This is a genomic window from Cohnella mopanensis, from assembly GCF_022352055.1.
Classification (GTDB): Bacteria; Bacillota; Bacilli; order Paenibacillales; family Paenibacillaceae; genus Cohnella; species Cohnella mopanensis.
Map to the genome: position 1 here is coordinate 631,963 of NZ_JAKRWM010000001.1, position 57,159 is coordinate 689,121.

The 57,159-nt window shown below is 48.9% G+C and carries 60 protein-coding genes (2 of these 60 cut by a window edge); 44 read left to right on the forward strand and 16 right to left on the reverse strand.

Features of this window, described 5'->3' with window-relative positions:
* The 3 genes in view from chrA to L3D05_RS02895 are tightly spaced (at most 35 nt apart) and all read left to right on the forward strand, a layout consistent with a single transcriptional unit that may run on beyond the window.
* On the forward strand, positions 1-834 hold the 3' portion of the coding sequence (chrA, locus tag L3D05_RS02885; protein ID WP_239614388.1) for a chromate efflux transporter. Its footprint begins 348 nt before the window's first position; only the last 834 of its 1,182 coding nucleotides appear in the window; its start codon lies off the left edge, out of view; its stop codon occupies positions 832-834.
* Positions 835-869: 35 nt separating this feature from the next.
* Entirely contained in the window at positions 870-1,568 is a 699-nt protein-coding gene (locus L3D05_RS02890; protein ID WP_239614390.1) for a response regulator transcription factor, read from the forward strand.
* Positions 1,565-2,920: a HAMP domain-containing sensor histidine kinase gene (locus tag L3D05_RS02895; RefSeq protein WP_239614391.1), complete on the forward strand. Its 1,356-nt coding sequence runs from the start codon at positions 1,565-1,567 to the stop codon at positions 2,918-2,920. The genes L3D05_RS02890 and L3D05_RS02895 overlap by 4 nt, the downstream gene beginning before the upstream one ends.
* Positions 2,921-3,032: 112 nt before the next feature.
* Here L3D05_RS02895 and L3D05_RS02900 read toward each other — a convergent pair whose 3' ends face one another.
* The gene (locus L3D05_RS02900) at positions 3,033-3,524 is read right to left on the reverse strand and encodes a C40 family peptidase (protein ID WP_239614393.1); all 492 of its coding nucleotides are present in this window, start codon (positions 3,522-3,524) and stop codon (positions 3,033-3,035) included.
* 299 nt (positions 3,525-3,823) lie between these two features.
* Between L3D05_RS02900 and L3D05_RS02905 the strand changes: the two genes are divergently transcribed.
* Together L3D05_RS02905 and L3D05_RS02910 are read left to right on the forward strand one after the other, a co-directional pair.
* Positions 3,824-4,480 carry a GNAT family N-acetyltransferase gene (locus L3D05_RS02905; protein ID WP_239614394.1) on the forward strand — a complete coding sequence of 219 codons (657 nt, stop codon included), beginning with the start codon at positions 3,824-3,826 and terminating at the stop codon, positions 4,478-4,480.
* Positions 4,481-4,496: 16 nt separating this feature from the next.
* Positions 4,497-5,168, forward strand: a complete 672-nt coding sequence (locus tag L3D05_RS02910) for a GNAT family N-acetyltransferase (protein WP_239614396.1) — start codon at positions 4,497-4,499, stop codon at positions 5,166-5,168.
* 4 nt (positions 5,169-5,172) lie between these two features.
* Here the strand turns inward: L3D05_RS02910 and L3D05_RS02915 are convergent, their stop codons facing one another.
* From L3D05_RS02915 to L3D05_RS02925, 3 genes are read right to left on the reverse strand one after another with little or no spacing between them, the layout of a single operon-like run.
* A complete protein-coding gene (locus L3D05_RS02915; protein ID WP_239614398.1) occupies positions 5,173-6,327 on the reverse strand; it encodes a Ger(x)C family spore germination protein in 1,155 nt (384 codons plus the stop codon).
* A 15-nt stretch (positions 6,328-6,342) separates the two neighbouring features.
* Positions 6,343-7,779 carry a spore germination protein gene (locus L3D05_RS02920; protein ID WP_239614399.1) on the reverse strand — a complete coding sequence of 479 codons (1,437 nt, stop codon included), beginning with the start codon at positions 7,777-7,779 and terminating at the stop codon, positions 6,343-6,345.
* A complete protein-coding gene (locus L3D05_RS02925) occupies positions 7,776-8,888 on the reverse strand; it encodes a GerAB/ArcD/ProY family transporter (RefSeq protein WP_239614401.1) in 1,113 nt (370 codons plus the stop codon). The genes L3D05_RS02920 and L3D05_RS02925 overlap by 4 nt, the downstream gene beginning before the upstream one ends.
* Before the next feature lie 52 nt (positions 8,889-8,940).
* On the opposite strand from L3D05_RS02925, the gene L3D05_RS02930 reads away from it, so the two are divergent.
* Positions 8,941-9,714, forward strand: coding sequence for an MBL fold metallo-hydrolase (locus tag L3D05_RS02930; protein WP_239614402.1), 774 nt, complete (start codon positions 8,941-8,943; stop codon positions 9,712-9,714).
* Here the strand turns inward: L3D05_RS02930 and L3D05_RS02935 are convergent.
* Positions 9,711-10,373 carry a thiamine diphosphokinase gene (locus L3D05_RS02935; RefSeq protein ID WP_239614404.1) on the reverse strand — a complete coding sequence of 221 codons (663 nt, stop codon included), beginning with the start codon at positions 10,371-10,373 and terminating at the stop codon, positions 9,711-9,713. The two genes, L3D05_RS02930 and L3D05_RS02935, sit on opposite strands and share 4 nt — an antisense overlap.
* A 205-nt stretch (positions 10,374-10,578) precedes the next feature.
* Between L3D05_RS02935 and L3D05_RS02940 the strand changes: the two genes are divergently transcribed.
* The 3 genes from L3D05_RS02940 to L3D05_RS02950 are packed head-to-tail and all read left to right on the forward strand — an operon-like array spanning position 10,579 to position 12,213.
* Positions 10,579-11,211, forward strand: a complete 633-nt coding sequence (locus tag L3D05_RS02940; RefSeq protein WP_239614405.1) for a trimeric intracellular cation channel family protein — start codon at positions 10,579-10,581, stop codon at positions 11,209-11,211.
* Complete coding sequence (locus L3D05_RS02945; RefSeq protein ID WP_239614407.1) at positions 11,208-11,687, forward strand: low molecular weight protein-tyrosine-phosphatase; 480 nt, start codon at positions 11,208-11,210, stop codon at positions 11,685-11,687. The genes L3D05_RS02940 and L3D05_RS02945 overlap by 4 nt, the downstream gene beginning before the upstream one ends.
* A complete protein-coding gene (locus L3D05_RS02950) occupies positions 11,677-12,213 on the forward strand; it encodes a hypothetical protein (RefSeq protein WP_239614408.1) in 537 nt (178 codons plus the stop codon). The genes L3D05_RS02945 and L3D05_RS02950 overlap by 11 nt, the downstream gene beginning before the upstream one ends.
* Before the next feature lie 118 nt (positions 12,214-12,331).
* On the opposite strand, the gene L3D05_RS02955 is transcribed toward L3D05_RS02950, so the two are convergent.
* Positions 12,332-13,078 (reverse strand): alpha/beta hydrolase, encoded by a 747-nt coding sequence (locus tag L3D05_RS02955; RefSeq protein WP_239614410.1) that lies wholly within the window; start codon positions 13,076-13,078, stop codon positions 12,332-12,334.
* A 245-nt stretch (positions 13,079-13,323) separates the two neighbouring features.
* Between L3D05_RS02955 and pdhA the strand changes: the two genes are divergently transcribed.
* From pdhA to L3D05_RS03025, 14 genes are all read left to right on the forward strand, one after another.
* Positions 13,324-14,427 carry a pyruvate dehydrogenase (acetyl-transferring) E1 component subunit alpha gene (gene pdhA / locus L3D05_RS02960; protein ID WP_239614411.1) on the forward strand — a complete coding sequence of 368 codons (1,104 nt, stop codon included), beginning with the start codon at positions 13,324-13,326 and terminating at the stop codon, positions 14,425-14,427.
* Positions 14,428-14,499: 72 nt separating this feature from the next.
* Positions 14,500-15,477: an alpha-ketoacid dehydrogenase subunit beta gene (locus L3D05_RS02965; RefSeq protein WP_239614413.1), complete on the forward strand. Its 978-nt coding sequence runs from the start codon at positions 14,500-14,502 to the stop codon at positions 15,475-15,477.
* 16 nt (positions 15,478-15,493) lie between these two features.
* Complete coding sequence (locus L3D05_RS02970; RefSeq protein WP_239614415.1) at positions 15,494-16,810, forward strand: dihydrolipoamide acetyltransferase family protein; 1,317 nt, start codon at positions 15,494-15,496, stop codon at positions 16,808-16,810.
* Between the two features lie 3 nt (positions 16,811-16,813).
* Entirely contained in the window at positions 16,814-18,235 is a 1,422-nt protein-coding gene (gene lpdA, locus L3D05_RS02975; RefSeq protein WP_239614417.1) for a dihydrolipoyl dehydrogenase, read from the forward strand.
* 145 nt (positions 18,236-18,380) lie between these two features.
* Entirely contained in the window at positions 18,381-18,872 is a 492-nt protein-coding gene (locus L3D05_RS02980) for an acyl-CoA thioesterase (protein WP_239614419.1), read from the forward strand.
* Positions 18,873-18,924: 52 nt separating this feature from the next.
* Complete coding sequence (thyA, locus tag L3D05_RS02985; protein ID WP_239614421.1) at positions 18,925-19,719, forward strand: thymidylate synthase; 795 nt, start codon at positions 18,925-18,927, stop codon at positions 19,717-19,719.
* A gap of 142 nt (positions 19,720-19,861) precedes the next feature.
* Positions 19,862-21,487 carry a plastocyanin/azurin family copper-binding protein gene (locus L3D05_RS02990; RefSeq protein WP_239614423.1) on the forward strand — a complete coding sequence of 542 codons (1,626 nt, stop codon included), beginning with the start codon at positions 19,862-19,864 and terminating at the stop codon, positions 21,485-21,487.
* Positions 21,484-22,095 (forward strand): cupredoxin domain-containing protein, encoded by a 612-nt coding sequence (locus tag L3D05_RS02995; protein ID WP_239614425.1) that lies wholly within the window; start codon positions 21,484-21,486, stop codon positions 22,093-22,095. The genes L3D05_RS02990 and L3D05_RS02995 overlap by 4 nt, the downstream gene beginning before the upstream one ends.
* A gap of 59 nt (positions 22,096-22,154) precedes the next feature.
* A complete protein-coding gene (locus L3D05_RS03000; protein ID WP_239614427.1) occupies positions 22,155-22,715 on the forward strand; it encodes an RNA polymerase sigma factor in 561 nt (186 codons plus the stop codon).
* Between the two features lie 3 nt (positions 22,716-22,718).
* Positions 22,719-23,495, forward strand: coding sequence for an anti-sigma factor (locus L3D05_RS03005; RefSeq protein WP_239614428.1), 777 nt, complete (start codon positions 22,719-22,721; stop codon positions 23,493-23,495).
* Between the two features lie 104 nt (positions 23,496-23,599).
* Entirely contained in the window at positions 23,600-24,091 is a 492-nt protein-coding gene (locus L3D05_RS03010; protein WP_239614430.1) for a dihydrofolate reductase, read from the forward strand.
* Between the two features lie 124 nt (positions 24,092-24,215).
* Positions 24,216-25,706 carry a glutamate synthase subunit beta gene (locus tag L3D05_RS03015; RefSeq protein ID WP_239614431.1) on the forward strand — a complete coding sequence of 497 codons (1,491 nt, stop codon included), beginning with the start codon at positions 24,216-24,218 and terminating at the stop codon, positions 25,704-25,706.
* A 79-nt stretch (positions 25,707-25,785) separates the two neighbouring features.
* Complete coding sequence (locus L3D05_RS03020) at positions 25,786-26,109, forward strand: hypothetical protein (RefSeq protein ID WP_239614432.1); 324 nt, start codon at positions 25,786-25,788, stop codon at positions 26,107-26,109.
* A 129-nt stretch (positions 26,110-26,238) separates the two neighbouring features.
* Positions 26,239-27,318, forward strand: a complete 1,080-nt coding sequence (locus L3D05_RS03025) for a hypothetical protein (RefSeq protein ID WP_239614434.1) — start codon at positions 26,239-26,241, stop codon at positions 27,316-27,318.
* Between the two features lie 62 nt (positions 27,319-27,380).
* On the opposite strand, the gene L3D05_RS03030 is transcribed toward L3D05_RS03025, so the two are convergent.
* A complete protein-coding gene (locus L3D05_RS03030) occupies positions 27,381-28,133 on the reverse strand; it encodes an HAD family hydrolase (protein WP_239614436.1) in 753 nt (250 codons plus the stop codon).
* 200 nt (positions 28,134-28,333) lie between these two features.
* On the opposite strand from L3D05_RS03030, the gene L3D05_RS26370 reads away from it, so the two are divergent.
* Positions 28,334-28,465, forward strand: a complete 132-nt coding sequence (locus L3D05_RS26370; protein WP_255807202.1) for a hypothetical protein — start codon at positions 28,334-28,336, stop codon at positions 28,463-28,465.
* Here L3D05_RS26370 and L3D05_RS03035 read toward each other — a convergent pair.
* Complete coding sequence (locus L3D05_RS03035) at positions 28,462-28,692, reverse strand: hypothetical protein (protein WP_239614438.1); 231 nt, start codon at positions 28,690-28,692, stop codon at positions 28,462-28,464. The two genes, L3D05_RS26370 and L3D05_RS03035, sit on opposite strands and share 4 nt — an antisense overlap.
* Before the next feature lie 135 nt (positions 28,693-28,827).
* Between L3D05_RS03035 and L3D05_RS03040 the strand changes: the two genes are divergently transcribed.
* On the forward strand, positions 28,828-29,556 hold the full coding sequence (locus L3D05_RS03040; RefSeq protein WP_239614440.1) for a phosphonate ABC transporter ATP-binding protein: 729 nt from the start codon (positions 28,828-28,830) through the stop codon (positions 29,554-29,556).
* Between the two features lie 73 nt (positions 29,557-29,629).
* On the opposite strand, the gene L3D05_RS03045 is transcribed toward L3D05_RS03040, so the two are convergent.
* On the reverse strand, positions 29,630-29,767 hold the full coding sequence (locus tag L3D05_RS03045; protein ID WP_239614442.1) for a DUF6254 family protein: 138 nt from the start codon (positions 29,765-29,767) through the stop codon (positions 29,630-29,632).
* A gap of 108 nt (positions 29,768-29,875) precedes the next feature.
* On the opposite strand from L3D05_RS03045, the gene L3D05_RS03050 reads away from it, so the two are divergent.
* From L3D05_RS03050 to L3D05_RS03075, 6 genes are all read left to right on the forward strand, one after another.
* Positions 29,876-30,553, forward strand: a complete 678-nt coding sequence (locus tag L3D05_RS03050; protein ID WP_239614444.1) for an MOSC domain-containing protein — start codon at positions 29,876-29,878, stop codon at positions 30,551-30,553.
* A 150-nt stretch (positions 30,554-30,703) separates the two neighbouring features.
* The gene (locus tag L3D05_RS03055; protein WP_239614445.1) at positions 30,704-31,066 is read left to right on the forward strand and encodes a RidA family protein; all 363 of its coding nucleotides are present in this window, start codon (positions 30,704-30,706) and stop codon (positions 31,064-31,066) included.
* 221 nt (positions 31,067-31,287) lie between these two features.
* A complete protein-coding gene (locus L3D05_RS03060) occupies positions 31,288-32,205 on the forward strand; it encodes a polysaccharide deacetylase family protein (protein ID WP_239614447.1) in 918 nt (305 codons plus the stop codon).
* A 135-nt stretch (positions 32,206-32,340) separates the two neighbouring features.
* Complete coding sequence (locus L3D05_RS03065) at positions 32,341-33,345, forward strand: 2-oxoacid:acceptor oxidoreductase family protein (protein WP_239614449.1); 1,005 nt, start codon at positions 32,341-32,343, stop codon at positions 33,343-33,345.
* A gap of 82 nt (positions 33,346-33,427) precedes the next feature.
* On the forward strand, positions 33,428-35,737 hold the full coding sequence (locus tag L3D05_RS03070) for a thiamine pyrophosphate-dependent enzyme (protein ID WP_239614451.1): 2,310 nt from the start codon (positions 33,428-33,430) through the stop codon (positions 35,735-35,737).
* A 30-nt stretch (positions 35,738-35,767) separates the two neighbouring features.
* Positions 35,768-36,079 carry a PDZ domain-containing protein gene (locus L3D05_RS03075; RefSeq protein WP_239614453.1) on the forward strand — a complete coding sequence of 104 codons (312 nt, stop codon included), beginning with the start codon at positions 35,768-35,770 and terminating at the stop codon, positions 36,077-36,079.
* Positions 36,080-36,123: 44 nt separating this feature from the next.
* On the opposite strand, the gene L3D05_RS03080 is transcribed toward L3D05_RS03075, so the two are convergent.
* The gene (locus tag L3D05_RS03080) at positions 36,124-37,053 is read right to left on the reverse strand and encodes a serine hydrolase domain-containing protein (protein WP_239614456.1); all 930 of its coding nucleotides are present in this window, start codon (positions 37,051-37,053) and stop codon (positions 36,124-36,126) included.
* A gap of 127 nt (positions 37,054-37,180) precedes the next feature.
* Complete coding sequence (locus L3D05_RS03085) at positions 37,181-37,693, reverse strand: hypothetical protein (RefSeq protein WP_239614458.1); 513 nt, start codon at positions 37,691-37,693, stop codon at positions 37,181-37,183.
* Between the two features lie 143 nt (positions 37,694-37,836).
* Between L3D05_RS03085 and L3D05_RS03090 the strand changes: the two genes are divergently transcribed.
* From L3D05_RS03090 to L3D05_RS03105, 4 genes are read left to right on the forward strand one after another with little or no spacing between them, the layout of a single operon-like run.
* A complete protein-coding gene (locus L3D05_RS03090; protein WP_239614459.1) occupies positions 37,837-38,361 on the forward strand; it encodes an ADP-heptose synthase in 525 nt (174 codons plus the stop codon).
* A gap of 51 nt (positions 38,362-38,412) precedes the next feature.
* On the forward strand, positions 38,413-40,377 hold the full coding sequence (locus L3D05_RS03095) for a tetratricopeptide repeat protein (RefSeq protein WP_239614461.1): 1,965 nt from the start codon (positions 38,413-38,415) through the stop codon (positions 40,375-40,377).
* A 32-nt stretch (positions 40,378-40,409) separates the two neighbouring features.
* Positions 40,410-41,318, forward strand: a complete 909-nt coding sequence (locus L3D05_RS03100) for an aldo/keto reductase (RefSeq protein ID WP_239614463.1) — start codon at positions 40,410-40,412, stop codon at positions 41,316-41,318.
* Positions 41,311-42,300, forward strand: a complete 990-nt coding sequence (locus L3D05_RS03105) for a CobW family GTP-binding protein (RefSeq protein ID WP_239614465.1) — start codon at positions 41,311-41,313, stop codon at positions 42,298-42,300. Before L3D05_RS03100 ends, L3D05_RS03105 begins: the two co-directional genes overlap by 8 nt.
* On the opposite strand, the gene L3D05_RS03110 is transcribed toward L3D05_RS03105, so the two are convergent.
* From L3D05_RS03110 to L3D05_RS03120, 3 genes are read right to left on the reverse strand one after another with little or no spacing between them, the layout of a single operon-like run.
* Complete coding sequence (locus L3D05_RS03110) at positions 42,297-43,457, reverse strand: Ger(x)C family spore germination protein (protein WP_239614467.1); 1,161 nt, start codon at positions 43,455-43,457, stop codon at positions 42,297-42,299. The genes L3D05_RS03105 and L3D05_RS03110 overlap by 4 nt on opposite strands.
* Positions 43,454-45,013: a spore germination protein gene (locus L3D05_RS03115; protein WP_239614469.1), complete on the reverse strand. Its 1,560-nt coding sequence runs from the start codon at positions 45,011-45,013 to the stop codon at positions 43,454-43,456. The genes L3D05_RS03110 and L3D05_RS03115 overlap by 4 nt, the downstream gene beginning before the upstream one ends.
* On the reverse strand, positions 45,010-46,092 hold the full coding sequence (locus L3D05_RS03120; RefSeq protein ID WP_239614471.1) for a GerAB/ArcD/ProY family transporter: 1,083 nt from the start codon (positions 46,090-46,092) through the stop codon (positions 45,010-45,012). The genes L3D05_RS03115 and L3D05_RS03120 overlap by 4 nt, the downstream gene beginning before the upstream one ends.
* A 166-nt stretch (positions 46,093-46,258) precedes the next feature.
* Here L3D05_RS03120 and L3D05_RS03125 point away from each other — a divergent pair, with 166 nt between their 5' ends.
* The 3 genes from L3D05_RS03125 to L3D05_RS03135 all read left to right on the forward strand — a co-directional run bounded on the left by L3D05_RS03125 (position 46,259) and on the right by L3D05_RS03135 (position 49,716).
* The gene (locus tag L3D05_RS03125; protein ID WP_239614473.1) at positions 46,259-46,705 is read left to right on the forward strand and encodes a GNAT family N-acetyltransferase; all 447 of its coding nucleotides are present in this window, start codon (positions 46,259-46,261) and stop codon (positions 46,703-46,705) included.
* A gap of 104 nt (positions 46,706-46,809) precedes the next feature.
* Entirely contained in the window at positions 46,810-48,768 is a 1,959-nt protein-coding gene (locus tag L3D05_RS03130; RefSeq protein WP_239614475.1) for a stalk domain-containing protein, read from the forward strand.
* Positions 48,769-48,912: 144 nt separating this feature from the next.
* Positions 48,913-49,716, forward strand: a complete 804-nt coding sequence (locus L3D05_RS03135) for a hypothetical protein (protein WP_239614477.1) — start codon at positions 48,913-48,915, stop codon at positions 49,714-49,716.
* Here L3D05_RS03135 and L3D05_RS03140 read toward each other — a convergent pair.
* Positions 49,711-51,189 carry a sensor histidine kinase gene (locus tag L3D05_RS03140; protein ID WP_239614479.1) on the reverse strand — a complete coding sequence of 493 codons (1,479 nt, stop codon included), beginning with the start codon at positions 51,187-51,189 and terminating at the stop codon, positions 49,711-49,713. The genes L3D05_RS03135 and L3D05_RS03140 overlap by 6 nt on opposite strands.
* Entirely contained in the window at positions 51,186-51,872 is a 687-nt protein-coding gene (locus L3D05_RS03145; RefSeq protein WP_239614481.1) for a response regulator transcription factor, read from the reverse strand. Before L3D05_RS03145 ends, L3D05_RS03140 begins: the two co-directional genes overlap by 4 nt.
* A gap of 221 nt (positions 51,873-52,093) precedes the next feature.
* On the opposite strand from L3D05_RS03145, the gene L3D05_RS03150 reads away from it, so the two are divergent.
* The 6 genes from L3D05_RS03150 to L3D05_RS03175 all read left to right on the forward strand — a co-directional run.
* Positions 52,094-53,536 (forward strand): efflux RND transporter periplasmic adaptor subunit, encoded by a 1,443-nt coding sequence (locus L3D05_RS03150; RefSeq protein WP_239614482.1) that lies wholly within the window; start codon positions 52,094-52,096, stop codon positions 53,534-53,536.
* Complete coding sequence (locus L3D05_RS03155) at positions 53,536-54,261, forward strand: ABC transporter ATP-binding protein (RefSeq protein WP_239614484.1); 726 nt, start codon at positions 53,536-53,538, stop codon at positions 54,259-54,261. Before L3D05_RS03150 ends, L3D05_RS03155 begins: the two co-directional genes overlap by 1 nt.
* A complete protein-coding gene (locus tag L3D05_RS03160) occupies positions 54,239-55,414 on the forward strand; it encodes an ABC transporter permease (protein ID WP_239614486.1) in 1,176 nt (391 codons plus the stop codon). The genes L3D05_RS03155 and L3D05_RS03160 overlap by 23 nt, the downstream gene beginning before the upstream one ends.
* 46 nt (positions 55,415-55,460) lie before the next feature.
* Positions 55,461-56,027 (forward strand): RNA polymerase sigma factor, encoded by a 567-nt coding sequence (locus tag L3D05_RS03165; RefSeq protein ID WP_239614488.1) that lies wholly within the window; start codon positions 55,461-55,463, stop codon positions 56,025-56,027.
* A gap of 71 nt (positions 56,028-56,098) precedes the next feature.
* Positions 56,099-56,776 carry a response regulator transcription factor gene (locus L3D05_RS03170; protein ID WP_239614489.1) on the forward strand — a complete coding sequence of 226 codons (678 nt, stop codon included), beginning with the start codon at positions 56,099-56,101 and terminating at the stop codon, positions 56,774-56,776.
* Positions 56,773-57,159, forward strand: partial view of a sensor histidine kinase gene (locus tag L3D05_RS03175; protein ID WP_239614491.1) — the beginning only. It continues 984 nt past the right edge of the window; 387 of the gene's 1,371 nt are visible here — the first part of the coding sequence; its start codon is at positions 56,773-56,775; the stop codon falls past the right edge of the window. Before L3D05_RS03170 ends, L3D05_RS03175 begins: the two co-directional genes overlap by 4 nt.

The window sequence follows — 57,159 nt, forward strand, 5'->3', positions numbered from 1 at the left end:
TTAAAGCTCGCCGCCGTTGCCGTGGTCGCGCAAGCGGTGTGGAGCATGGCACAGACGCTGACGCCAGACAAACCGAGAATTGCATTAGCGGCTTTTGCAGCGTGTTGCGCGATTCTGATACCCGGAACAACGGGTCAGATCATTCCCATTGTCGCCTGCGGAATTGTCGGAGCTCTATGGTTGAAACCTCAGGTGGTAGCGTCGTCTAACGATTCAGAGACGAGTATGAAAAGTGCCGCAGGGATTGGGTTACTTGTTATATTCATGCTGCTATTAGTTCTTCTACCCGTACTTTCAGCGTTATATCAGGGTCCGCTATGGCAGTTAGCCGACATTGGCTATCGAGCGGGCGCTCTCGTGTTCGGTGGAGGGCATGTCGTTCTTCCGATGCTGCATGATCAGCTGACTGTAACGGGAATCGTTAATGAACAACAATTTATGGCGGGATATGGAGCTGCACAAGCGGTGCCGGGTCCATTGTTCACGTTCGCTGCATATTTAGGCGCCATCTCATCTAATGGTACGGAGGGACTAATCCGGGCAGTCGTGATGTTGGTGTTCATTTTTCTTCCTTCCTTTTTACTCGTGGCAGGTGTTATGCCTTTCTGGTCTCGGTTGCGTTCTCGGAAGCGGGCGAGGGCGATTATGAACGGTGTTAACGCATCGGTCGTTGGAATTTTGTTTGCCGCTCTTTATGATCCAGTATGGACGAGCTCAGTGAACGATAAGTTGGATATACTTCTTGTAGGAATCGGGTTTTTACTGCTTGTCGTATGGAAATGCCCGCCTTGGTTGCTCGTGATACTGGCTGCAGCGTTTGGATGGTTGCTATAGGGCGGACATACACATATTTATATGAGGTGACTGAAATGAACAATGAAAATATTTTGATCATAGAAGATGAAGATGCCATTGCAAGAATTCTCCAGTTGGAATTGGAGCATGAAGGCTACGGGGTCGGCAGGGCCGCGGACGGACGTAAAGGATTGGAGATGGCGACATCCGGAGAATGGGATCTCATCCTGCTTGACGTGATGCTGCCCGAGTTGAATGGCATCGAGGTGCTGCGCAGGTTAAGGCAGAACGACGGAGTCGTTCCTGTTATTCTGCTGACGGCTAGAGATACAGTACCGGATAAGGTGAGCGGCTTCGAGCATGGGGCGAACGATTATATTACAAAACCATTTGCCATGGAAGAGCTACTTGCAAGGGTGCGGAATTTGTTGCGCATCTTCAAAGCTTCCCGGGAAGGGGAGAGCGAGGACGTTATACGGATTGGAGATTTGTCCATCGAGCTCTTAACCCGCAAAGTATATCGTAAAGACCATTCTATTGAACTGACACCTCGGGAGTTCGAACTCTTACTGTATTTAGCCCGACATAAGAACGGAGAGAAAACACGGGACGAAATTTTGTCGGATGTGTGGGGGTACGAGTATATCGGGGATACGAACGTCGTAGACGTCTACATCCGTTATTTAAGGCAAAAAATGGACAAAGGTTACCGCCATAAGCTATTGCATACGGTACGCGGAGTCGGATATATGCTGAAGGAGCCGGATGCATGACCCTCAGATCAAGGTTCACCTTATTCACGGTTTTCTGGCTTATCTTCATTCTGATCCTTTATAACATTTTCGTTTATTTTTTCGTGATACGGGTAACGACGCGCGGCGAGCTGCAATTGCTTACTAACAAAGCGGACCTGATCATCGAGACGCTGAGGAAGCAGGGAATGCGGGGGCTGGAGGACCCGAAGCTTCTTAGCGACATGTATAATTATAACGAGATGTTAAGGATCGTCTCAGGCGACGTGCGAGTCGTGAACAAGGTTGGAACGGACGACGAGCTGTTGAATATTCCTCCACAAATGCAGGTATATAATCTATCAGAGACTCGTCAAATTAACGGGCAACGGGTCCTTTATTTATCGATGCCTTTTTTTGATAAAGGGCATCTCATCGGAACGGTGGAAGCGGCGCGGCGCTTGACGGTTCTTGATAGTTATTTGCAAATCTTATTAGGGGCATTAAGCGTTACAAGCATAGGTGCGATCGTGTTTGCCATTTTCGGAACCTATTGGTTCACTTCGCGATTAACGGGGCCAATCGGCCAGATGGTCCAAACGATGAGAGAAATCGACCGAAGCGGGAAGCTATACCGGGTCAAGCTGAACGGCAGGGAAGAGTCGGTGGAACTCCAGCAAATGGTTAGAGCCTTTAATCAAATGATTGATCGCCTGGACCGTACGATCGAGCATCAGAAGCATTTCGTCGCGGATGCTTCCCACGAGCTGAAAACTCCGCTTACGGTCATCTCAAGCTACGCCGACATGCTTAAACGCTGGGGCAGGGATAACGTCGAAGTCCGGGACGAGGCGATCGAGGCGATCTCCAGGGAAACCGAGCGGCTGCAAAATCTGATTCGTTCCATGCTCACGTTAGCGGAAGCCGAACAGGATGATTGGCTGAACGTATCGCGGTTTGAAGTGACTACTGTTGTTAGGGAACTTTCCGAAGTGCTCGGAACAACGTTCCGGAGAGAAATCCGGGTTCATTCCGATAGCCATTCCGTACATATGAAGGGCGATAAGGAAAAAATCAGGCAATTGCTGCTCATCCTGATCGATAATGCGATCAAGTATAGCAAGGAACCGATAGACGTTCGCATTCGCAATCAGAAGAACGGAATCAAGCTCGAAGTTACCGACTACGGCATCGGCGTTCCGGAAAGCGAAATCCCGTACATGTTCGAGAGATTCTATCGGGTTGACGAAGCGCGGCATAGGTCAACGGGAGGAAGCGGACTCGGCTTATCGATAGCCAAGAAAATTATCGATATTCACGAAGGAAACGTGGAAGTATACAGCAAAACAGGAAACGGGACGACAATCTCCATTCAGTTGCCGCGTAAAATATAGCTCCGAGATCAGCAAAAAACCGGCGTTTCGGATTTTCCGAAATATGCCGGTTTTTGTTGTGCAACTTTACGCGAAACTAAGACGTTAATAGCAATAAGATAATAAATAGAGATTATAGCACGCGACGTGCAGTCACATAATGGGATTTCCAGTAAGATGTGTTAATCGAAGAATAAGTAACCCCAGGCTTGCCGTACGTATGCAACATTTTGTTGTTGCCGACATAGATGCCTACATGACCAATGTTTTTACCCGTACGTGCGACGTTGAAGAATACGAGATCGCCTTTCTTCAGATTGCTCTTCGCTACCTTGTAACCGCGTTTGGCTTGTGAGCTAGAGACGCGCGGCAGCTTGACTCCATATTTACCGTACACATATTGCGTGAAGCTGGAGCAGTCGAATGCGGATGTAGAGCCCGATGGGGCGCCGAAACGATATTTCACGCCTAAGTATTTTTTGCCGAGCGTGATGATTTTGTCTGCCTTAGAAGTCGTTGCCGCGGAAGCCTGTGGGGCTTGTCCTAGCGCGATTCCGGTAAATCCAATGACTGCGCAAAGGCTGACGCCTGCTATTTTCCGGACGAATGCGTTTTTGAAGCTCATGTTGTAATTCCCTCCATATATAATACAGATGCATGGGTTCGAGTATAACAAAACAGAGAGTTCCTAATTTTTTCCAAAGAGAGAACATGCGTGGGCATAAGAACGGTTTGAGTCGCTTTCTTAGAAAACGATGAGAATTTACTCATAACCTGTACATATCTACCTCAAGCGCATGCATCTGCCATCAAATCAAGAGCATGAAACTTGCCCCTTCTCTATCAATTCCTATAAAATAGGTAGAGGGTATGGGGTATTTAGTCATGTAATCTAACACATAGTTTTGGGATGGGGGTGTCGTTGTGCTTAAACATCTAAGAGTATCGGACGGTCACCGCCTGCTTCCTGTGACGATCAGAAATTATGAAAGGGGGGACTTTACGAATTTAATCTCTCTTCAGGCACTTTGCTTTCCTCCGCCGTATCCTTCTGAGCTATGGTGGAATGAGGAGCAGTTGACTGAGCATGTCACCCGATTTCCGGAAGGTGCCTTGTGCGTAGAGGTTGAAGGTATAATTGCGGGATCCATGACCGCTCTGCGGATAACATTGGACGATCGCATACCTCATGATTGGGCATCTGTTACCGATGAAGGCTTCATTAGAAACCATGATCCAGATGGCGACACTCTCTATGTCGTAGATATTTGCGTCGCCCCACAATATCGCAAGCTCGGATTAGGCAAATGGCTCATGCAGTCGATGTATGAGACGGTTGTCCATCTCGGCTGCAATCGTTTGCTAGGGGGAGGGCGAATGCCTGGGTATCAACAGCATGCACATCTGCTAACGCCTCAACAATACTTGGATGAGGTGATATCCGGGTCAAGGTACGATGCTGTACTTACTTTTTTGCTGAATTGCGGAAGATTGCCGATTGGCCTATTGGCTAACTATTTAGAAGATGAACAATCCGCTCATTATGCAGCGTTAATGGAATGGCGAAACCCTTTCAAGTGAGAAGGAGCGAGAATTGATGGAATATATTCGAGTAAGTTCAATAGAGGATCCTAATTTCGTGTCGATGCACCGATTGATGAGTTCGATTTTTCCGGCCGAGGAAGTATTGGCGTTCGAATTGTGGAAGGAACCGATCGAGGATCCGGATATTCATGTTTATGTGGCCGTACATGAGGGTAATGTCGTCGGGGCAACGGAATATCGTTATTATGCCGATCTACGCGTAGCGATGACCGATTTTACGATTATCGGAACGATGGGCCTCGGCATCGGACGTTTTTTATACGTTAATCGAGCCCGCGATCTAGAACGTCTTCAACGTGAGAGCGGCACGACTTCGATCGGCATGTTCGCTGAAATCTATCGCCCTCATGCGGTATCGTCGTTCAAATTCGGCAATGTGCTTCCAATGCATCCCGCGGTAAGGAGGGAAGTGCTGTCGCACATCGGTTATGAGAAGCTGAATTTCACATACGTGCACCCTTCCTGGGATCATGAAGGCAAGGCGGTAACGGAGCTCGATTTAGGCTTTTTGCCGGCGGACGAGACTTTACGGGAACTGCCGGCGAGTCTTATAGCGCAGTTCCTTAGGGAGTACTATACTGCCCTTCCGAATAAACCTCGGGAGTGGCTGGACATGATCGAAAAGTTGGAAGGTCACGCAGCAATCGAACTTCTACCCTTGTAACTTCTTAACGTTTGTGGATTTTGCCTTTGTATTTGCCTGAATGGATAAGCTGCACGTCTATTTGAAAAGACTCAATATTCGGGATGGCCTCGCTGTCCCGAATGTATTTTTTCCAGTCCGAATAATGATGTTTATAGACGGAATATCCGAGATTAAGGACGTCGATATGGAGTTTTAATCCGGATTCGTACGTATGGCGGATGCTCTTCTCTAGGGCTTCTTTAACTTTCGTTTTCATTTCGTTCTGTGTCCTATTTTCGAGCATTTCATCTAGAAAAACCTTCACTTTAATTTCAAGCCTATAAGACAACCGACCTCCGTTCATTGAATAGCGAACTTTGACCTTCTTCGTTTGAACGATAAAGGTGATGATCGGTTTGTTGTTCTCATAAACAATTAACGGTGCCCGACTCATTCTCAGGTCGAGGTACTTTTTGCCTTCCAACTGTTTTTCATCCAGCTCTCCCGACCATTTTTCATTGCTGAAAAAATACATCCCGTTCATTTTTAATACGGGCAGCGGTTTTCCGTTTTCTTTCCAAGCCGACTTCTCGGTCGCTACAACGGGAATCATAGCTGTTTTACCTTTCTCGTAATAATCGGCAAGGAGTCTGTATAGATAGACAGGCTTGATGTAAGAGGACTGCTTATAAGTTTCAAGAGGTTTCATGAGCAGAGAATCGTAGGGAGACAGATTGAAAAAGGGATGGTAGAAAAGGAATCGCTCCAAAGGTTCCTCCGTACCGAACACCCACAGGTTATAGCGGATTTCCCTATAGCGGTTGATTAGATCCGTAAGATCCACTATGCCGATCTTCTTCAAAGCCTTTTTGGTTAGGACGAGCGCTTTAATATGCCCGTAATAAATGTGGATTTGCTCCGATTGGTAAAGATCGAATAAGGCATCCCCAATGGAAATGCCCCTGCCGACGCCGACGATCTCAGGTTGCTGATCCGGGGGGCTCGAACCTTCTTTCTTTGCAATACCGGAAAAGTTGATCGATTGCAAATAAACGATAAATTGATTATTCTCGTGGTCGATCCCCATCGTCGTGGAGTAGTTCATGCGGTCTATGTTCTTATAGTCCCAGCATCCCGACAATAGGCTCGCGAATAGGCACATGACGAACAGAAAGCAGACCGATTTTGTTCCTTTCATTGCCGGATCAGTCCTTTATGACTTCTTGTTAAGGGATTTGGGCACGAACGTTTTCATTTTCCGAGGGTACATGAGCAAGGATCTTCCAATGTCTTTAAGCGAGAAAGGCGCTGCTGGAGCGAGGTAAGAAACGCCGAAAGAAGTAAGGCCTGACAAATAGACGAGTACCAGCAGCACGGAGAGCATGAACCCGTACATCCCCAGTATGGCTGCAAGTATGACGGCACCATAACGGATGACGCTTACCGATCCCGACAACGTTTGACTGACCAAGGTCGAGCCTGAAACGATGGAGATGGCGGCAATGACGACCATGGAGGGCGAAGTTAATCCAGCCCGGATCGCCGCGTCGCCGATAATCAACCCTCCGACGACCGTTAAAGTTTGACCGATCATGGATGGAAGCCGATATCCGGCTTCTTTGAACGTTTCCAACAAGGTCAGCACAAGGAACATCTCCATGGGGGTACTTATCGGAACGCCGAATCTAGTCGTCACGACGGTCGCCAGCAGAGGGAAAGGGATTTGATCCTGATGATACCCTGTTAACGCGATATAGAACGAAGGAAGGAATATCGACACGATTAAGCTGAATAAACGCAGTAACTGCCCGAAGGAAGAAGAAATAAAATTGAAATGAGTGTCTTCGGGAGTTTTGAGCAGCATCGTTAATGTAGCAGGTCCGATCATTGCGGCGGGAACGCCATCAATCAGCACGGCGAAGCGTCCCCGTAACACGCAGCTTGTTACAAAATCGGGACGCCCCGTATAGATGGATAACGGGAAAAGACTATAAGGATGATCCGAGATCCGTTCCTCTAGCTGGGTTGCGCTATTCAACTCCTCGATTTGATCGGACAATTCGCCCAGCTTTTTTCGCAGGTCGTCCAATAAGTCGGAATTCATTTTGTTAACGTCATAAATTAAACCGACACGAGTTCGCGTTTTAGTTCCGATTCTCATCGTTTCGACGGCGACCGTATTGACGGGCAAACGTCTCCTGATCAATCCAAGATTCGTGTCTATCGATTCTACAAGACCGTCTTTCGGCCCTCTAATAGAAACCTCGATATTCGTTTCTTCCGTCTGACGAACCGGAATTTGCGGCGCGGCGTATGCGAAATAAGCAGATAAATGCGTTATCTCCACGATGATATCGCCTTTGAACAAAAGTTCGTCGCATAAGTCGATTGTGAAACAATCTAGAGCCGTAAGCTCGATGGCTGAATATTTCTCCAGGTTATCGACGCTATTCATTTCATCGTGGCTGTACATGCGTTTAATTTCCGGAAGTAAATTTCGATTGATCATCATTTCGTCGCATAACGATTTGCAATAAAGCAAAGTAATGTGTTTTTGATCGCCCAATGGAAGCGTAACATGCCGAACGTCGGAGCATTTCGCGTAAGCTTGGAGCAAAGTTTGCATATTCAAGGCATTCGATTGGCTCATGGCTGTTTCACCTGCTTGGTTTTCATGGGTTTAGCGATCAACAGAAAGAAGAGAACCGCAACCGTAAGCATGGCATAGAAACAAAACGGAAAGTAAAAATGTTTAAGGATGGAAAAGAATGAGATGTCCCCTAACGGAAATTGAATCATGCCAATGACGAGCAACGAGGCGATGGGAAGAACAAACTTCTTCTTGTCGCACAATTCGGCAATCAACAGAAAAGTAAAACTTAGCCGCGCGAATGCACCGCTAACCCATTGAAAGATCGATAGAAAATCAAGATGCTCGATAAAATCGCCGATTTTGACTAACCGCCATTCTTCGAACGCAGGGTATCTTTGCAAGCTGCTTTCGATCGGTCCGAATTCTGCTATTCCTCCCATTAACGGACCTATCGTGAGTCCGGCGAGGAAGAAGGCGATCAGAAGAACGTGCCATTTCTTGATCGGGGTTGAAATTTGATGCTGAACAAATAACAATAGAAATAGCTCTACGGAACCTGTCCCCGCATATACGATCCCTCTCCATATGGTGTCGTATCCGTTCTCGAATATGGGGAATAACAATCCATAATCCTTGTGAGGGATGTTAGCAACCATGACGAATTCTCCAAACAAGACGACGAACGGAAATAGAATCGTAGAGGTGTAGGCAACGGATCTAAGCCCTTTGATGGCCGTGGCCATAGAAAGTAAAATAAAGGACGTGGCGATCACGAATGGAGGAGTTTGCGGCAAGTAGGAGGCATTCGTCCAGGTCGTCAAGTCTTTACCTGTCACAGCCGCCGAAATCACCAGGTAGATAGATAAGAGTATGGCAATCATGCGCGTTAACCATTTACCATAACGCCGTTTGATTTCCTCCATAATGGGCCGTTGTTTCGTCAATTTGGACATTTGGGCAACCAGAAGGAAGAACGGGACAAGGACAAAGAAGGTAACTAATGCACTTATCCAAGCATCTCTACCGGATGCCTCCAACAGTAAAGGGATGACAAGGACGTGATTCATCATTCCGATAGATAGTATGAGAATTAAGCTGATCTGGAGTAAGGAAAACGATGGGCTCTTCAACAGCATGAACTCCTTGTTCAGATTAACGGGCTTCAAGTAAATGTTTCCAACTGACTCGCAAATTATTCGTATCATAAGGAGCACTGTTATGCGTATCACTTTTCTTGGCACGGGAGATTCAATGGGGACGCCTAGGATTTATTGCGATTGTAAGGTTTGTACGGAAGCGCGTATGACGGGTAATAATATTCGCTTTCGTTCGTCGCTATTGCTTGAGGAGGAGGGACAAGAGCCTTTATTGCTCGATTGCGGGCCGGATTGGCGCGGTCAGATGGAACGGGGAGGCATGAGGGGGATGACGCAAGCGTTGCTAACCCATGCGCATTTCGATCACATCGGTGGATTAACGGAATGGGCGGATGCATGCCGGTGGACGGAAGAAGTCGCGCAACTGTACGCTCCTCGCGAAGTGTTCGGCGAAATACGATCCCGATTCCCATGGATCGAACGGCATCTTGCGATGAACGTTAACGATGAGGGAATGGCTTATGGGGAATGGCGGATTACCCCTTGGAAAGTGAATCACGGGAAAAACGGTTACTCGTACGCGTATCATTTCGACAACACTAGAACACAAGTGAAGTGGGCCTATTGCTCGGATGCTATTAATTTGACGGAACGTCAAAAAGCACCGTTAACGGGGTTAGCGCTATTGGTGCTTGGGACAAGTTACGTGAAAGAGCCTTTCCCGATGGATACGCGTTCTGTATACGATACGACGGAGGCTTTGCAGCTCGCCGATGAGGTTCGGCCTAATCAACTCCTCTTTACTCATCTGTCTCACGACGTTGACATAAGTAAGGATTACGGGTTGCCGTCTAACGTTAAGTTCGCGTTAACCGGGACGAGCCTGACGGTCTAGTCGCGGCTTCGAATGACGAGCAACAATCCGTCCTCAATCGTTATCGTCCCTGCGGGGGCATCTAGTACGTTGCTGATCCCGAGAGACGTGCCTAGCCGTAACGTTGCCTGATGAAGCGGATAACGAAAACCTTCCAATGTAATTCCCGTTACTTCAAGCGTAAGCGGCAATAACGATGTATAAGGAAAAGCGGAGTTGCTCGCTAACTTCAAGCGGCCATCGCACAGCCGAATTTCATTATGTTCGTCGAGCACAGTGAGAGAGCAACCGAGTTCATTGGCGACGCGAAGCAAGTGAACGTTGCCCAACCCATGGTCGAAGCGGGTACCCAGGGCTCCTAATAAAGTGATATTTGTATAACCTCTTGCGATGGCTTCGCGTAAAGCCAGTTCGGTATCGGACCAATCTTTGTCTATGGCGTCGCAAGTCAGTAGTTCGATTGCATTTTCCCTGATGAGGTTCATTTGATCGGACGTAACGGAATCGAAATCTCCCAGGGCTAGGTGCGGCGTATATCCATTATGTATAAGAAAGTCAGCTCCCCGATCGGCACCGATCAAATAGGCGTCGTCGGCAGGAAGTTGAGCCAATGCCCATGGCCCCAAACGCCCTCCGGTGTAAATAAACGCGCGCGTAAATGCAGAATGTGTCTTTGACATGATGAGAGCAGCCTCCTAAAGTTCTAGCGTATGGATCGCGACTCAGACGATCGAGTATGAGCACCAACCGGCCTCATCTAGTATAACGGGAAAATGACCGTTGCGGAACTGCGAAGCTACCCGCTACAATGAGTAAGGATTCATAACTTTCGACATTAATTTTGGTCGTCCATTTCGTTATGTAGCGCGCGGAGGAGAGTTCAAGTTGGATTTAGATGAAATATTTCATGTGTTTAGCTTGATCGGCACGATTGCTTTTGCCGTCAGCGGCGCGATCGTTGCCATGGAAGAGGAGTACGATATATTAGGCGTATTCGTATTAGGTCTTGTGACCGCGTTCGGCGGAGGGGTTATACGTAATTTGCTCATAGGCGTCCCTGTAACAACGCTGTGGAGCCAAGGGCTGTTCCTGAAAATCGCTTGCATATCCATACTGATCGTATTCGTCCTTCCGATAACGCTCATACACCATTGGAAACGAGGCGAAGCGTTTTTCGATGCGATCGGATTAGCGGCATTCGCCATCCAGGGCGCGTTATATGCCGTAAAAGCCAATCTTCCGTTAAGCGCGGTAATGGTAGCGGCTATGCTCACGGGAATCGGGGGCGGGATGGTTCGGGATATTATGGCTGGCCGTAAGCCGCTAGTCCTGCGGGACGAAATCTACGCGATGTGGGCCATCGCAGCGGGGCTCGCGATCGGAGTCGCTGATCTACAGAAGCCGTGGGAATTGTTTACGTTGTTCATACTTGTCGTGTTATTCAGGATGTTATCCGTCTATTATAAATGGAAGCTTCCGCGCCGTTCTTTGCGCGGTTCGACTGGAGGTCAATCATGAGTTATTCTGTTCTATTCGTTTGTCTAGGCAACATCTGCCGCTCGCCGATGGCGGAGGCCGTGTTTCGTCATATCGTCGTTGAGCAAGGATTAGAGGCGGTTATTAAGATCGACTCCGCCGGGACGGGGGATTGGCATATCGGCCACCCGCCGCATGAAGGGACACGCAAATTACTCGATAGATATTCGATTTCGTACGAGGGAATGAATGCTAGGCAATTGGCCGTTCAAGACGGGGGAAACTTCGATCTGATCGTTGCTATGGATACGAAAAATGAACGGGATATTCGGGAGAAGCTCGGGGTTTCGTCACGCGCGCAAGTTATTCGATTCCTATCTTTGCTCCCGGAGAAAGGGATAGATGACGTTCCGGACCCTTATTACACAGGTAATTTCGGTGAAGTATACGAATTGGTAAAGGAAGGCTGCGAGAAGTTGCTTGAGCTTGTGAAGGGGAGGATGAATATTGAACGATAAAACGGACAAAGCGGATCATGCGGACAATGTTCCTTCGATTTCGTTGCCTCTTTCATTTCAGCAGATCAGATTGGTCGCACAAGATGAACTGGTTCGCCGAATGGAACCCGTGAAGATGCTGAAGGAAGAAAGCACGGAGCTCTATCGGATCATTAAGGATTCCGAAACCGGAGAACATTATTTGCATTACGCCGTTTTTCACATTCATGTGGCTGGCGGAGGGGCCGAGGAGGAATACCATCATCTTCTGCCCTTGGAGCATGACGACGTGATCTCGATGGCGCTAGGCGCCGATTATATGGAATATCCGCATCAGTGGGACAGGTCTTATTTGCGAAACGGTCCTCATGAAGGTTTCGTGTGGTATGACCCAAGCGGAGCGACGGAAGAAGAAGCGAGCTATGCCGAGACGGAAGCTTACATTCGTGAGCAGCTGCTCGCCTTCCGCAGGCAAGGAAACCACGGGGAGGAAGAGGTGAAACGCCTTTTCGAAGCGATGGATAACCATCTTCCTCGCATCGAATGAACGGACACTACAGACCTTACTCCTCATACGTTGATATGAAAAAAATCCCATCCGAGTCGTTCCCTAAGAACGTCCCAGATGGGATTTTCACTTGAGTTTGTAAGAAATGAATGAATTACTAAAACAGCGGCTTTGGTCCTAGGAACGAAGCAAGCGCCTCGGGCAGTTCATTTTGCCAAAATCCCCATTTGTGTTCCCCGTCTTTTTCAACGTAATGCAGTTTAGCGCCTTTTTCCTCTAATAAACGTACGGCTGACCTATTTAATTCAACGAAATCGAAAATACCCCGATCGGTTTGGAATTCCCTTTCTTGAAGGCCGACCAACATCCATAATTTAAGCTTATCCAATGTTGGGAATTGCACAATTTGTTCGATATAAGGGCCATAGTAAGCTCCGGAGAGCGATATGATTCGATTGAATAGGGAAGGGTATGTCAGTGCGAGCGACAACGATACTGCTCCCCCTAAAGAGTCCCCGATCAGTATTCTATGGTCCGGGACGTCGCGAACCGGATAATGGGATTCTACCCATGGAATGAGTTCCTCCGCGAAAAAACGGGTATATCGAGTGTAGAGCTCACCGTCTGGAGTATATTCAGAAGTCCGATTGTTAATATCCACGTCCACACCGACCACAATGAAAGGCTCCCAGTCTTCTTCCAGAATAAGCCTCTGGGAATGAGTGGCGATTCGGCCGAAATTAAAAAATTCTTCTCCGTCCTGACAATAAACGACAGGATAACTGATCCATTGTTGAAAACCTGGAGGTAAATAAACGCGAATCGTGCGTTTTCCTTCCGGCAGAAATTCGCTCGGGACTTCATGTTTGTGAATCGTTCTTTTGTATAACGGATTGTCACTCAATGGACAAACCTCCTTGCTAGGTATGGGAAATCTCAGGCATGGGTAAACCAAATGAAGACTGAAGACTGCGGATTGTATTATACTGTTACATGATATTAATAATCCTGTTATACAAACATGAAAAGGTCAAAAGCTATATAAATAAAGGATTTTTAGAGTTTTTCTTTGACCAAATCACTTAAACAGGGATATAATAATTCTATAACAGAAAGCCCTCTTCCACAATTAAAGATGAGGTGAACCTTATGAGTAAAGTATCCACTGAAGCACCGGTCGCTAAGATCGGCGCGCAATCGCACGAAGTCAGGTCAGAAAATGTAACCCCATTGCAAGTATTGTCTCCGGAAGGTGAAGTCGTCAATCCGGAACGTATGCCTAAGCTTTCCGACGATCAGTTAAAAGAAATCATGTATCGCATGGTGTTCACGCGGACATGGGATGATCGCGCGGTTAATCTAGGCCGTCAAGGTCGTCTGGGCTTCTATGCTCCGGTATCCGGACAAGAAGCGACAATGGTCGGAAGCGAATACGCACTAACGAAGGAAGATTTCATTTGTCCGGGTTATCGCGATATGCCGCAATTGGTATGGCACGGATTGCCACTTTATCAGGCGTTCTTATATTCCCGCGGTCATCAGCATGGCGGGCAAATTCCCGAGGGCGTTAACGTACTCATGCCTCAGATTATTATCGGCGCTCAAATTTTGCATGCAACCGGAATCGCCATGGGCTTTAAGCTCAAAGGCGAAAAACGCGTCGCAATCACCTATACGGGTGACGGCGGTTCTTCCGAAGGCGATTTCTATGAGGGTATGAACTTCGCCGGTTCCTTTAACTTGCCAGTTGTTTATTTCGTACAAAACAACGGTTACGCGATTACGACACCGTTCGCTAAGCAAACCGCAGCTCAATCCATTGCCCACAAAGCGTTGGCAGCTGGTATCCGCGGCCTGCAAATCGACGGAATGGACGTATTGGCAGTCATTTCCGCCGTTCAAGAAGCTGCTGAAATCGGCCGTAACGGCGGTGGAGCAACTTTGATCGAAGCGTTAACTTACCGTTTCCGTCCGCATTCCATGGCAGATGACGCCAGCAAATACCGGACTAAAGAAGAAGAGCAGGAGTGGAGCTTGAAGGATCCGCTTGTGCGCTTCGGTAAGTTTTTGGAGAAAAAAGGGCTGTGGACCGAAGAAGATACGGCTCGCGTGAAAGAAGAAGCGAAAAACGCGGTAAACGAGCATATCAAGAAAGCGGAGCAAACGGAAAAAATGACCGTAGCGGGATTGATCGATTCGATGTTCGAAACGACTCCAGCGCATCTTGAAGAGCAAAAAGCCGATTTCCAATAAGATACGAGACGACTAGCGGGCGATTCCATCGCTTACGCATCAGTTCGCTCTTAGCGAGGAGAGTTAAGCAGCATGGCTCAAATGAATATGAAAGAAGCGATTCGCGACGCAATGCGCGTTGAGCTGAAACGCGATCCTAACGTTATTCTGTTTGGTGAAGACGTTGGTAAAGTCGGCGGCGTGTTCCGCGCGACGGAAGGCTTGCAAGGGGAATTCGGAGAAACTCGCGTATTTGATACGCCGCTTGCGGAATCCGCGATCGGCGGTCTGGCTGTCGGTCTCGGTACGCAAGGTTTCCGTCCGATTGCCGAAATTCAGTTCGTTGGTTTTATTTATGAAGCATTGGATCAAATGTTCGTACAAGCGGCTCGGATGCGTTTCCGTTCCGGCGGACGTTACCATGCTCCAATCGTATTTCGCACTCCGTTCGGCGGCGGCGTTAAGGCTGCGGAATTGCATACGGATTCCTTGGAAGGCTTGGCTATTCAGACTCCGGGAATCAAAGTCGTCATTCCGTCTAACCCATACGATGCCAAAGGACTTATGATTTCGGCTATCCGCGATAATGATCCAGTATTCTTCATGGAGCATTTGAACTTGTACCATGCGTTCCGCGACGAGGTGCCTGAGGGCGAGTACACGGTACCTATCGGTAAAGCTAAAGTCGTTCGCGAAGGTAAAGACATTACGATCCTTACTTACGGCTTAATGGTTCACACTTCTCTGAAAGCTGCGGAAGAGCTTGAGAAGAACGGTATATCCGCCGAAGTGATCGACTTGCGTACGTTGCTTCCGCTTGATATCGATACGATCGTTGCATCGATTCAGAAAACAAACCGGGCTATCGTCGTTCAAGAAGCGCAAAAAACTTCGGGAGCGGCAGCGGAAATCATTGCCCAAATCAACGAAAAAGCTATCTTGCACTTGGAAGCACCGGTGCTTCGTTGCGCAGGTCCTGATACCGTGTATCCGTTCGCGCAAATCGAGGATGCATGGTTGCCTTCGATCGCACGTATCGTGAAAACCGCAAATCAGGTTCTTCAGTTCTAATTGAGGAGGTTTCCGTGTGACTAGATTCGAATATCGGTTCCCGGAGCTCGGCGAAGGATTGCATGAAGGCGAAATCGTCAAAATGCTAATCGCGCCGGGACAGACGGTGACAGACGAAGATATAATTATGGAAGTACAGAATGACAAGGCGATCGTAGAGGTTCCTTGTCCCGTTAACGGGAAAGTCGTTGAAGTACGCGCTAAAGACGGACAGGTTATGCATGTAGGCGAAGTGGTTGCCATCATTGAAGCGGAAGGCGACGTTCCTGATCAAGGGCCTTCTACTGAAGATCATGCTCCACCGGCAAGCGTTGGCGGCGCGGATACGCAAGGCCAACCGGCTCAACAGCCTGCTGTTGCACCTGCGGCACCGGTTGCGGCAGCTCCAGCTAATCAAGCTTCCGGCGGTATCGTGCTGGCAACGCCTAGCGTTCGCAAGCTCGCACGCGAGAAGGGGATTGCCATCTCCGAAGTGTCCGGCAGCGGCAAGAACGGCCGTATTACCCGCGACGACGTACTCGGATTCGTATCCGGCGGCGCATCGAAAGCGGCGGAAGCTACATCGGCATCCGAAGCGACTGCACCGGCAAGCGCAGCAGCCCCGAAAGCAGTCGTATCCGTAAGCGGACCTGGCGTCGAAGAACGCGTTCCGTTCAAAGGCATTCGCAAAGCGATTGCTAACGCAATGGTTAAATCCGTGTACACCGCACCGCATGTTACATTGATGGATGAAGTGGACGTTTCCGGCCTTGTCGCGCTGCGCACAAGAGCTAAACCAGTTGCCGAGAAAAAAGGCGTTAAGCTGACGTACTTGCCGTTCATCGTTAAAGCGCTCGTAGCGGCTTGCCGTGAATTCCCAGCGCTTAATGCAACGATTGACGAAGCGGCTAACGAGATCGTCTATAAGAAATACTACAATATCGGTATCGCAACCGACACGGACAATGGCTTGATCGTTCCTGTCATCTTCGATGCGGACCGCAAAAACGTGTGGTCCGTCGCTAACGAAATTCGCGATCTTGCAACACGCGGACGTGACGGTAAATTGACGGCGAATGAACTCAAAGGCAGCACGATCTCGATCACGAACATCGGTTCCGCTGGCGGCATGTTTTTCACGCCTGTCATTAACTTCCCAGAGGTTGCTATTCTAGGAACAGGCCGCATCACTGAGAAAGCCGTCGTTAAGAACGGCGAAATCGTGGCTGCTCCTGTAATGGCGTTGTCCCTTAGCTTTGATCACCGCATCATCGACGGCGCTACGGCGCAAAATTTCTTAAACTACATTAAACAGCTGCTCAGCGATCCTGAACTGCTTGTTATGGAGGTGTAATCCATGGTCGTAGGAGACGCTTCTCTAGACATCGACTTGTTAGTTGTTGGTGCTGGACCTGGCGGTTACGTAGCCGCTATCCGTGCCGCCCAATTGGGACAGAAAGTCATTATCGCAGACAAAGCCAAATTCGGCGGCGTTTGCTTGAACGTAGGTTGTATTCCTTCCAAAGCGCTCATTAACTCCGCTCACCATTACGAGTCGATGCTTCATGCATCGGACTTCGGATTGTCGGCTGAGAAAGTCGGCGTGGATTTCGGTAAAGTGCAAGAGTACAAATCATCCGTCGTCAATAAAATGACAGGCGGCGTGGAAATGCTGCTGAAAGCGAACAAAGTGGAAATGTTCAACGGTGAAGTCATGTTCATCAATGAGAACGAAGCCCGTTTGTTCAACGATCAGGAAGCGCCGCGTTACCGTTTCAAGAACTGCATCATCGCGACGGGTTCCCGTCCGATCGAATTGAAGCCGTTCCCGTTCGGAGGACGTATTCTGTCTTCCACGGAAGCGCTCAGCTTGCCGGAATTGCCGAAAAGCCTGATCGTCATCGGCGGCGGTTATATCGGTATCGAGCTTGGTCAAATGTATTCCAAATTCGGAACGAAGGTAACCGTGCTTGAAGGTGCGGATACGATTCTTCCGGGCTTCGATAAAGACATGAGCCAATTGGTCGTTAAGAAGCTTAAGAAATCCAACGTCGATATCGTCAACGGAGCTTTGGCCAAAGGCGCCGAGCAAACGGACAAAGACGTTACCGTTACTTATGAGGTTGGCGGAGAGCAGAAGTCGGTTACGGCCGATTACTTGCTCGTTACCGTTGGCCGCCGTCCGAATACGGACGGAGAGCTCGGGCTTGATCTCATCGGCGTTAAAGTCGGCGAGCGCGGGCTGATCGAAGTAGATGATCAATGCCGCACGAACATCAAGCACATCTTCGCAATCGGAGACATCGTTCCTGGCGCTGCTCTTGCGCACAAAGCTTCCTACGAAGCTAAAGTCGCTGCGGAAGCGATTGCCGGATTGCCTTCGAAAGTGGATTACAAATGTATTCCTGCGGTCGCGTTCTCCGATCCTGAATGCGCAAGCGTTGGTTACACGGAGAAGGAAGCGAAGGAAAAAGGCCACAAAGCGAAGTCCAGCAAATTCCCGTTCGGCGGTAATGGCCGTGCGGTTACGCTGAACGGAGCGGACGGCTTCTTGAAAATCATTCATGACGTGGATACGGGCTTGGTACTCGGCGCGCAAATCGCCGGCGTAGAAGCTTCCAACATGATTGCCGAGCTTGGTCTGGCTATTGAGATGGGTGCTACGATCGAAGACATCGCTCTTACGATCCATGCGCATCCAACGCTAGCCGAGATCACGATGGATGCGGCTGAACTCGCTATGGGTCACCCGATCCATACGATAGCTCCTAAATCCTAATTCGAATCCATACAACCTTTATGGAGGCTTCACGAGTAATCGTGGTTTGCCTTCATAAAGGTTTATTTTATATCATTAATTAAATCTCCTAACTGTTCATGAATAGAGTATGACGTCATATGATCCAATAAGAGGGGGGCGGCGTATGAGTGACGATGCTAGACCGGTGAGTCGTTCGCGTTCCATCATGACGGAGCTCGTGTTTCCGACGGATACGAACCATCACGGTACGATGTTCGGCGGCACGTTAATGAAATATATCGACAAAATTTCCGCGATATCCGCAATGAGGCATTGCGGCAAACCCGTCGTAACGGCCTCTACGGATAGCCTCGATTTCTTGGCTCCTATCCGGATGGGAGAAGCGGTAGAACTAGAAGCCTTCGTCACTTCGACGAATCGCACTTCCATGGAGGTATACGTCGTTGTAAGGGCGGAAAATTTGTTCACGGGTGAGCGCAGAGTAACTTGTACTGCTTTCTCGACATTCGTCGCCGTGGACGAGAACGGGAAGCCAAGCTCGGTACCACCCGTCTTTCCGGAAAATGACGCCGAGCGAAAGTTGTTCGACAGCGCGGGAGAACGTTTCGATCTCCGTAAGAAACGGCGCTCCCAGCGCTTCTCGTCGACAGAATGACGACCCGAATGGTACAATAAACAACAAAATGCTACGTTGAGGTGTGTTTTCCTTGCGCAATTATTTAGATTTGCTTCAAGAAGTGTTGGACAACGGTGTGAAGAAGGAAGACCGGACGGGGACAGGGACAATATCCGTGTTCGGCAGACAGCTAAGGTTTGATTTATCGAAAGGCTTCCCGCTCGTGACGACGAAACGGATTCATTTGAAATCGGTCGTACATGAGCTGCTGTGGTTTTTAAGAGGCGATACGAACATCCACTACCTGAAAGAGCACGGCGTACGGATATGGGACGAATGGGCCGACGAGAACGGCGATTTAGGCCCCGTGTACGGCTCGCAATGGCGTGCCTGGGAGACGCCTGACGGACGGACGGTCGATCAGATTCAACAAGTCGTAGATGGAATTAAGAAGAACCCCGATTCCCGCAGACACCTGGTGAGCGCATGGAACGTCGCCGTGATCGACGAGATGAAGTTGCCTCCTTGTCATTTTGTGTTCCAGTTCTATGTTGCGGGCGGAAAGTTGTCATGTATGCTTACGATGCGATCCGTCGATACGTTCCTTGGGTTGCCTTTTAATATCGCTTCCTATGCTTTGCTTACCCACATGATTGCGCAGCAATGCGATCTGGAGGTTGGAGAGTTCGTCTGGTCGGGCGGAGACGTTCATATCTACAGCAACCATCTGGAGCAGGTGAAGCTGCAATTAACCCGTGATCCATTACCGTTGCCTAAGTTGAACATTTTACGTAAACCGGATTCTATTTTTGATTATACGTTCGAAGATTTCGAGTTTGCGGAGTATGAGCATCATCCGGCGATTAAAGCGACCGTTGCCGTATAACCTATCTACTAATCGCTTCTTCCGCAATGCGGGCGGAGCGGTTTTTTTATTTGCGATAAAATCGAAAATCACTCAAACCGTAATTCGATTACTTCCGTTAGCTTAGATGTTGAACCTCATTCCGGAAGGGGATAGATTGCGAATGAAGAGATGGGTAGTATCACTTGGATTGGCTTTGAGTTTAACTGTTGTTTCTCTATCGGCATTCGCCGCGGAAGAACAGTCAGGGGTTGGGACAGAAATCGCTGCCGCGCGTACGACGACCGCTGTGAAAGCAGTCGAAGAGATGGGAGTACTTAGGGGAGACGGGCAAGGTGTAACGGAGGCGTATCTGAACCAAACGACGACGCGCCTTCAAGCGGCGATTCTGTTGCTTAGGCTTATGGGCAAAGAACATGAGGCGCTCGAATATGAGGGTGAGGGATCTTTCGCGGATGCGGACAAAGCCGGCAAAGCAAGCCAGTCGGTTCTTGCCTTTTTGAAAAATCACCCCGAATATGGTTGGGGCGGAACGGGATCCGGGAACTTCGAGCCGATGGCCGCCATTACGGCGCAACAGCTATACAAGGTGATGCTGGAGTCGCTTGGATATCATTCAGGAGCAGACTACGCCTATAAGGACACATTGACGTTCGCCGCCGCTCAGGGGTTGTTCCGCGCGTCTGAAGTTTCTCCGTTTAAGAACCGCGATCTAGCGGTCGCTCTAACGGAAACGCTTCAGGCGATGCCTAAAGGTGCTACTCACACGTTGCTCCAAGAGCTCGTCGATAAGAAGGTCGTATCCGCAGAGTATGCGAATGCGCTGAATGGACAACGGGTAGACATCCATCAGACCTCTGAAGGCATTTCGTACTTAACGGACGGTAAAGGAATGGCTCTATATCTATTCACCAAGGACATGGCCGATCTGAGTACGTGCCAAGGCGATTGTTTGAAGAACTGGCCGGTATTCTACTCGGATCGGTTACTTCTGCCGGAAGGACTGGATGCCAAAGCTTTCGGTGTATCCATTCGGAAGGATGAAGTGAAGCAGCTAACGTATCAAGGATGGCCGCTCTATTATTTTCTCAAGGATACGAAGGCAGGGGACGTGAACGGAGAAGGCGTGGGCGACGTCTGGTTCCTCATCAAGCAACCGTTCTACACGATTGGCTTAGGTACGGAGGCTAAATTAGGTAATTATTTGGTCGACAGCGTCGGTGCAAGCTTATATTATTTTGACAAGGACACTATGGGCGCAAGCGTATGCGAGGGAGATTGCCTGGCGAAGTGGCCGGCCTTCCATGCGGATTCGATTATCGTTCCTAAAGGGTTAAAGACAGAAGATTTCGGAGAGATCACGCGGACGGACGGATTGAAGCAATCGACCTTCAAAGGTTATCCGCTTTATTATTTCTTTCAGGATGCCAAACGTGGGGAACTAAAAGGGCAATCGGCGGGGGATGTATGGTTTGTCGTGAACCCGGCTACGTTCGTCGGAACGACGGCGAGCAAAAAGGCGCCCGCTCCCGTAACCGAGAAAGTAACGATTGAGATGAAAGAGTTCTCTTTTACGCCGACGGAGCTTACGGTTAAAGCGGGTACGACCATCGAGTTCATCAACAGGGACGATATGAAGCACAACGCGGTAGCGGTGGACGGTTCGTTTAAGACCGAACTACTAAGCAAGGGCCAATCCGCGACGATTAAGCTAGATAAACCTGGCGTATACGACTACTACTGCGAACCGCATAAATCTTTCATGAAAGGAAAGATAATCGTCCAATGAACTTACGGCACAAGAGTTACTTAACCGTGTTTACGGTACTCATTCTGGCGTTTGCCTTGACGGCGTGCGGATCCTCTAACAAGGAAGGCAGCGACGCATCCGTTGAAGCTTCCGCATCCGCAGATGTATCTGAATCAGCATCGTCTTCGATTGATACGTCTTCCTCTTCGCCTTCGGTTTCTGTTGAGCAGGGCGAGGAGCCGTCCGAAACAAAGGAATCGACAAGCGGATCGCCAACGCCAAGCGCTGCCGCATCCTCATCAGAGTCACACGTACACGAATCCGCGGCACCTTCGGAAACACCGTCTGAATCGTCTTCCGAACAACCGGTACGCGAATCGGAAAACTCTGAGATGGAGATTGTCATCGAGATCAAGGATTTCGCTTTTACTCCGGCGGAGATCACGATCCCCAAAGGGAGCACGGTAACGTTCATCAACAGGGACAAAGTAAAGCATACGGCAACCGCGGATGAAGGAGAGTTCGACACCGGGCTGTTCGGGAAAGACGTTTCGAAGGAAGTGAAGTTCGACGATGCGGGAACGTTTGCCTATTATTGCGCTCCCCATCCAGGGATGACGGGAACGATCACCGTAGAGGACAAATAGAGGAGTAGGGCGGGAGAAGGTTCTCGCCCTGCTGTTCGCGGATAAGGAGAACGGTCCAGATGCCTAACCGGTCGGATGGAGAATTAATGCGGCAAATCCGCGAAGGGCGGAGCGATGCGCTGGAACAGTTATACGATCGGCATGCGCGGCTAGTTTACTCTTTCGCCGTCCGGTTTTCCGGAAACGAGACGTTATCGCGCGAAATCGTACAGCTTGTTTACGCGCGCCTATGGTCGACGAAAGCGGAATACGATTCGGGTAGAGGGGCATTCACGAGCTGGCTTCTGACGATGACAAGGAATATTTCCATCGATGTCTTGCGGCGAGAACGCAGGCATCAGGGTATGGTTTCTATAGATCAACTGAATGAAATGCAAGGCGTCGCCGATGACCCGGAGTCCATTGTCCTGCAGAGCGACCAGCGTAGGTTGATCGCTTCGACTTCCAGGCGTTTAAGCGAACCGCAGCAGAGAGTCATCGAATTGTTGTATTGGAAAGGCTATACGCTTCAAGAAATTGCGGAGATGGGCGGAGAACCTGTCGGTACGGTTAAAAGCCGACTTCATCAGGCGCTCAAAACGCTTCGTCGGCATCTCCAGGGTTTGAGGGAGGAACATTGAGCGATGGACAACCGGGAAACGTCACCCTGCGAGGGATTAATTGAATATTTAACGGGCGAAGGCCTGGAAATGCAGCGGAAAAGGTTCGAAAGACATTTGACGAGCTGTTCCACATGCCAAGAAGAAGCGATTTTATGGCACGAAGTATGGGATCGCCTAGCCGACGATATGGATTTGAGAGACTTGCCAGCAGATTTGAAGGACGAAGTCTTAGGTCCTTTAATCGAGAAGGAAAATGCTGAGCCAAAGTCGATGAAGAGACGCACGGCATCCCTATTCGAATCCCGTATTGTGCGATTGGGAGCAGCCAGTGCCCTCATCATTATCGTGTTTTTGTCCGGATGGCTTATGAAGGACTTGCAGATTCAGTCAATCGGGAAGGAAACGTCCATTGAAACACCGTCAAGCATAGAGACGTTGTTTCAATTGAATGCGGAAAGAAGCAACGGCAAGTTTAATGACAGTAAGCATGCTTATGGAGTCGCCTGCCTTGTTCGTTCCGACGACGATGAACGGCTTGTCGTATATGTGTTCGGCTCTCCGCAGACGCGCGACGGTGAAGCGTACCAGGTATGGCTTTGGAAAGGCGGCAAGCGCACGAGTGCAGGCACCTTTACGGTCGGAAGCTCTGGTATCGGAATCATGACACTTCCACTGTCGCATGGTATTAAAGATATCGATGCGGTTGGCGTGACATTGGAACCCGATAGCCATTCGACCATACCGCGAGGTCCGAAGATGTTCGGTTCAACGCCGCAATCTTCGTCGGGAGAAGTTTGATTCTGACAAATCTTCGTTAATACGCTCAAGTAGGCAGTGACTTTGGCGTATGATATACTATTTAAACCTACAAACTACAAATTCTCCTATAAAGGAATGTTACGATGACTGTTACATTAATTGCCGCGGTTGCGTCTAACGGGACTATAGGCATCGATAACCAATTGCCATGGCGTTTGCCTGCAGATATGAAATATTTCAAGCAGAACACGATCGGAAAACCCGTATTGATGGGTCGCAAAACCTACGAATCTTTAGGCCGTCCGTTGAAGGATCGGACTAATGTAATCTTGTCGCGCACGCTCCAGCAAGCGCCTGAAGGCTGCGAGTTAGTCAGTTCGATAGAAGAAGCAATCGCCAAATACAACGACGTTGAGTTGATGGTCATCGGCGGCGCGGATATTTATGCGCAGATGCTAGAGCAGGCGGACAGATTGCAATTGACCGAAATCGGGCAGCCTTTCGAGGGCGATGCTTTCTTCCCTGAATACGATAAACGGGAATGGAAGCTGATTTCACGTGAGGAAGGATTACAAGACAATAACAACCAACTTCCTTATGCATTTTGCGTTTATGAGCGCCAAGTGACGAAATAGTACAAACAATATTACGGATAATCTATTCTGACATTGGATTACTTTTGTTAGGATGATCTATCATCAACATTCATTTTGTTCTATACGCATGCAAACGAAATTCCGACAGATGGAGGTAAAGAAGATGTCGACGCCTACGGGTTTTATGGAATATAAACGGGAGCTGCCAAGCGACCGCGATCCGTTGGAGCGCATCAAGGACTGGAATGAATTCCACCGGATGTTCTCTGAGGAGCAGTTGCGCACGCAAGGCGCACGTTGCATGGATTGCGGAACCCCTTATTGCCATACTGGAATGGAAATCGGAGGCAGCGTCTCCGGTTGCCCGGTTAACAACTTGATTCCGGAATGGAATAGCCTCATCTATCGCGGGCTTTGGAGAGAAGCTTATGAACGTCTTAACAAGACGAATAACTTTCCCGAATTTACCGGACGCGTATGCCCGGCGCCTTGCGAAGGTTCCTGTACGGTGGGTTTGATCGGTGACGCGGTTACGATCAAGACGATTGAACAAGCGATTATCGATCGTGCTTTCGAGGAAGGTTGGGTCGTACCGCAGCCGCCTAAGAAGCGCACGGGCAAGAAAGTTGCTGTCGTAGGTTCGGGTCCTGCTGGTCTTGCGACTGCGGCTCAGTTGAACAAAGCTGGCCACACCGTAACGGTATACGAAAGAGCAGATCGCGCTGGCGGACTGTTGACCTACGGTATACCTTCCATGAAGCTGGAGAAGAACATCGTTCAACGCCGCGTAGATTTGCTCGCCGCGGAAGGAATTGAGTTTGTCGTCAACACGGAAATCGGCAAAGACATTTCTTCGCAGGAGCTGCTGAAGCAATTCGACGCTGTCGTCTTGTGCGGTGGAGCTACGAAAGCGCGTCCGATCGGCAACGTGGAAGGCCATGAGCTCAAAGGGATTCATCAAGCGATGGATTATTTGAACAGCACGATCAAGAGCTATCTCGACAACGGTCTGCAAGAAGGAACTTATATTTCCGGGAAAAATAAGAACGTCATCGTCATCGGCGGCGGAGACACGGGAACGGACTGTGTAGCGACTGCTTTGCGTCATGGTTGCGCAAGCGTCACGCAATTCGGTACGCACTCTAAAGCTCCCCTGGAGCGCGATGCGGCTAATAATCCTTGGCCGGAATATCCGAATGTCTACACCCTCGATTATGCACACGAGGAAGCGAAGGCTTTGTATGGCGAAGATCCGCGTGCATTCTCCGTGCTGACGAAAAAATTCGTCGGAGACGAGAACGGCAACGTGAAGGAGCTTCACACGGTACAAATTCGCCGTTACGTGGACGAGCAGGGACGTAAAATCTACGAAGAGATTCCGGGTACCGAAAAAAAATGGCCGGCAGATCTCGTCCTCGTTGCCGTTGGATTCGAAGGGCCGGAGCGTATGATCATCGATCAATTGGAGCTGGAAACGGATCGTCGCACGAACGTTAAAGCAACTTACGGCAAATATAAGACCAGCGTAGACAAAGTGTTCGCGGCGGGCGATATGAGACGCGGACAAAGCTTGATCGTCTGGGCTATCAACGAGGGCCGCGAAGCGGCTCGGGAAGTCGATAAGTTCTTGATGGGAAGCACATTGCTCCCATAAGCATTTTGGTTTAAGGTAAAGAGGTCGTTCCGAAAGCCGGGGACGGCCTCTTTAATTAGGAATTGGAAGGAGAAAAGCTATGATTCGATATGGTGACGAACAGTGGAACGAGCTCAAATTCAAGAGCTTTCAATATGAGGCGGAGAGACGGGACAGCCAATGGGTTGACGTCATGTTGGACGTGGAAACGATGGAGGATACGCCGCTGCCCGCGGATTTGATCGACTTCTCTATCATGGCGATCTGTACCCATCAAGGACATCCGATCCAGTTAGTTACGCTGGATGAAGGACTTGATTGCGAATATCAATTAACGGAAGGGGAAATTGAACAGATTAACGCTTTCGTCCGGACGGATGAAGTTAGAAGTGCCATACTTATGGTCGCTTCGACAGTCGAGTAGTAGCGTATTGGCGGATGTGAAGGCGGATGCTGACATCGATTGGTTCAATGGACAGGGCTTCCCCCAAATCTTTCCTCTGTGATACACTTGTATGACAGTCGTTAGTCGATAAGGGGGAGGGGCCAAGTCATGGATCGCGCAGCAGTGCTTTCGCCATCGGATATTAACACGATCCGTCGGTATGTACATACGAAATATGCGCCTCTCCCAGGCAATCGCCGTGCTGAGATCGTGGCGGATGCCATTCGTCGAACGCTGCAGCAGCGCTTGCCCAATGTCCCTGACGATTTGAAGAACGCTATGGTCGATAAGCTGATTTTTCGTTGTCTTGTAGGAGAACAGCGAGATGTCCAACCGGATGACGTGTTGGATCTATGCGCGGAATTACATACGGACGAAATTTCGCTTCGGGAGCAATGGCTTGAACCTATTCTGGAGTGGGCGAATGAGCGATCCCCCGGTAGGTGGAATGCAGAGCAATTGACTTCCCGATTGAATAGAAGAAAAGGACCTGCGCTGGCTGTCGTTCAAGATTTACCGGCGATACCCGAGCAGGATGCGCAGATTAACGACTCTTCCGTCTCAGTGAAGAACTGGTTTGGCCGATTGCGCAAAAAGGGTTCGACTATGGTTACGATATCGATGATCGCTTTGGTCGTTGCCGGTGCGGCGAGCATAACTTTATTGCTGAATAAGCCGGAAACCGCCATAACGGAGAGTGTTGCTCAGCCTCCAATGATCAGCGCGCCGCCTATGGCGTTACCGGATATCGGGATGCCGGAACGGCTAAAGTACGCCGAGATCGACGTGGCTACCCTGAAACAATATTTGAAAAGCAGAAATTCGATGTTGGAGAAGGAGCCTTATTTCAGCGCGATTATGGATAATGCGCGAGAATACGATATTCACCCGCATTTATTATTCGCGATAACGGGACAAGAGCAAGGTTTCGTGCCGAAGACGAGCAAAGACGCCAAAATAATCGCTAACAATCCTTTTAACGTTGGCCACAGTTGGATGGAATACAATACGGACATCCGTAATTCGGCGGGTATCGCTTCCCGTTTGATCGTGAAGCTTGCCAATAGCCGCCCTGAAGGACACGATCCGTTCGAATGGTTCAATCAGACGTACGCGGAGGACCCGCTGTGGTCGGACGGGGTCAGGAAAATATTCGATAAACTAAATAGTTTACAGCCTTCATCTTAAACAAAAGCCGGACGCGTACTGCATACAAGCAGTTCGTCCGGCATTTGTCGTTAGAAGAAAATTTAACGGGATACGGCTATCCCGATCTCGTTCAAGTATTCATGAATGGCGGGAGGGACCTGCGGCAATGCCGTTAACGTCAACAGGGCACCGCTCGGCTTGGCATCGATCGGAATGACGTTATAGGTCCATTCGGCTTCTTGCTTTAAATATACGGCGTTAATGCCGCAATGGAGGGCAGGAAGGACGTCCGTTCGAACCGAGTTGCCGATCATCCAAGTTGACGTCCGGTCGAAACCGCCGTCGGTTAAGATTTGTTCCAATGCTTCCGTGTTCTTGTGCTGGCGAACATAAATCCGCTTTTGGAAATAACGTTCCAAATTCATGCTCTCGATTTTCCGATGTTGAATGAGAGTGTCGCCCCCCGTGTAGAGATGAAGCTCGTGACCGCTATTCGCAAGCGTCTCCAATGTTTCTTCCATATTAGGGTAAGGCTCCACTTCAAGCTCGTAAACGCTGTTTCCAAGCTTCCATAGCTTATCTTCTTCTAACGAAGAGGGGGTGCGGCCGGTCAAGTTCTGGAAATGCCTGTACGTATCGATGAACGATTGAGGGAAATGCTCGCTCTTGAAGCCGAGAATTTGAACGCCGGCAATATCGATTTCCGTTTGCTTGGAGGCGATTTCCGAGCGGGAAATCCCAGCCGGACCATACCAGGTAGCCATTTCGTCGGCAAATTGGTCGAGGATGAAATGAAAATACTTGTTGCAATAGACAAGCGTATCGTCAAGGTCAAACATGATTTTTTGGCTCATAGGCTTGCTGTGCTCCTAACTCTAATGCGAATTCCGACCTCCAACAGAATATCCTCTGAAGCGGATAAAGGTGTCGGGAGCTTCGTCTAATTTTCGTGTTCATTTTTTATTATGGCGTTTGAAATAAGGTTTGTAAATGAGAGGAAAGAGGAAAACTACAAAGAAACCCTTCGATTGGCGAAGGGTAGGAGGTGATACGAATGACTAATAACAAAAGTCAGCTCGAACAGCGGAATAACATGAAAGCAAAAGACAAAGAGCAGGATATACAGGTTAATAAAATGCTGCGTTACCCGCCAAGCTTAAACGGGATCAATAAAAATTTGCCCTAAGCATATTTGACGATCTTCTCCGCAAGATTGCGTTTAATCAGACGTATACGTTGACGAACATAGAAGTCGTAGCTGCCCCCGCTTAACTCGCGGGGGTTCATTGTATTCCCTGTGTCGTTATCAATGATGACGAGCTTCCCGTCGTCGTAAAATTTGAAGGTTAAGTCTCGAGACGGTTTGGGGCCTCTAGGAGGCTCCAAGTAACGGAGATGTTCACAGTTCACCATCCATTATCCCACCTATGGAAACAAAATATAGAACGTTTGTTCTTGTTTTGATTATACCAAACATTTGTTCGTATGGCAAGCGATGGCATAATGGCTTACACTAGATTTATATTGGATTGAAGGGATAGGGCAGCTATGATCGTAATTTCAGGATTAACTCGCAAAATTCCCGATGGGAAAACGATATTGGATCATGTGAATACACGTCTTGAGCCGGGTACTTTCATTGCGGTAGTCGGTTCGAGCGGAAGCGGCAAGACGGCGTTGCTTAAGGCGCTGGCGCTTAAGGAAGTATGGACATCCGGCGAATACAAGGTCGATGGCAGAGACTTGATGGAAGCAGGGTTTATGGCCAAAATGCGATTTCGGCGTCAAATCGCTTACTTGGAACAGAAGCCTCTCTTGTACGAGAAAAAGACTGCGCTTAAGAACGTACTCATTGGGGCGTCGGAGCAAACGCCTTTATGGCGCAGAGCGACAGGTATCGTGAAGAGCGATGTACATATGGGAGCAATGGAAATGCTGGAGCAGGTCGGATTAATGGAGCGCGCCCAGCAAGCCGTGGAGAAAATGAGCGGCGGCGAACGCCAGCGGATCGCGATCGCGCGCGCCTTGGTTCATGGTGCCAAGCTTGTATTGGCGGACGAACCGGTATCGGGATTGGACCCGCATACGTCCGAAGAAATGATGAGCACGCTTAAGAAGCTATGCCATGAGCGGGGAACGACAATCGTAGCCGCTTTGCACCGCGTCGAATTGGCCGAGAAATTCGCTGATGAAATCTGGGGCATGCAGGACGGAAGGCTGGTCGTTAACATTAGAGGAAGAAGATTGACCGCTTCCGAGAAGATTCGCATTACGTAAAATCTGCCGTCCAACCGTCGCATCGATCAGATGTGGCATGAAGGACGGCAGATTTTCGTTCATGGGCGATTCATTACGGAGTCGTATCCGATTTTCCTTCCGGGCTAGCTCCATTCGCCAGATCGTGTAACGAAGTGATTTTGCCGTGAGGCTGCGGGTTCATCTTACGGCTTTTCCAGTTGCTTTCTCTGCGTCGTTTGGATGTTGTCATGCGACTCCACCTTTCGAAGTTGTGTATTACATGAGTTATCGTGGCGTTTGCTGCATGAGCTTATGCACCCCCCTAATTAAAGGATGTTGGAAGGGGAATGATTATCTTATGGAAAACGAAATCGCGACCGTATATTCGTTGTTATCGCTTAACATAGGCAAGGTTCAAATCGGTACTTACAAAGGAAAAGAAGCAAAGTCGGGTATCGGCAAAAGCAAGGTTGATCACTCTATTGCGCTTACGGAGCATGGATTTGTCGGTGATGAGCAAGCGGACCTCGTCAACCATGGAGGACCCGACAAAGCTGTCTGCGTATACAATTACGACCATTATGCCCATTGGGAAGAGATGCTTGACCATCCTCTAGATTACGGAGCTTTCGGCGAGAATTTCACTGTTAAGCATATGAATGAACAAGAAGTTCATATCGGCGATGTATATCAGATCGGTTCAGCGGTCGTGCAGGTTAGCCAGCCGCGACAGCCTTGCTGGAAGCTGGCCATGAAGTGGGGGCTTGACGAGCTTCCTTTGCTCGTGACGAATAGCGGCTTGACCGGGTTTTATTTCCGCGTGCTTAGATCGGGCGAAGTGAAGCCTGGCGAAGAATTGAAGCTGATGCATGTACATCCTGATAAAATTACGGTTAGCGAAGCGAATAGGGTCATGCATAAGGACAAGGATGATGTTGAAGGCATTTACCGCTTGCTTGCCGTGCCCGAATTGTCCGCAAGTTGGGTGAATTCGTTAAGGAAGAGATTGGAACGGTTTGAGCAGGAAGGAAAGTAAACGTAAGATCAGGGTAGCCGAAGGGCTGCCTTTTTTTATATTCCAAAGATTACACGCGCCAAATTTTGTAGAAAATGAAAAAACTACACACGAGAACATATGTTTGGTATGATGAATAAAATATATATCGTACCCATTGGAGGAAATGTGATGATTACAAGAAAACCATCGCATTACGGCGATGATACCTGTTCGTCCTATGTGATAGCCGGAGACTTCATTTTCCTAGCTCACCATAGCGGAGGTCATGAGAAGGACGATATCGAGTATCAGATGGAAGCAAGTTTCAACAATCTGAACGAAACTTTAAGGTCCGCGGGTTCTTCATTAGAACATTTGGTTCAGATCAATTTGTACTTGAAGAACGTGAAGGATTTCGGGAAAGCAAGAGATACGTTCTATAAATTTTTCCCCCATGACACTTTTCCGGCACGAATGACGACGACTACCGATTTCGTTAACCCTACATGCCTCTGCATGTTGGATGGCATAGCCTATAAGAAGAACGCATAAGTAAACTTGTAGTGGAAGTGTCGAAGTTACGCGAAGTAACGGAGTGCCTATTTGGGGCACTCCGCTTTTTGCATATCCACTAAAATCAGGAGAGAACAAATGATAGGCATAACGCAGGTTCGATTTTGTTGAAGCTTCGTAAAATCATTCGTTAATCCTAGTCAACTAAAAGCAATGCGTTCGGTCTAGGAACATATAATGGGAAAGGGAGGCGATGGAACGTGAACACGGCGCAGCGACTGGGATACGGGAAAGAGGAAAAATTGCTCATTGTTAACGCGGATGATTTCGGGCTATGCCGCAGCGTGAACGAGACAGTCATTAGACTGCTGTCGGATAAAGCGATTTGCTCCACTACCGTCATGATGAACTGCTCCTGGTCAGCCGATGCGATAACCCTTATTCAAGAAGCTCTCCCTAATGCGGATATAGGGGTCCATTGGACATTGACCAGCGAGTGGACGAAATACAAGTGGGGTCCGATAGCCAGGAATCGTTCTATGAGTAGCCTGACCTGTCCAGTCGGCTGGTTCCCGGAGACGATCGAAGAAGTGGAACGGAGGGCCGATCCTGAAGAAGTGCGCCACGAGTTGATCGCTCAGACGGAAGCGGCGCTTAGATCCGGACTGGCTCTGACTCATGCCGATAACCATATGGGCAGTTTATACGGATTTCACTTGGGGAAGGATCTGCTTCCGATCGTGTTCGATATTTGTTCTCGTTATCAATTGCCTTTTAGATTACCTAGACGTCTGCTCCCTGTCGGAGGGCGGATGATTCCGACGGAATTGAACGATCGCGCCAAAGCTAGGGTGCGCCTGGCCGAGGACAGAGGGATCGTGCTCCCCGATTATGTGCTCGGGCCGGAGTACGTTCTAAATACCGACGAGACGTATGCTTCCGTTAAAGCGGAAGGCATAGGGCTCATTCGCGGTTTATTGCCGGGCGTAACGGAATGGATCTCGCATCCTGCGAGTCCGACGGATGAGCTGCGCGCGTTTCACGGTCATCCCGACAAACGGGGAATGGAAGTCGATTTCTGGCAAGATGAAGAAGTGTGGGAAATTCTGCTCAAGGAACAGGTTAGGCTTATCGGCTGGAAGGAGCTGCAACAGCTGCAAGCGAGCTTGTCCGCGTAAGACGAGAGCATTTTATGGCGTATTTTCACATTCGTGGAAGGAATTTTGCTTTTTATCGCGAAATAATTAATGTTTGTATATTGCCAATTTTCTGAATTATCTCCATCTACACACGAAAGGGGATTACAGAACAACATGGTTATGCTGCCTAAGGTAAACGAGCTCGGTTTTTTTGAAATTCGTCTGGAGTCGATCGGCGGGCTAGGTGCCAATCTGGCAGGCAAGATGCTAGCGGAAGCAGGAGTTATGGGAGTGGGACTGAACGGTGTGAGCTTCAGCTCGTATGGTTCGGAGAAGAAAGGGTCGGCGGTGAAGGCGCATATCCGTTTTTGCGATATCGATACGCGGATTCGGGATACGTCGCCTGTCGAAAGGCCGCATGTCATCGGCATTTTTCATGAAAACCTGTCCAAGACCATTAATGTCATTTCCGGGATGTATGAAGACAGCATCGTGCTGGTCAACTCCAAGAAATCTCCTGAACAGCTCAAGGACCAGCTGAAACTGAAGGGCGGCATCATAGCGGTGGTCGATGCGACCGGTATCGCGATGAGCGAGAATAATCGCGTGAACATGGCCATGTTGGGAGGTTTATTCCGTCTATGCGAGTTTTTAGATGTTGAGTTTATGAAGGGCGTAATCCGCAAATCGCTGGAGAAAAAGTATCCGGCGGCCGTGCAACCGGCCTTAAACACGTTTCAACGGGGCTACGATGAGATGAAATTCCAAACGTATTCGCTTGCCGAGGGAGATGCGATGCCGGATTTTGTCCGTATGGACACGCCGGTGCTTGGCTACGAAACACAGCCGATCGGCGGATTGGTTGTGAATCCTGGCAATAGCATCTTAAAGGATCTCAGCATATCCCGGGCAGGGATGATGCCTCATTTCGCGGACGACAAGTGCATCCATTGCGCTGCATGCGACAACGTTTGCCCGGATTTTTGCTTCGTTTGGGAGGAGCAGCCGGATAAGAAGGGACGTCCGCAAATGTTCCTGCAAGGCATCGATTATCAATATTGCAAAGGTTGCCTGAAATGCGTCCAGGCGTGTCCGACGGAGGCTCTCTCCTCGGAGCTCGAAGAAGACGGCTATGCCGACGGACATCGGGTGCCGCATAAGTTTCATTTGGCCATATAAGTGAGAGTTTAAACAAGCTCTATAAGAGATAGAACGTCTAGCGTTAGTTCATCGAGAACCGATAGGAAAGGTGGAGTCTGAAATGTCGATCGACATTCGCAAGGAAGCGGTCCGTCAAGGTACCGTCGAGCAACGAATCGTCTATGAATCAGGCAACGAGATGGCCGCATACGCCGCACACCAGATTAACTATCACATTATGGGTTATTTCCCGATCTCGCCGTCAACGGAAGTCGCGCAATTTCTCGATCTTATGAAAGCGAATGGACAGCACGATATCGTCTTGATCCCGGCCGACGGAGAACACGGTTCCGCGGGCGTATGTTACGGGGCTTCAACGGCGGGAGGACGCGTGTTTAACGCGACATCCGCGAACGGTTATCTGTATATGTTGGAGCAGATGCCGGTCCAATCGGGAACGCGTTTTCCAATGGTCATGAATCTTGTATGCCGATCCGTATCCGGACCTCTCGATATTCACGGGGATCATTCGGATCTGTACTTCGCGTTAAATACGGGCTGGCCGATCGTGCTATGCCGCGATCCGCAAGCCGTGTACGATATGAATATCATTGCGCTGAAACTCGCGGAAGACCCGGAGGTCCGCTTGCCGGTGTTGGTCGCTTCGGATGGGTACTTCACAAGCCATCAGAAGCGCCGCGTCATGACGTTCACCCATCGGGAGGACGTACAGAAATTCGTCGGAGAACGGCCTCCCGAAGGCTTTAAGCACGTGCTGGATCGGAACAACCCGATCACCGTCGGCCCTTACATGAACGAACCGGATTATATTAACAACTGTTATCAGCAGAGCATGGCGATGTACCGCGCGGAAGCGGTCTTCGACCGGATTCAGAAGGAGTATGCGGAATTAACGGGCAGGGAGTATCCGATCCTTGAGCTTTACCGAATGGAAGATGCCGATGTCGCCGTGTTCCTGCTGAACTCTTCGGCCGAAATCATTAAGGATGTCGTCGATCAGCTTCGCGCTCAAGGCGTCAAAGCGGGAGCGATCTCCCCGAACATCATTCGCCCGTTTCCGGCTAAGGCCATTACCGAAGCGTTGAAGAACGTGAAAGCCGTCACGGTGGGCGACCGTTCCGATTCCTATGGCGGACACGGCGGGAACATGGTGATGGAAGTCCGCGCGGCTTTGCAGCAATACGGAAATTCGAGCACGTTAGTCATCAGCCGGATCTATGGATTAGGCGGTAAAGACTTCTACGCCGAGGATGGCTTGAAAATGTTCGAATTTGCCATCGACGCAATGGAGAAAGGCTTTGTAGAGAAGCCCTATGATTACCATGGCATTACGGCTGGAGACCCGGAAAAAGCGCCGAAACGGGTACTCGAACCGATGAAATACGAAGATTTGAAAACAGGGCTCATTACGGTAACTCCAGACGAGGCTACGGGCAAAGTGAATGTAAGGATACCGCCGCTTCGCTCCTTAACGAAGAAACCTAAACGGATTGCTCCAGGACATGGAGCTTGTCCGGGTTGCGGTATTTTCTCCGGATTAGAGCTGTTCTTCAAAGGAATCGAAGGCGATATCGTCGCCTTGTTCCATACGGGCTGCGCGATGGTCGTGACGACGGGCTACCCATATTCGGCGCACAAAGCGACTTATATCCATAATTTGTTCCAGAACGGTGCAGCGACGATGTCGGGCGTCGTCGAGATGTTCCATGAACGGAAACGTCGGGGAGAATTGGACGAATTCGGCTTGAAGGATGATTTCACCTTCGTCATGATTACGGGAGACGGGGGAATGGACATCGGAATGGGACCGGCGATCGGTGCCGCTCTCCGCAACCATCGGATGATAATTCTGGAGTACGATAACGAGGGCTACATGAATACGGGAGCTCAGCTTTCCTATTCTACTCCGATGGGGCATCGGACATCGACATCGAACGTGGGTAAACATCAGGGCGGTAAAGTATTTCATCACAAGGATACGGCGCAGATCATGGCGGCTACGAATATTCCTTACGTGTTCACGGGAAGCGAAGCGAGTCCTCAGGATCTCGTGAGAAAAGGTGCTAAAGCCCAGTGGTACGCACAGAACGTGGGGATGGTATATGGCAAGATCCTCATTACCTGTCCGTTAAACTGGTTGTCGGAAGACAAGGACGGCGCGGATATTATCGATTACGCGGTAAATACTTGTTTCTTCCCGCTCTACGAGGTCGAGAGAGGCGTTACGACGATTACCTATAACCCCGAGGAGAAGGGGAAACGGGTTCCGGTAGGCGACTGGCTTAAGATGATGGGCAAAACCAAGCATCTGTCCAAGCCGGAATACGCGGAAACGCTCAGGGAGTTCGAGCAAGAGATCGAACGTCGCTGGAATATGTTAAAAGCGAAACACGAGAATCCTTATTTGTAATGAGGTCGTAACGGGGCGGGGGGAAAGGCTATGCCATTCGGGTTAAAGCATACGACCACTGGAACTCTCCTCGCCTGCGTTCAGAGGAACGGGTATAAGTTGGCTTATTACGGACTGTTGCTGTGGGAGCATCCTCCAGAACTGCTCGAAGTCAGCGAGGCGCTTGCGGAAGCCGGAATTGCGCCGGGCGACGAAGCAGGCGAAGTGGGCGATTGGGAAGCGCAAGAGCTGTCGGAGCATGAAGCTAAAATAGCCAACGTAAAGCTGCGCAACGATCCGAGAAGAGTCGTCTATTATCGGGATGGGGTCATCGCAGCTGCCGAATCGGTTAATAAGCAGTAACAAAACCAAGCGTCCCTGGACATTAGCCAGGGGCGTTTGGTTTTTTACAATGTATTTAATCCTATTAATTTTTTGAACAGCCGATAAGGTAAAAAGGTTTGTTTGTACAGAGTGCTGGCAAACGTGACGATCAGCTCATGTTCGGGGACGACGAATATGTATTGCCCGCCATAGCCCATGGCGAAGTAGATTTCAGGAGTTAGAGGATTGGAGTTCTCGTCCGCCATGATCCACCAATGATAGCCGTAGGAACCGATGTGGTCATAAGTATGATATCGAGCTCTCGTGCTCTCGATTATCCATCTCTCTGGCACAATCTGCTCGTTATTCCAACGGCCGCGATGCAGCATTAACTGTCCGAGCTTCATGAGGTCGGGAGCAGTTAATTCTAATCCGAAACCTCCGATTACAACGCCTTTTGCATCCGAATACCAACGGTATTGTTCAATCCCAAGCGGCTTGAATAGGAAATTTTCCGCGTATTCCGCAGTCGTGATGCCGGAAACCTTCTGAATGATCGCGCTAAGCAAGTGAGAGCTGCCCGAATCGTAGAACATTCGTTTGCCCGGAGCGTATTTCATCGGTCGGGAGAGAATGAAGCGTACCCAGTTCGGACTACTGATCATCGGATTCGGCAAACCGCCCCAATCTCCCATTTCCGGCCAGTCCCAACCCGGTGTCATCGTGAGCAGGTTTTCAATCGTAACCGAATGCTTCTCCTCGATAATGGCATCGGGAAAATACTCCGAGATCGGGACGTCGATTCCAGGGATTTCTCCACGCTCGATGGCGATGCCGACGAGTAAGTTGGTCACGCTTTTCGTGATGGAGTTGATCTTATGCAGCTTATCCTTGGAATGAGAATTTCGAGCATGCGTAAAGACGACCCGATCGCGCAGAAATACTTCGCAATAGTCGATTTTCGTTTTAGTTACTTGTTGAGCCAAGAAATCGATGTGAAGGGATATTGCCAATCGATAAGCCACCTATATGTAAATTTTTTATGTGTTGAAATTAACCTAACTAGAGAGCACTAAATGAGCAAAACACACCACGCAGTCCGGTAAAACCTGACTAGAGAGCGCCAAAGTAACACGGCTACTAGCTATCAGGTAAGATCGAAGCTTCCTTACGGCCGTTAGTCCGAATGAGGTCCGTTACTTTCTGCAAACGCAAAACTTCGTTAGGTTTGAGCTCCCGTTGAAAATATCCATACATGTAAGCCGCTTCTAGGAAGCCTAGTCCGGGATAGCAGACGACTTGCTGGTGCGAATAAGGGTTATCGATAAGGATTTGCCATTCTCCGTCTCGTTGCGTGTACGGAATACGAGATAGCACTTCGTTCTTGGCGCTAATGATCAACTCGAATTCTTCCCAGATGATGCACCATGAAGGGCTGAATCGTTCAGGTGCCGGAAACAAGGCGCGAGCCTTAGCGAGCTTGATGCCATAGGTTTCCGAATCGCCATCGGAGTAACTTTTCAAACCATTGCGAAAGTCCTCGATGAACGTATAGAAGGTAAAATATCCTGCGGCTTCCATAGCTAATCTAAACGTTTGTTCATCTTCCGGTCGAGTGATTTGCATATAATGGTTGAAGGTTAATTCCGACATCCCTGACAGCTCCTTAACAGAGATAATATGGCAATAATCTTTGAATATTATACCGTACAGTGTAGCATTGCGCCCGGCTTTTTTATGATATAATGAGAAACAATGCGCAAGACCGCGGAAGCTTTATGGGAGGGAAATACGAGATGAGTCGGCGTTTTGTCATCGAAGCTGTAATGATCGCCATCTACGGGCAACTGCTTCTACCGAAGAGTCCTGTCGAATACAGATTACCGTATACTTCGGTCATGGAGCTATACGATATGAAAGATAGCCCTGAACCTGTCATGCCGGAACCGGAAGATGACGCGTATGTCAAAACCAAAATCGGCGAAATGATTAGTTATTTCGAAGATCCGTTTAATAAGAAGAAGATAGAACGCGCTTTGATGGCGCCATGGCGGGAAAGCCCTCCTTTGCCGATTAACGATCATGTTTCTCTAGTTATCGTGAACGCGGCGGAGAATATGCAATACGGTGAACTATTCGACCCGATAGAAACGGAAATTATTCTTATGTCGCTTCGTCTGCAATGCCCTGTTCTTACCGATCAAATCGAGTTCCAGGACAAAGTGGTACAGAACGCTATACCGGTGCAATTATTCGATATCGATGATTTTGAGTTTGCCGTCGAAGAGGGAATAAATACAACGGGAGAGTATACGGAATAAGGAAGCTGCCGACACTCTCGGCAGCTTTTGCGTCAATTGGAGGGGATGCTCTTGGTTCATTTGTTTGCTAAGTGGATGGCAAGAAGACTGCATAGAAAGCAGAAGTTGGAACAGGCGCTTCTGTGGTATGAAAAATGGGGCGTCGATCAGATGTCCTTGGATGAACGAGTAAATTATGCAGGTCTTCTGCATGACAATGATAGATCTGAGAAGGCCGTTAACGTATTGACGGCAATATTGAATAAACAAGCTTATCCGCATGCGTTCGAACGCCGAGCCCACATTTATAATGAGTTGGGTAAGGAAGAAGAAGCAATCGCGGACATGAACGCCGCGATCGAGGTTGATCCGGAGCCTTATATTTATTGGTATACGAGAGCGATTTCCTATCACGACCGGGGAGAATTCGAGTTAGCCATAAGTGATTTCAAGGAAGCTTTGCAGCGAAGGGAAGATTCGAAAGCATCAACTTATTATGAGTTGGGCAACGTTTATATGAAGCTGGGGCGTTATGAAGAAGCTGAAGACTGTTACCGGCAATCGTCTGCCGATCCAGCCAGGGCTATACCCCATTACTTCTATAAGCGCGCGCAAGCCTTGGAACAATTGAACCGGCTAGACGAAGCTAGAGAAGTACTCGCGGAAGGAATTCACCTCCAGGATCAATGGAACAAATTGGACGACCAAGGAGCGGTTCATCTTAAGAGTAGAACGAATTATTCGCATGCTGCTGTCGCAAGCTTCGTTAAAGGAGCGAGGGAAGAGTTCGGATTTCGATTGTTCGAATCCAAATTGTTCGAGATTTTGGGCGATTTGAACCAATCGCTGAATTCCGTCGACCAAGCTCTGCAGATTTATTCTCAAGCGGGAGAGTTACTGCTGCGCAAAGGCAGCTTACTCAGATTGCTTGAAAGATACGATGAAGCTTCGGAAATACTCGTGAAATTGAAGATCAACAACCCGCTGTGGTTGCCGGTGTATATGGAGCTTAGCAGCGTATATCGCGCAACCGGCAAAATTGAAGCAATGATTCAGGAGCTTCAAGAAGCTAAGCAGCATTTTCCCGACCATACGGTCGTTCGATTTTGGTTAGTGGATGCTCTTCGGGAAGCGGGGAAAGCCGAAGAAGCGCGAGCTGAAAATAAGGAATTGACGAAGATCGAGCCGGAAGACCCGCTAAACTGGAAGCAACGGGCAGAAATATCGATTGACGCCGAACGCTATCAAGAAGCGGATGAAGCGTATTCCAAAGCGCTTCAGCTAGAGGAATCCGCCGATTTCTACATGCGCCGTAGCTATTCTCGTTACATGGAAGACAGATACGAAGAAGCGATGATGGATGTTCAGTCGGCGTTAAAGCTGGATGAAAGCCTGATCAAGCAAAGCAAGACGGCCTTTGCGCTTGGTGAGCTCTATGTAGGGATGGGAAATTGGGAACTAGCGGAAATCGAATATTCAAAGGCTTTGGCGCTGGAGCCCGATAATCCCCAAATATACGACCGACGGGCTCGCTGTAGATTTGCCGACGACCGTCTGATGGATGCTTTAGAAGATTGCAACCGGGGTTTGTTGCTCGATTCCTCGAATGCGCGTTTGACCTGGCTGCGTGGATTAATTCAGTATCGATTGGATGATCACGAGGCCGCGTTAATCGATTCCTTAACCTACGCGGAGCTTCTGCCGGAAGATTCGCAAGGGCACTATAACTTAGGTTTGATCTACAATCATCTTGACCGACATGACGATGCGATTGCCTCCTTCTCGAAGGTTATCGAGTTGAATCCGTTCGAAGCGCAAGCGTATTTGGAGAGAGCTTCGATCTTGTATCACCATTCATTCGATCGCATGGGTGCGACCAACGATCTGGCTCAATGGCTGCTGTATGCCGGAGGGGAGAAAGTGCAGGGCGACCGATTCGAACTGTTGAACGATATTCGGGGATTCGATGACGAAATGCGGGAGAGAGCTAAGGAACAATTTTTGCAAGTGTATGGAAGCAGCCGATACTTGTCGTAATCTTATAACAAATAATAAGGAGTGCTAATTATATGAAATATAGAGTGCTAGGCCAAACAGGGTTGAAAGTATCCGTTATCGGAGTAGGGACTTGGCAATTCGGCGGCGAGTGGGGAAGACAATATCGTCAAGAAGAAGCGGACGCGATCCTAAATCGTGCCAAGGAGCTCGGGATTAACCTCATCGACACGGCCGAATGTTACGGCGACCATCTATCGGAATCGCTCATTGGCGAGTCCATTCGCGGCAATCGCCAGGATTGGATCTTGGCAACGAAGTTTGGTCACCATTTTCATGGAAACTTCGATAGAACGGACGTATATTCGCCAGCGGACGTCGTTAAACAATTGGAGTCATCTCTTCGGACGCTAAAGACGGATTACATAGATTTGTATCAATTCCATTCGGGTCCTGACGCTTCCTTCGATCAGATGGAGCTGTGGGAGACGTTAAATAAGCAGGTTGAAGCAGGTAAAATCCGTCATCTCGGCATTTCGATCGGTTCAAACGAGAATATTCACCAAACGTCCCAAGCGTCTAAAGTGAATGCGAAAGCTATTCAAGTCGTATACAACCGGCTGGACCGCAAACCTGAGAAGGAAGTATTTCCTTCCTGCATCGAGCAAAACTTGGGCGTATTGGCGCGGGTGCCGCTGGCAAGCGGATTGCTGAGCGGTAAATACAAGCCTGGAGCCACGTTCGCAGCTGATGACGTGAGGTCTAGAAGAGATAGAGCCCAACTGGATCAACAGATGAAAGAAGTCGAAGCGATCGGACGCGATGAAGTTCCTGCCGGAACGGATATGGCCGCGTGGGCGCTCGCTTGGTGTCTAAAGCATCCGGCTGTAACATGCGTCATTCCGGGGTGCAAGGACGTTGCGCAAGTGGAAGCGAATGCCGCCGCCGTCGATCTGGTCGAGAAGGGTCATCCGCATGAATAACAAAGTCATACCGGTTTATGTGCTTACCGGATTTCTAGGAAGCGGCAAAACTACGCTATTGAATCGAATTCTTGAAGATGCCAAGCAGCGTCACCGGAAACCCGCCATTCTACTTAACGAAGTTGGCGAAGCAAACGTAGAAAGGCAATTGATCGACAACGATATCCCGATGTCCGAATTGTTGGGAGGTTGTATTTGTTGTACGAGTCGCGGCGATCTCAGCATGGAGCTTGTTCAGCTCGCGCAGAACAATGATCCCGACGTCATCTGGATCGAATCTACAGGCATCGCGCAACCACTAGAAATCATGGATGGCGTCACGGAAGCGTCTTTATACGCGAAGGTGGAGCTGAATAACGTCATAACGGTCGTGGACGCCCGGCAATTGCTCGACAAGATGCGGATTGGTTCGGGTAAAACCTTCAAGCTCATGAAGGAACAAATTCGTGCTGCGAACGTCATCGTGCTGAACAAGATCGATCTGGTGCATGTCGATGATCTTGCTGAGCTTCAAGGAGCGTTGGAAGGTTGGAACCCCTATGCCAGAATTGTGACGGCGATGAAAGGGGAACTTGATCCGGGCATCTTATACGCGCATAATGAAGCAAACATACTGGCGAATAAACAAGCGGTTAAACACGTTCATGATGAGCATTGCGCTCATGGGAACTGCAAGCATGAACACGCTACCTTGCATGACCATGTTAATGCGGTAACTTATTACTTTAAGGGTTTCGTTGACAGCGTAGCCTTCGAATCGTTTTTAAGGCAACTTCCCGAAGAAATCTATCGTGCGAAAGGAATAGTCTCTTTCACGGATACCGCTAGCCTGTTCTTGTTTCAATTTGCTTATCGGGAAGTGGATTTCCTGCGGATTACTCCTCAGAAACCGGTAAATAACGTAGCGGTATTCATTGGAGAAGGGTTTTCACAGCCCGATCTCATTATGCAATTGGAGCAGTTGGATAAGCAGCAATCTTAGTAGGGTGTCATTTTACGTTGGAGCTTGTACATGCCTGACTGGTCGATCTTGACCGTTACTTTCACTTCTCCAAGATTGCTTGGTTTAAGGGTAACTTTGCCGCCCGAGGTCAGCTTGTCCCAAAGCTTAAATTTTTTGCGATACAAGAGATGCTCTAAATCCAATAGATCGACATTGCTCTTGAGTCCCGTTTGATGGGTAGATTTGATTTGGTCGACGATATGTTTGTTGGCAATTTGTTCGAATTCCTTTTGCGTCTTCATTTTCCAAAGCTCGATAACAGCAGCTGCAATCTCGACTTCGACGTTAAACACGGGCTCTCCGCCTACGATAACAATATGAACCTTAGATTTGGGTTTCGCCAACCTAAGTTCGGCAAGCACTTGATCGCCTTGCTTAAGAATAAGACGGGAGCCTGCGGCTTTCTCTACAAGCCATCTCATGCCAAGCAGTTGCTCATACGATAGCCAATTTCCGTATTTCAGGTTGTGCATGGCAAAGATGCCGTTAATTTCTAGCTTCGGATCAGGTTTATCATCACGATCCCACGTCTTGGCGGAGATGCCAAGCGAAGGAAGGAAGACGGTTTGCCCGGGTTCCCTCAATTCTCTAATGAACTGCGAAAGACGCATGGGAGCGATGATGGGGCGCTGGTTATAATTTGTTTCAGGAGCATACAGAATGGAGTTAATGGGCGATAAATTGAAGAACGGCTTTGTCGTGAACAATTCCTTAATTCCTTGCTTCGTTCCGAATATCCAAGGAGTATAACGGATTTCCGGATATCGGATTAAGGAATCGAATACGCCTAGTAAATCACCGTGCTTAAGCAGGTTTTCCGTGAGCACAATGGAATTGAGATGTCCCCAAAAAACGGTTTGCTGAGTCGTTTGATATAATTCGATTATCGCTTCGGATAACGAATCTCCTTTGGCATGGCCGACCCATACTGGTGATGGTACTTCGCTTTTACCGCCTTCGGTTTTGGCTACGCTTGCGAAGTCAAGCTGCTGAACGTATACGTGGTACTTGTTGTCCACGTAATCAATACCGATGCCCGTAAAATAGTTGACGTCCTGTAACGACTTAATATCCCAGCACCCGGATACCAACGTGCTCATGCCAATGAATAGAAGACCGGCCCAGATGGTTCTCATCGAGTGTTCTCTCCTTGCCGAGTGGGATCCTTGGCCTCGTAAATATTCGATCTTCTCTTGTACATTTTCCACGGCAGGGATACGATCGCGTAGAGCGCATCTTTGAACCGAATCGGAGATAAGGGCGCCATGAAGGGAACGCCGAACGAAGTCAGCGAGGACAAATAGACGACGATCAGGAAGATGGAGAGGAACAAGCCTAACATTCCGAACATGCAACATAGGGAAAGCACGAAAAATCGAATAACCGTCACGGAACCGCTAAGTGACTGGTTCACGAGCGTGAAAGTGGCTACGGCCGTGATCGCGGATACGACTAGTGTTGTAGGACCGGTAATCCCTGCAGATATGGCCGCTTCTCCGACGATTAAACCTCCGACGACGGCAACGGTTTGTCCGACGGCTTTGGGCAATCGCATGCCGGCTTCGCGGAACAGCTCGAACAATCCAAGCATCAAGAATAAATCCACGGGACCCGATAAGGGCAAGCCAAGTCTCGATACGACAACGGTGGCCAGTAACGGGAAAGGGATCTGATCCATATTAAAGGCGGATATCGCGACCCAGAAACCTGGGAAGAACAAAGCGACCGTTAAGCCGAGAAACCTAAGCATCCTTTCGAGAGTGACGTAATAGAACGGGAGATGCAAGTCCTCGGGCGATTTAATTAAGGACATTAAATTCGTCGGTGCAATGAGTACCATGGGGGACCCATCGACCACGATGGCAAATCTGCCTCTAAGCAAGCTTTCGGTAATATAATCGGGTCTGCCTATGTACTCGATCAACGGAAACAGGGAGTAAGAAGCATCCGATAATCCCTCCTCGAGCAATTGACTGGAGAGGACGCCGTCGACTTTTATTTTCTGTATCCTCGCTCTCGCTTCGTTGATCAGATCGGGATTGGTAATGTCGGTCATATAGAGCAATGCGATAGACGTTTTACTCCGGCTTCCGAGTTGAAAATATTCTATGCCTAATGTCGGAGTCTTAAGTCGCTTGCGTATTAAAGCCACGTTGGTGTCGATGGATTCCGTAAATCCGTCCCGAGGTCCTTTAATGGATATTTCCGTATTGGATTCGCTTGGCGCACGCTGCGGAGGATTAGCCATCTGAATGGCGTATAGATCGCGAGTGGGTTCGAAAAACAAAATTAAGTTTCCTGAAAACACTTGTTGGATCATAATCTCTACGGCATCGGGATCCGCGATGTGATTAATATTCTGAGTTTCAAACGGGATTCCCGATAACGGCGACGGGTTGCCGGCAGTAGGATAAGAAAGCAATTTCCTTAATTGCATATACAGGAAATCGTTTAATTGTTTCGGGTCGATCATTCCGTCGCAATAGATTAACAATGGGTTCGCGACGCCCGGTTCGTCCTCGTTGAAATACAAGTGTATGTTGACATCCGCAGACTTGTCGAAAAGTTCCAGCAGAATGGAATGATTCAGCTCATCCAGTGAAATTTTCGGCAAGTGGTTGTCGGATTCCCCTTGATTCGGTTGATTATGATCAATATAGAACGCCTTGCGGAACATCTTGTCTAGGTTCATGCGGGTTTACCTCTTTTAATCATAATCAACAACAGCAACGCGAACGGGAAGGCGTAGAACGTCCACATCACCGCAGGGAAATAAGTTTGCTTCAGAAAGCGATAGAACTGGGAATCGCTAAGGCTGAACTGGGAAACTCCGACGATCAGGACTATTCCGGTAAACAACATCCATAGTCCCTTCCATTTGTTTCGGGTAAGCCTCAATAGATCGAACAGCAAGTAAAAAGCTAACGAAATACGGATCAACGCTCCCGAGATCCATTGATAGATGGACAAGAAGTCTAAATGGGAGATGAACTTGCCGATCAGGACCATACGCCATTGCTCGAATGCGGGGTAACGTTGATCCGCCGCTTCGTAGGGACCGAAGATCGAGATGGCGGCTATAATCGGACCAAAGACTAAGCCTGTCACTGCCATCGTTAAGACAAGCAGCGCCGATAATCGGACCTTTTTGTTTAAGTGCTGCTGTATGCCTAGCAAGAGGATGAATTCAACGAGCCCTCCCAAGGTATAGATCGTGCCGTGAAGAATCGGAGGATAGCCATGGGTGATGATAGGCAGCAGATACGAATAATCTTTGAATTGGAAGTTGACGCTCATAACGAACAGGCCGAATAGGATCACTGCGGGAAGCAACAAGCCCGCGGCGATGGCAAGCGTTCGAATTCCTGATATTCCCGCAATTAAACCGCAGATGGTAAAAAGACTGACGGTTATCGGAAATGGGGTTTTCGGCAGGTAAGTCACATTAGTCCAAGTGGAAGTATCTCGCAGCGTAACGAACAGAATCATCATGCAAAGCACTATCAAAGGAAGGATGACGATCCAAGCGACGGTATAGTTGTAATGGGTTCTGAACCATTCGAATAGAGACTGTTGCTTCGTAAGCTTCATAACGTAAAACAAAATGATCGTCCATAAAATTAACGGCGGGATGGCAAGCAGCGCGCTAATCCAAGAGTCTCGATGTGAGACTTGAAGAATCAAGGGAACGATAATGACGTGATTCGTAATTCCTACGGCAAGCATAAACAAAAACATGGCTTGTACGACATTGATCTTAGCTTGCGGCATTTCGTAGCTCCGTTCTTCTCGCAGTTTCCATTATTATGGTTTAAGAAAGACCGGATTATGCTAGAAATTGGACGAGCCGCATCCGTTGTGCTACATAGTCGTCTCAGTTATGCTGAAAGAGCCGTCACACCCGATAATTCGGAGATTTAGACAACTAAGTGGAGGGATGTGCGACATGAAAGTCGTGAAAATCGAAACGGATGAGCAGCTTAAGGATGCCTTCGCTATACGCGTCGAAGTATTCGTGAACGAGCAAGGCGTTCCAAGGGAACTAGAGTTGGATGAACTAGATGTGTCCCCGGAAGCGTGCAACCATTTCCTTCTTTTAGAGGAGGAACGCCCGGTTGCAACCGGCCGCTTCAAAAATTATGAGCCAAGCGTGGCGAAGATGCAGCGGATTGCCGTATTACAATCTTCAAGGGGCTTAGGGGTCGGGAAGTTTCTATTGCTAGCTATGGAAGCGGAAGCTAAAAGCATGGGGTATCGTTATTCTCTATTGGATGCTCAATGTACGGCAGAGGATTTTTACCTCAAGTTGGGGTATGTGACGGAATCCGAGGAGCCATTTCTTGATGCGGGTATTCGTCACGTTCGCATGCGCAAAAGCCTATAAATGTAAATTTCCCGATGTTCGGGATTATTTATGATGTCCTAAATCTATCAATCTAGCCCTTTGCAAAAGTAAGATAATAGCAACTAGATTAGAAGGAGCACCCCATGAATAAGAGGATTTTGTTATTATTTCTTTCCGTTATGTTGTTGTTCTCGATTCAACTTCCTGTATATGCCGAAGGTAGCGCGAATGCGCAGGAGAAGTTGGTATTGTTTCAAGGATCGAAAAAAATGATTCACAATGGCTCGACCGTTATGGCTGCGCAGCCGCTAACCGCAATAAAAGGCGTTACATACGTCGCTGCAAGATCGTTCGTCAACGAGATTTACGGTAGCATTGTTTACGATTCCAAGAACAAACAATATACCTTAGAGCAGGGGGGATCCGTCCTTGTTATGCGCCTCGGGAAAACATCCTACACGCTAAATGGAGTCGCGAAAAACAGCGGGTCAGGCGCGCCGTATTTACTGAATGGAACGCTTATGATTCCAGTGCGGATCGCTGCCCAGAGTTTCGGGCTGAGCTTGGTCAATTTTACGAAGGAGAAGAAAATAGAGCTCACGTGGAAGTCTTTTCCCGTAGCGAAGTTTTCCGTTTCGAATACGAATCCGTACGCCCAGCAGACGGAGGTTAAATATAAGGATCAATCCTATCATCCTAGAGGTCTCAAGATTATCGATGAACGCTGGGAAAACAACGAGTCTGTATTTGAACAAGCCGGCGTGTATACGGTAACGCACTGGGTGAAGGACGAAACCGGGGTTTGGAGCGACCCTTACACAGTCACCATAAGGGTTAAAGCGCCGAATCAACCGCCGGTTGCCCGGTTTACTACAACTAAAGATACCTATCGTATTGGCGAATATATCACTTACACAGATCAAAGCACGGACGACGAGAATCGGATCGAGAGCCGGGTATGGAATAATAACGAACGAGGGTTTTTCGTTGCTGGACCGCAAACCATTACATTGACCGTCACGGATGCGAACGGCGCGGTTGACGAATATTCGAAGACGATCACCATCACGGATGAAGTAAAATATACGAAAGAGGAATTCGATCTGGTCTATACGAACATCGGGGAAAAGTTCGGATACAGCGGTTCTTCGGTATTGTCTTTGCCCGCTATCCCTTACTGGATCAATGACCGCGAGCAAACGTTAATCCGGTCTAATAGCCCGGAATCGATTGTTGATGAAGGCATCACCTACGAAGACACGGTGTCCGGCGATGTGAGGTTCCTCCTGCACAATTTGAACAAACGCTCGAAGGCGATCAAAATTTACGTGCTGCTCACGAACGAGAATGCTACGACGGCAACGGTCAGGTTAGGAGCCAAAGGAATGGCCGGACCTAATCCGATCGTGTCTACGGTTGGTAAGGCGGTAACCGGAAGGTTCCTCGAATCAACGTTAAATCCGTCGTATTCTTACATGTACATTCCTGCTGGCGAAAGCCGGGTTATTTTCAAGGAGTATAGCGAAAAGTCGGTAAGGCCGGGAGACGTATACTCCATGTACGCGGACGTTCAGATGAATGCTAATCTTAAGTTCCGGGTCATCGCCATAGACGAACAGCGCGATGTCATGAAGATGCTACCTTATTTGCAAGTCCTGCCAAGCCATGATCGCCATATTCGCGGTACTTTCGAGAACGCCAATCGGATGATGTACGTGAACCAAACGATCGGAGACGTGAAGAGCCGGATGATTCTGGCGGACAACGTAGTCGACACCCGGATTAGCGGAATCGACAAAACGACGAATACGCCTGTGTTGAATGCCGGTAATTATGGCGTACTGTATACGTTGCGGCTTAGTAACGTGCAGCCGCATACCGCTATCGTCGTGAATCCGCGCGGAGGACACTATGCAGGCGCATTCACCGTAAACGGCAAAGTCGTCTATACGACAACTTCAAGCATTCTTCTGAATCCGAACGAAGTGGGAATGCTCTACAAGTCGGGGGATACCCAAGAAACCGTAACGATCACGTTTACACCTGCGAACGGTAGCATGCTGCCTATTAATTTACTTTTCTTACCGTTACCTCAAGCTTAAACAAAGCCGCTCCGATGCAGTTTGCATCAGGAGCGGCTTCTTTAATTTTCGTCAAATTCACAATTTGTTTGACAGTGATAATCATTATCAATTAGACTATTAGTTAATACACCGCTGTCAGGATAAAGGAGTTGTCATCATACTATGCAAATCTCAGCGAACCCTGGGGGACTAGTCTTTCATTTCTCTTCGGTTAAGCGGTTCTCATCTGAAGCGATAGTTGCAGCGCCGCTTGGACAGGGCATTGTACATAAACCCGAGATGTCGAGCGAATGGATCGAAATCAATCAAGGACTTCCGGATCAGACTCATATTAATCGATTACAAGTATACGATGATGAGCTGTACGCCTGTTCGAATAAAGGCTTGTATCATTGTTGCGAAGGAGAGTGGCATTCAACGGAATTAGCCGTAAGCTGTTATCAGTACAAAGAATTCGGAGAAGTTGGACTTGCGGGAACTTCTTGCGGGTTATGGTATACAGAGGGGACAGAATGGCATCTGATGATGCGTTCCGACATCATCGTCTATGACTTCTTGTATTTGCCTCAATACGTAGTGCTTGGAACGAACGAGGGGTTAGCGATTCTGGATCGCATGACCTCTAGCTGGATGAATTATCGTTATGATTCCGCCGTGACCAGTCTAGCAGTCTACCATGGCAGGATCATAGGGGCAACGGAACATGGAGATTTGCTAGTCGGGAACTTAAAGGGCGGCTTCGATCGATTCAAGATGGGGAGTACGTTCGTATTTTCCGTCGTATCGCGCAATAATGAAGTGTTCGCTTGCACGGATCGAGGATTGTACCGAATAAGCCGTATTGGCAACCGAATATCTTTAATGGCATTAAAGATAGGTTGCCAAGTGACGGATGTAGATTCGGATGAACGATATTTGTATCTTGCTACTCTGTTCGAAGGCGTTCAACGGCTCGAACGATTATAACGGGAGATGGACTCGGAACAAGCTGCCTTTACCTAGGCAGCTTTCTGCGTTTAAAGATCCGCCATGAAGCTCGACGAGAGAGCGAGTGATCGATAATCCAAGACCGGCCCCTCCGGATTTGCGGGCCCGGGAGGAATCGATGCGATAGAAGCGGTCGAATAAATAAGGGAGGTGCTCGTCGGCAATTCCCGTTCCGTTGTCTTGAATAGTGAGTTCAATTTCTTCAGCGGTCTTGTAAGATTTGATTTGAATGACTCCTTCAATAGGATCCGTATGCTGTACGGCATTCTGAAATAGATTCAACAATACTTGCTTGATTTTGTCCGGATCTAGCTTGATCTCATTTGGTGCTCCAGACGCAGTCTCAGAAAGGATTTGGATTTGCCTCTCACCGCCTAACAGCTGCAATTGGGGCTCCATCTCGACAATCAATTGTGTTATGTCGCAAGGATTAAGTTGAATTTCGGGCGCGCGATCGAGTTTTGCGAGCAGAAGCAGATCGTATACCAATTTATTGATTCTTTCGGATTCGCCGAACATGCTCCTCAAAGCTTTTTCTAGCTGGGTCGGATCCGCCGAAGCGCCGCGCAACAACACTTCTAGAAATCCGTGAATCGAGGTGAGCGGTGTTCTAAGTTCATGGGAAGCATCGGAAACGAAGCGGCGCATTCTCTCTTTCGCTTCTTGCTCGGCTAGAAATGAAACTTCAAGACGTTCCAGCATTAGGTTGAAGGAATGGGATAAGCGGCCAATTTCCTTGGGCTGTTCATCTTCCGGCAATCTTTCGCTGAGTTTACCGGAATCAATGCGTTCAACGGTTGTTACCATGCGGGACAGCGGAGTTAACGTTCTGCGAATGGCAGGCAAGAAGGTGAGCAATCCACCGATTAAAGCAGCAAAAGCTAGAGCCAGGAATAATAACAACTGCCGGGTCAACTCGTTCTTCATCGGCTTGGTGCTCGTGCTGACTTGCACGACGCCGCTCGTCCCGTTGAAGGATCGAACCGCTTGCATAACGATAAGCTGCTCTCCTGTGTTGTCCTGATTCATGATTTTGAATTGAGGCTTGCCGCGATAAGGTTTGCGTCTAGCTGCTTCGTATACTTCCGAATCAAGATGGGGAACGCTCGAATTGGAATTCGAGTCAATAGATGAAAGTACCGTAAATTTGCCTTCCTTATTAATGAAGGCGACGGAGGAAGAGGGGAAGAAGATGAACGCTTCGGCAGGTCCGCGTCGCATATTCGGATTAATTCGCTCCCATAGTTCCCCAGGCACGGATTGAATTTGCCTCTGTATGCTTGCGGCTTTGTTCTGATACAGGAAACGCTCCATGAATACATATTGAAATAGTCCGATCACAAGCAGCAAACCGGCTAGAATGAGCAACATGCGGGATAACAACTGATAACGCAAGGAACGCGGAAATAGGAAGGATCTGAGACGTTGCATGTAGCCTTTTGAGCGGTTCATAAGAGGTCCACCCGGTAACCCGCGCCCCTGATCGTTCGGATGACTCTGTGCTCGCGGTCTTGAAGCTTGTCGCGCAATGAACGGATATAAACTTCCACGATATTTTCTTCCCCGCCAAAATCATAGCCCCATACTTGATCAAGAATGACGCTTTTACTTAAAACGTGCCCATGATTGAACACAAGGTGTTTGAGTAGTTCATATTCCGTCGGTGATAGCTCCAACGCGCGTTCCTTGTAACGGAATTCTTTACGAGCGGCATCGATCGCGAACGGACCAACGGATACCTCGCTAAGTAGATTGGGAAATTGATTGCGTACTCGCGCTTGGATTCGGGCGAGAAGCTCGCCGAAGCCGAAAGGCTTGGGCATGTAGTCGTCCGCGCCCAGCGTTAGCCCCTTAACTCGATCCTCGATCTCATCCTTGGCCGTGAGCATAATGACCGCAACGGGCTTAATGGCCTTCAAAGCTTGACACACCTCGAAACCATCCATTCCGGGCATCATGACATCCAATATCACGACATGAGGATTGAATTGATCCGATAGTTTGATCGCCTCTGGTCCGTCCTGCGCAATCATGACCTGATACCCTTCATTCGTTAATCCGAGCTCAAGAAACTGCAATATATTGGGTTCGTCATCGACGATTAATATTTTAATGCCTTTTCCTTGCTGTGCCATCTCGAGTCCTCCAACTGTAGATCCATTTATTAGGACATGCCTGATCTATCTTTTCCTATTATGGAGGATTTAGCTTAACTTTGGCTGAGCGAAAACTGAAAGAATGCTGAAAAGTTAGGAGGACGACATTCAGAAAACATTCAGCGGGCACTCATCAACAACTAAGGTTCGCCTTGCATAATAGTGCCAAGACGATAAAGAGGCGAAGGTGAACAATTCGGATGAAGAAGAGAATCATATGGACGTCCGCTCTAGTCATCGTACTGGCAGCGGGAACTTGGGGAGGTATCCGGCTCTACAATAAGAAGGATACCCAACTGGTAGCCAGTTACGTAACGACCCTGGTTCGCAAAGGAACCATTGAAGTCAAAGTCAGCGGTACCGGAAGCATTCAGCCATCCGCGCGTGAAACGTTGAAAGCAAAATCGGCTGGCACGGCTCTCAAAGTCAACTTCAAAAAAGGGGATACGGTCAAGAAGGGCGATGTACTCATTACATATGAACAAACCGATATTACCTCTCAAGTTCGCAGCAAGGAAATCGATCTGAAGAAAAAACAGCTGGAACTCGAGGATACGCAGGACAAGTATAAAGCAGCAACCGATGATACGGCGCGGGCAGCTTTGGTATTGAACATACAGAAGCAACAGCTCGATATCGAGATGGCGAAAGAGGATATTGCGACGTTGAAGACGGGAAAAAGCTTGGACCCGATCGTTGCGCCAATCGACGGAGTTCTCTCTACGTTTAATGTTCAAGTGGGAGATACGCTTAATCCGAACAACGAGCTGGGCGAGATCGTTAATTTTGCCCAGCTGCAAATGGTCGTCGGAATCGACGAATTGGACATCCCTAAGGTGAAGCTTAAGCAAGAAGCGCAAATTCTCGTAGAAGCATTGCCGGAAGAGACTTTCACGGGGGAAGTCGTCGCTATCGCAGATGAAGGAACGACCAGCAACGGCGTCGCTTCCTTCGATGTTACGATCGTCCTGGCGGATGCCAAAACGCTAAAAGCCGGGATGTCAGCGGAAGCGAGCATTATGACGGATAAGAAAACGGATGCTCTATATGTCCCAGTAGAAGCGGTGCAATCTTCTCAAGGCAAGTACTTCGTAATGGTTCCGGCATCAAGCGACGGGACTGAAGCTACGACGGCTCAATCGGGGCAATCTGGCAGTAATCCGGGTGCGTCATCGAAGAACGGGCAACAAGGACAAGCAGATCAGCAAGGTCAATTGGAAGCAGGACAACAGCCGCAAGCCGGACAAACGCCCCAAGGCGGAAACGCTAGCCGATTCCAGAACATGACCGAAGAGGAACGAGCCGCCATGAGGGAACAATTCATGGGGAATCGGGGTACCGGTAGTTCGACGAACGCAAGCGGCAATGTCACTTCCACTAAACGGGTCGAAGTGAAAGTCGGAATTAACAATGAAGATCAGATCGAGATCGTATCGGGACTGAAAGAAGGGGACCGCGTCATTCTTCCGACCGTCGTAAGCAAGAGCTCTAATTCAAACAACCAAGCCGGTTTCCCAGGTCTGGGCGGAGGCGGAGGTTTCCCGGGTGGCGGCGGAGCTGGATTCTCAGGCGGCGGAGGCGGCTTCCAAGGAGGAAGCGGAGGGCGTCAATCCACCGGCGCGGCGGCAGGCGGTGCTCGCTGATGACGACGAAATCGCTACCGGACCCTCTTATTCGAATCAAACAGCTAAACAAGCAATATCGTATGGGCGGAGAAACGCTTAATGCTTTGGATAACGTTTCGTTAACCGTTAATTATGGGGATTTTCTAGCGATCATAGGCCCTTCCGGTTCGGGAAAATCTACCCTTATGAACGTGATCGGCTGCCTGGATACGCCGACATCGGGCGAGTATTGGCTGGATGGGGAAGAGGTTAGCCGATTAAAGGATAACAAACTTGCGGAAATCCGGAACCGGAAGATCGGTTTTATATTTCAAGGCTTTAATCTTCTGAATCGGCTAACTGCGATCGAGAACGTGGAGCTACCGTTAATCTACCGAGGCGTTTCGGCTAAGGAAAGAAAAGAGCAAGCGATCGAGGCGCTAAGGAAGGTCGGATTGGAAGAAAGGATTCATCACAGGCCTGTTGAGCTATCCGGTGGACAACAGCAAAGGGTAGCGATTGCCAGGGCGTTGGCGGGAAATCCGCCCATACTGCTCGCCGATGAGCCTACCGGAGCGTTGGATACGAAGACGGGCAAGGAAGTGATGGGCTTCATGAAGGAATTAAATGCTCTCGGGCATACGATCGTGCTCATCACTCATGATCCGGGTATTTCGGAGCAGGCCAAACGAGTCGTCAAGATCATGGATGGGAAATTAAGCGAAGAGGAGGGAGGGCAGAATGAATTTCTTACAAGCGTTTAAGATGGCGATGAAGAGCATTCTGTCCAATAAACTTCGTTCGCTTCTAACGATGCTTGGAATCATTATCGGAGTTACGGCGGTTATCGCGCTTGTGGCTATGGGACAAGGAGCGACCAAATCGGTAACCGAGCAGGTTCAAAGCTTAGGAACGAATCTTCTGACAGTAAACATCTTAGGGCGTGGCTCCGCTAACACTTTAAAAGTGAACGATGCTGTCGCTATGAAGGATAAGGTGGAAGGCATTCAATATATCGCTCCTGCCAGCACGCAGAGCACCTCCGTCAAATATGGAACGACAAGCGTTACCGTTAGCGTCGTAGGCACGAACGCGGATTATGCGCTCGTTAAAGACTATAAGGTAGCAACCGGCCGATTTCTGGCGCAGATCGACTTAGATGTCTATCAGAAGGTTGCCGTAATCGGATCGAGTACCGCGACGGATCTGTTCGGTTTCGCGAGTCCGGTAGGCGAATACATTCTCATTCAGGGAACTCGCTATAAGGTGGTTGGCGTATTAGAGGAAAAAGGAAGTTCGATGGCGGGATCGAACGATGAAGTCGTGATGATCCCCGAAACATCGGCCGAAAGATTATTTAAATCGAAAGGCGTCCGGACGGTTTACGTCCAAGTAGCGACGACCGAGCAGATCGACTCCGTCGTCACCGGATTGGAAACCGAACTGAGCGGTCACTTCCGGGGAAATACCGATAGTTATCGGGTGTTCAATCAAAGCGACGCGCTCTCTACGTTAACGTCCATATCCGATACGCTGACGCTCGCTTTAGCCGGGATTGCCGGAATATCCCTTCTCGTGGGCGGGATCGGAATCATGAATATTATGCTCGTCTCGGTAACGGAGCGGACGAGAGAGATCGGCATACGCAAAGCTATCGGCGCAAAGAAACGCGATATCCTGATCCAGTTTCTCATCGAAGCGATGGTGCTTAGCGGTTTGGGAGGATTGCTGGGAATCGGAATCGGAGTCGGGGCGGCGCAAGGCGCCTCCTCCGCTTTCAATATGGACATCGTGTTCTCATTCAATATCATATTGATCGCTTTCTGTTTCTCCGTTGGCATTGGCGTCGTGTTCGGAATGTTCCCAGCGAATAAGGCGGCTAAGCTTAAACCGATTGAAGCTTTGCGTTTCGAATAACCGACTGCCATCAAATCTACTAACCGCGTGGAAAGGAGGGAACCGCTTGGCGTCTATACCGGAATATGAACGTTTAGTTATCCCCCATCTCGAAGATCTAAGAAGATACTGCTACTATTTAACGAAATCTAAGTGGGATGCGGAAGATTTGTGTCAAGATACGTTATTGAAATCGCTGATCTTCTTTTACCATACGGAGCCGTATTTAGACGTGAAGCCATTCTTGATCCGGGTTGCGCGTAATTTATGGATCGATGATTGCCGTAAACGGAAGAGGAGACGATTAGCGATCGCGGACTTGTCTAAGCCCCACTATACGGACAATGATTACGTTGAAGTGCGCAGCGCGATAGAATGGTTGGCCGAGCGGTTCCCTAGACGAAATATAGACATGTGGCTATTGTTCAATTATTTCGGTTATACCTTGCAGGAAATCGCGAAGGCTATGAGTTGCACGATATCGGCCGTTAAATCCGTACTGTTCCGTACCCGCGATCAGCTTCGAAACCGCAATGCCGTCATGGAGAACCGTAAAGTCATCGTTCTGGATGTGGAACGATGGTCGCGCGCGATTATGCAGGACCGGCCGCAAGGGCTGCTATCCGAAGGATAGGGCGATCGGGAACCGAAAACCATATATTCCCGTAATAGAAGAGGATACTCGCATACGGGAGGATAATGGAGATGGCTAACATCCTGATCGTCGATGACGACCTGGATATTCTTGAACTCATCCGTTTTTATTTAACTAGAGAAGGATTCAAGGTGTCTGTAGCAAGCAACGGACTCGAAGCGATAACAATCGCGGAGCAAGCCAAAATCGATCTGGCAATCGTAGATGTCATGATGCCTTTAATGGATGGCTGGGACTTATGCCGGAGCTTAAAAGAGGACTATCCGGAGATGCCGATTCTGTTAGTGACCGCGAAAGGAGAAACCGATCATAAGCTCAAAGGGTTTAACCTTGGCGCGGACGACTATCTCGTTAAACCCTTTGACCCGCTGGAACTCGCCGCTAGGGTCAAGCTTCTGTTGAAACGGTATAAAATCCATATCTCGATGAAAGTTCAAATCGGCAACGTCCTGTTGGACAAAACTCGTTACGAGGCCGTCGTCGAAGAAACGTCGTTCGCGTTGCCGTTAAGAGAATTCGATCTGCTGTTTAAGCTCGCTAGCTTTCCCGGTCAGATATTTACGAGAAACGATCTGATCGAACAAGTGTGGGGCGCGGATTTCGAAGGCGACGACCGAACGGTAGACGTACATATTAAGCGGATCAGAGACCGGTTCGCCGAGTTGAACGGCTCGTTCGCGATCGAGACGAAGCGAGGGCTTGGCTACAAGCTCGAGGTGCTGGAATGATCAAATCGCTTTATTTTCGTGTCGTGCTTACCTATATGGCGGCCGTCATCGTCGGATTGGTCACCACTTATTTTTTGGCTCTCTATTTATTAGACTCAGTCGGAGATCGTTATGCGAACAATCTTCAAAAAAAATTGATCGAAGATGGTAATAGAATTCAGGAAATCTATAGGGATAAAGGCGTCGAACAGGCGGATGCCTTCATGCAAGAGTCAAGTTACGCGAAGCAATACGAAATCCGGCTGTACGACCAGAATGGGAAACTGATGATCAGGGATGGCAAAGAACCTGCGGATCTCTATATTTTGTCGGATCAAATCGTCCGCTCCGTCTTAAGGGGAGAAGTATACAAAGGGATCGACGTTTCCCCTACGGAATTGATT

Excerpts from the sequence above, each read along its gene's own strand:
- L3D05_RS03160 (WP_239614486.1), top strand. The coding sequence starts at position 54,239 with ATGAATTTCTTACAAGCGTTTAAGATGGCGATGAAGAGCATTCTGTCC.
- L3D05_RS03170 (WP_239614489.1), top strand. The coding sequence starts at position 56,099 with ATGGCTAACATCCTGATCGTCGATGACGACCTGGATATTCTTGAACTC.
- L3D05_RS02910 (WP_239614396.1), top strand. The coding sequence starts at position 4,497 with ATGGAATATATTCGAGTAAGTTCAATAGAGGATCCTAATTTCGTGTCG.
- L3D05_RS03100 (WP_239614463.1), top strand. The coding sequence starts at position 40,410 with ATGAAATATAGAGTGCTAGGCCAAACAGGGTTGAAAGTATCCGTTATC.
- L3D05_RS02915 (WP_239614398.1), bottom strand. The coding sequence starts at position 6,327 with ATGAAAGGAACAAAATCGGTCTGCTTTCTGTTCGTCATGTGCCTATTC.
- L3D05_RS02980 (WP_239614419.1), top strand. The coding sequence starts at position 18,381 with ATGAGTGACGATGCTAGACCGGTGAGTCGTTCGCGTTCCATCATGACG.
- L3D05_RS03015 (WP_239614431.1), top strand. The coding sequence starts at position 24,216 with ATGTCGACGCCTACGGGTTTTATGGAATATAAACGGGAGCTGCCAAGC.
- L3D05_RS03115 (WP_239614469.1), bottom strand. The coding sequence starts at position 45,013 with ATGAACCTAGACAAGATGTTCCGCAAGGCGTTCTATATTGATCATAAT.
- L3D05_RS03045 (WP_239614442.1), bottom strand. The coding sequence starts at position 29,767 with ATGACAACATCCAAACGACGCAGAGAAAGCAACTGGAAAAGCCGTAAG.
- L3D05_RS03105 (WP_239614465.1), top strand. The coding sequence starts at position 41,311 with ATGAATAACAAAGTCATACCGGTTTATGTGCTTACCGGATTTCTAGGA.
- L3D05_RS03075 (WP_239614453.1), top strand. The coding sequence starts at position 35,768 with ATGCCATTCGGGTTAAAGCATACGACCACTGGAACTCTCCTCGCCTGC.
- pdhA (WP_239614411.1), top strand. The coding sequence starts at position 13,324 with ATGAGTAAAGTATCCACTGAAGCACCGGTCGCTAAGATCGGCGCGCAA.
- L3D05_RS03040 (WP_239614440.1), top strand. The coding sequence starts at position 28,828 with ATGATCGTAATTTCAGGATTAACTCGCAAAATTCCCGATGGGAAAACG.
- L3D05_RS02990 (WP_239614423.1), top strand. The coding sequence starts at position 19,862 with ATGAAGAGATGGGTAGTATCACTTGGATTGGCTTTGAGTTTAACTGTT.
- L3D05_RS03120 (WP_239614471.1), bottom strand. The coding sequence starts at position 46,092 with ATGCCGCAAGCTAAGATCAATGTCGTACAAGCCATGTTTTTGTTTATG.
- L3D05_RS02935 (WP_239614404.1), bottom strand. The coding sequence starts at position 10,373 with ATGTCAAAGACACATTCTGCATTTACGCGCGCGTTTATTTACACCGGA.
- L3D05_RS03155 (WP_239614484.1), top strand. The coding sequence starts at position 53,536 with ATGACGACGAAATCGCTACCGGACCCTCTTATTCGAATCAAACAGCTA.
- L3D05_RS03085 (WP_239614458.1), bottom strand. The coding sequence starts at position 37,693 with ATGTCGGAATTAACCTTCAACCATTATATGCAAATCACTCGACCGGAA.
- L3D05_RS03020 (WP_239614432.1), top strand. The coding sequence starts at position 25,786 with ATGATTCGATATGGTGACGAACAGTGGAACGAGCTCAAATTCAAGAGC.
- L3D05_RS03050 (WP_239614444.1), top strand. The coding sequence starts at position 29,876 with ATGGAAAACGAAATCGCGACCGTATATTCGTTGTTATCGCTTAACATA.
- L3D05_RS03150 (WP_239614482.1), top strand. The coding sequence starts at position 52,094 with ATGAAGAAGAGAATCATATGGACGTCCGCTCTAGTCATCGTACTGGCA.
- L3D05_RS02965 (WP_239614413.1), top strand. The coding sequence starts at position 14,500 with ATGGCTCAAATGAATATGAAAGAAGCGATTCGCGACGCAATGCGCGTT.
- L3D05_RS03130 (WP_239614475.1), top strand. The coding sequence starts at position 46,810 with ATGAATAAGAGGATTTTGTTATTATTTCTTTCCGTTATGTTGTTGTTC.
- L3D05_RS03030 (WP_239614436.1), bottom strand. The coding sequence starts at position 28,133 with ATGAGCCAAAAAATCATGTTTGACCTTGACGATACGCTTGTCTATTGC.
- L3D05_RS03000 (WP_239614427.1), top strand. The coding sequence starts at position 22,155 with ATGCCTAACCGGTCGGATGGAGAATTAATGCGGCAAATCCGCGAAGGG.
- L3D05_RS02945 (WP_239614407.1), top strand. The coding sequence starts at position 11,208 with ATGAGTTATTCTGTTCTATTCGTTTGTCTAGGCAACATCTGCCGCTCG.
- L3D05_RS02930 (WP_239614402.1), top strand. The coding sequence starts at position 8,941 with ATGCGTATCACTTTTCTTGGCACGGGAGATTCAATGGGGACGCCTAGG.
- L3D05_RS02920 (WP_239614399.1), bottom strand. The coding sequence starts at position 7,779 with ATGAGCCAATCGAATGCCTTGAATATGCAAACTTTGCTCCAAGCTTAC.
- L3D05_RS03065 (WP_239614449.1), top strand. The coding sequence starts at position 32,341 with ATGGTTATGCTGCCTAAGGTAAACGAGCTCGGTTTTTTTGAAATTCGT.
- L3D05_RS03010 (WP_239614430.1), top strand. The coding sequence starts at position 23,600 with ATGACTGTTACATTAATTGCCGCGGTTGCGTCTAACGGGACTATAGGC.
- L3D05_RS03025 (WP_239614434.1), top strand. The coding sequence starts at position 26,239 with ATGGATCGCGCAGCAGTGCTTTCGCCATCGGATATTAACACGATCCGT.
- L3D05_RS02895 (WP_239614391.1), top strand. The coding sequence starts at position 1,565 with ATGACCCTCAGATCAAGGTTCACCTTATTCACGGTTTTCTGGCTTATC.
- L3D05_RS03090 (WP_239614459.1), top strand. The coding sequence starts at position 37,837 with ATGAGTCGGCGTTTTGTCATCGAAGCTGTAATGATCGCCATCTACGGG.
- lpdA (WP_239614417.1), top strand. The coding sequence starts at position 16,814 with ATGGTCGTAGGAGACGCTTCTCTAGACATCGACTTGTTAGTTGTTGGT.
- L3D05_RS02995 (WP_239614425.1), top strand. The coding sequence starts at position 21,484 with ATGAACTTACGGCACAAGAGTTACTTAACCGTGTTTACGGTACTCATT.
- L3D05_RS03145 (WP_239614481.1), bottom strand. The coding sequence starts at position 51,872 with ATGGCACAGCAAGGAAAAGGCATTAAAATATTAATCGTCGATGACGAA.
- L3D05_RS02900 (WP_239614393.1), bottom strand. The coding sequence starts at position 3,524 with ATGAGCTTCAAAAACGCATTCGTCCGGAAAATAGCAGGCGTCAGCCTT.
- L3D05_RS03125 (WP_239614473.1), top strand. The coding sequence starts at position 46,259 with ATGTGCGACATGAAAGTCGTGAAAATCGAAACGGATGAGCAGCTTAAG.
- L3D05_RS02890 (WP_239614390.1), top strand. The coding sequence starts at position 870 with ATGAACAATGAAAATATTTTGATCATAGAAGATGAAGATGCCATTGCA.
- L3D05_RS03055 (WP_239614445.1), top strand. The coding sequence starts at position 30,704 with ATGATTACAAGAAAACCATCGCATTACGGCGATGATACCTGTTCGTCC.
- L3D05_RS03070 (WP_239614451.1), top strand. The coding sequence starts at position 33,428 with ATGTCGATCGACATTCGCAAGGAAGCGGTCCGTCAAGGTACCGTCGAG.
- L3D05_RS03110 (WP_239614467.1), bottom strand. The coding sequence starts at position 43,457 with ATGAGAACCATCTGGGCCGGTCTTCTATTCATTGGCATGAGCACGTTG.
- L3D05_RS03035 (WP_239614438.1), bottom strand. The coding sequence starts at position 28,692 with ATGGTGAACTGTGAACATCTCCGTTACTTGGAGCCTCCTAGAGGCCCC.
- L3D05_RS03140 (WP_239614479.1), bottom strand. The coding sequence starts at position 51,189 with ATGAACCGCTCAAAAGGCTACATGCAACGTCTCAGATCCTTCCTATTT.
- L3D05_RS03135 (WP_239614477.1), top strand. The coding sequence starts at position 48,913 with ATGCAAATCTCAGCGAACCCTGGGGGACTAGTCTTTCATTTCTCTTCG.
- L3D05_RS26370 (WP_255807202.1), top strand. The coding sequence starts at position 28,334 with ATGACTAATAACAAAAGTCAGCTCGAACAGCGGAATAACATGAAAGCA.
- L3D05_RS03005 (WP_239614428.1), top strand. The coding sequence starts at position 22,719 with ATGGACAACCGGGAAACGTCACCCTGCGAGGGATTAATTGAATATTTA.